Raw genomic sequence first — 54,294 nt, forward strand, 5'->3', positions numbered from 1 at the left:
CACAGGTGGGGCGGCCACGCGCGGCATCGGCGCGGGCAGCAGCTGTTCGGCGAAGTCGGCGCCAGGCGGCGAGGGCTCGGCGTTGTCGGCCGGCATCGGCAGGCCCGGCTCGGCTGGGGCGTCCGGAGCGGCGAAGTCGGCCTGGTCCGCCAGCACGGGGTCGGCGGCCATCACCACCGCATGCATCGACGTCTCCGCCTGGGCCACTGGCGTGCTGACGCCTGCCCAGGCCTGCAACGGCAGGAAGGCAAGCAGCACGATCATCAGCAGGAGCCGAAGCGGTTGCACAGGGCGGTGTGACGGAGGGGACGACATTGGCGTCGATTCTACCGCAGGGGGCTGGGGTCGGTGGCCCGGCAGCAACCTGACGCCAAATCGCCTACACTGCCTCGGCAACCCTGTATTCGCTACAGGGATTTCCGAACCCGGAGGACCAGACCATGCGTATCGGCGAACTGTCCCGCCACAGCGGCTGCGACGTCGAGACCATCCGCTATTACGAACGCGAGGGGCTGCTCGACGCCCCGCAGCGCGAGGACAACGGCTATCGCCGCTATGGCGACCCGCACCTCGTACAGCTCAACTTCGTGCGCCATTGCCGTTCGCTGGGCATGAGCCTGTCCGATGTGCGGCGGCTGCGTGATTTCCAGCGCAACCCGGCGATGGCGTGTGGCGATATCGACACATTGCTCGACCGCCAGATCGACCAGATCCACGCCCAGCGCGTGGCGCTGGAAGCGCTGGAAGGGCAGTTGCGTGCGCTGCGGCATACCTGCGAGAACCCGAACCCGCATCCGGCCAGCGAGTGCGGGATTCTCCAGAACCTCCAGCAGGCGGCCGAAGGAGCAGCCTGCGAATGTCATCCACGGCATTGATGTGATGCGCTCAATTGTATGAATGCATATCAATGCAACGCATAGGGTACACCCTCGGCGCGCGCCCGCGGACGGCTGTGCTAGCATGGCCGTTCGTAACCCCTGCATCTCAGATCATTCTCACGATGTCTCGTCACCGGCCTCTCGCAGCATTCGCCATGGTCCGCTTCCAGCGGCCGGCGGGTGCGTGCGCGCTGGTGGCGCCCATCGCCATGCGCAGCATCGACCGCCGGATCAACGCCCCGCTTGATCCCGCCCGGTTCCCGGCCTGACCGACCCCCAACAAGCGGGCCCGGCGCCGAACCGGGCCCGAGTCACCGCAGCATCCATCCTGCCGGCGTCGCCACATCGCGCCGGCCATTGAATTCCTGACACCCTGGCCGCCGCGCGCCTGAATCTGCGTCCGGCCGCCGCCTTGCGAGAGAGACCTTTGCCATGGCCAAGTCCACCGGCGTTTCCAGCAACGCCCCCACCCTGTACCTGACCGAGCTGGACGTGACGCGCCTGGAAGGCATCGCCAGCCGCGCCGCCACCGCCGAACTCGACGAAATGCTGGACGCGCTGCTGACGCGCGCGGCTATCGTGCCGCCGGACGCCATTCCCAAGGACGTGGTGACGATGAACTCCCGCGTGGTCTGCGCGCTGGAAGGGGAGCCCGCGCCGCGCGACTGGACGCTGGTCTATCCGGACGATGCCGACCTGGCCGCCGGCCGCCTCTCGGTGCTGTCCCCGGTGGGGCAGGCGCTGCTCGGCGCCCGCGCCGGCCAGACCGTGGACTACCGCCTGCCGGACGGCCGCCAGCAACGCGTGACCGTGCTGGAAGTGGCCTTCCAGCCCGAGGCCAGCGGCCAGTTCACGCTCTGATCCCGCGCTGACTTCGCGCTGAGCCACCGGTCATCCGCCCAGGATTGACCGGTCAACGCGGCTGGCACCCCGCCAGTCGCGCCCCGCGGCCACCGTTCATCGGCAGGTCCGGCGTTTCACGGCGTGCAACGCACCATTCGTCGCAGCGGTATTTCTCGTTGACGGCCGACCCTCTAACCTTCACTCCGTGCTCAGATGGCAACGCAGATTGTTCATCCGGGCAGCAGTTCAGCTGTCTACATAAAAAAGCAGTGAATCAGTTGAAGGAGTCCCAGATGAACGCCAAACATATCCTTGGCGGCGCCCTTGTGTTCGCCGCATTCGCAGCGTCAACCGCGGCCATGGCCGCGCCGGCCGCCACCAGCAAGGCTGGCAAGTTCGACGTCTATGCCGATGCCTTGCGCACCGGCAGGTTCGATGTCTACACGGACGGCGCGAAGACCGGCCCGTACGACACGTTCACGGATGGCGCCCGCCAGGGCCCGTTCAACCCGTACGGCGAAGGCACCCGGCAAGGCAAGTTCGACAGCTTCAGCGAAGGCAGCCGTGCGTTCAGCGGCGAAATCTCCGCCAGCCCGCTCGACAACTCGCGCAATGGCGATTTGTATGGCTACAACTATCGCGTCTGAGCGTAGCCAGTCCTGACGGACAACGCGGCCACTTAGGTGGCCGCGACAGTTTTCTCTCCCACCTGCCGGCCGACCTCCTCCTTCTCTCTCTCCGCCCGGCAGGTGATTTTTCCCTGCACAACTCAGCGCGGCCTTATAACTTCTTCGCCGCAAACGTGTCGCATTTGCGGATATCCCCCGTGGTCAGCCCCTGCCTGAGCCAGCGCACGCGTTGTTCGCTCGTGCCATGGGTGAACGCCTCCGGCACCACGTAGCCCTGCGCCTGCCGTTGCAGGCGGTCGTCGCCAATCGCGGCGGCGGCTTTCAGCCCTTCTTCCACATCGCCCGCCTCCAGCAGTGCCTGATTGGCCTTTTGCGCCGTCGCGGCCCAGACGCCGGCCAGGCAGTCGGCCTGCAATTCCATGCGGACGGACAACTGGTTTGCCTGCGCCTCGCCCATGCGGCGGCGCGCGGCGTCTACCTTGGCGGACACCCCAAGCAGGTTCTGCACATGGTGGCCAATCTCGTGGGCAATCACGTATGCCTGGGCGAAGTCCCCGCTCGCGCCGAAGCGCTTGCGCAGTTCGTCATAAAAGGCCAGGTCGATATAGACCTTCTGGTCGCCCGGGCAGTAGAACGGCCCCATCGCCGACTGCCCGGTGCCGCACGCCGTGGGCGTGGCGCCCGAGAACAGCACCAGCGTGGGCGGCGCGTAGCGGCGGTTCAGGTCGGTCTCGAAGATGTGCTCCCATGTGCGCTCGGTATTGCCGAGCACCTTGCGCGTGAACACGGTGAGCTGGTCGGTGGCCGGCGGGCGGTGCGCCTGGGACTGCGGCGCCTGCTGCGGCTGGCCCTGGATGACCGAGGCGCCCTGGAAAATCAGCGACGGATCGATCCCAAAGAAATACGAGGCCGCCAGCGCGATGACGATGGTGCCGATACCGATGGACTTGCCGCCGATGGGGAAGCCTCCGCCGCCAAATCCGCCGCCACGGCGGTCTTCCACATTCTGGCTTTCGGCTTCGTCGTCGAGACGCATGAGGGCTCCGTCATATCTTGAATGGCGGCGGCCGCGTGGGGCCGCCATATGTCGGAGCAGTATAGCAATGGCGCCCGACGGTAGATGTCAGCCATCCACCGTCAGGCACATCCCTTAGTGGCCCTCAGCGGGCCCTCAGACCGCCGCCGGCTGGCGCAGCGCGCCGCCGATGCCGAGGTCCGCGTCCAGGCTGCCCGCCACCTCGGTGCCGACTTCGGCCACGCGCAGCAGGTTGGTGGTGCCGCCCTGGCCGAACGGCATGCCCGCCGCGATGGTGATCTGGTCGCCCGGCGCCGCGTAGCCTTCCACCAGGGCCGCGCGGGTGGCGGCTTCCACCATCTCGTCCACGCTCTGCACGTCCGGGCTGACCGTCGAATGAATCCCCCAGGCCATGGCCAGCCGCCGTGCAATCTCAAGATTCGGCGTGATGCTGACGATGGGCGCGCACGGCCGCTCGCGCGCGGCGCGCAGTGCTGTGGCGCCAGACGACGTGTACGTCACCGTGGCCCGCGCGCCAATGATCTGCGTGACCTCGCGCAGCGCCGCGCAGATCGCATCCTGGCGCGTGGAAAGCGGCGCCTCGTGCTGCGCATCGATCATATTGCGGTACAGCGGGTCCTGCTCCACCTCGGTGATGATCCGGTCCATCATCGATACCGCCGGTACCGGATGCCGGCCGTTGGCCGATTCGGCGGACAGCATCACCGCGTCGGCGCCGTCGTAGATCGCGCTGGCCACGTCCGAGGCCTCGGCGCGCGTGGGCACCGGCGAGTCGATCATCGATTCCAGCATCTGCGTGGCGATGACGATGGGTTTGCCGAGCTGGCGGCAGATGCGCAGGATGCGCTTCTGCACGCCCGGCACGCGCTCGGGCGGCAGTTCCACGCCGAGGTCGCCGCGCGCCACCATCACCGCGTCGGACACGCGCACGATCTCTTCCAGCTGTTGCAGTGCCGCCGGCTTCTCGATCTTGGACAGCACGCCTGCGCGCGTGCCGATAATCTCGCGCGCCTCGGCGATGTCCGAGGGCCGCTGCACGAAGGACAGCGCGATCCAGTCCGCCCCCAGCTCCAGCGCGAAGGCCAGGTCGCGGCGGTCCTTCTCGGTCAGCGCGGGGATCGGGATCACCGCGTCCGGCACGTTCACGCCCTTGCGGTCGGACAGCGTGCCGTTGTTGGCCACACGCGTGGTGATGCTGCCGCTCGCCACGGACACGATGTTGAGCCGCACCTTGCCGTCATCGATCAGCAGCGACTGCCCGGCGCTGGCCGCGCGGAACAGCTCCGGGTGCGGCAGGTAGACGCGCGTGGCATCGCCGGGCGTGGGGTCGCTGTCGAGCACGAAGCTATCGCCGGCCTTGACCGCCACCTTGCCCACCGCGAAGGTGCCGATGCGCAGCTTCGGGCCCTGCAGGTCGGCCAGGATGGCGATGGGGCGGCCGGTCTCGGCTTCCACCTGGCGCACGGCGTCGTAGCGCGCGCGATGGTCCTCGTGCGTGCCGTGGCTGAAGTTCAGCCGGAACACGTCCGCGCCGGCATCGAACAATTGGCGGATGACCGCGATGTCCGAGCTGGCGGGTCCGAGCGTGGCAACGATCTTGGCTTTGCGCTGGCGTCTCATGATGTCTCCTTCCTGTTTCCGTGGGGCTCTTGTGCGTCTTGTGGGGCGGCGCGATCCGGCATCAGACGATCAGGATCGCGCGGAAATCGTTGACGTTGGTACGGGTGGGGCCGGTCACGACCAGATCGTCGATGCCGGCGAAGAACCCGTAGCCGTCGTTGTTGTCGAGGTGGGCGCGGGCCGACAGGCCACGGGCGCCGGCCCGCGTCAGCGTGTCCGGGCCGAGCAGGGCCCCCGCGTTGTCTTCGGAGCCGTCGATGCCGTCGGTGTCGCCGGCGATGGCGTGCACACCGGGCAGGCCGTCGAGCGCCACGGCCAGTGCCAGCAGGAATTCGGCGTTGCGGCCGCCACGCCCGTCGCCGCGCACGGTGACAGTGGTCTCGCCGCCGGACAGGATCACGCACGGCTTCTGGAACGGCTGGCCGCGCGTGGCCACCTGCCGGGCGATGGCGGCGTGCACTTCGGCCACGTCGCGCGCCTCGCCCTCGATGCAGTCCGAGAGGGTGTGCGCGGTCAGGCCCAGTTCGCGCGCCCGGGCCGCGGCGGCTTCGAGCGACTGCTGGGCGCTGGCCAGCGTGACGCTGCGGTGGCCGGCAAAGCGCGCATCGCCGGGCTTGGGCGTCTCGCCGGCGCCGCTCTCCAGGTGCCGGCGCACGTTGGCGGGCACCTCGATCTGGTATTTGGCGATGACCGCCAGCGCGTCGGCACAGGTGGTGGCGTCCGGCAGCGTGGGGCCGCTGGCGATCAGGGTCGGGTCATCGCCAGGAATATCGGAAATCAGCAGCGTCTCCACGCGCGCCGGCGCGCAGGCCAGCGCCAGCCGGCCGCCCTTGAGCGCCGAGAGATGCTTGCGCACGCAGTTCATCTCGCCGATGCTCGCGCCGCTGCGCAGCAGCGCCTTGTTGACCGCCTGCTTGTCTTCCAGCGTCAGGCCAGGGGCCGGCGCCGCCAGCAGCGCCGAGCCGCCGCCGGAAATCAAGCAGAGTACGAGGTCATCGGCGGTCAGTCCCTGCACGGCCTCGACCATGCGCTGGGCGGCGCGCTGGCCGGCGGCGTCGGGTACCGGGTGGGCGGCTTCCACCACCTCGATGCGCCGGCAGTCGGCGCCATGGCCGTAACGCGTGACCACCAGCCCCGACAGCTCGCCCTGCCAGTGCGCCTCCACGGCCTGCGCCATCGCGGCGGCGGCCTTGCCCGCGCCAATCACCACGGTGCGGCCCTTCGGCGGCGACGGCAGGTGCGGCGGCAGGCAGTGGGCGGCGCTGACGGACGCCACGGCGGTATCGAACAGGTCGCGCAGCAGCGTGCGCGCGTGGCGGGAATCGCGGAGGTCAGGGAGGCTGCCCTGTCGCTGGGGCGACAGCAGGGCGGCGGTGGCGTCGGTGGCAAGCATGTGGGGTCCGGAAGGCAAGGCAAGACCCGGGCGCAGGGCCCGGGCGGGTGAGGCTAGGTCTACGTCGCGCGCTTATTTCACGCTTATTTCACGCTTTTTGCGATCTCATGGTTCGACATGATCTCGATCGCCCGGCACAGCGCCGAGTGGTCGAGCTTGCCGAAGCCATTGGCCGCGCACGCGTTGAACAGCTCCTGCGCGGTAGCCGTGTTCGGCAGCGACACGCCCAGCGTCTTGGCCCCTTGCAGCGCCAGATTCAGATCTTTCTGATGGAGTTCGATGCGGAAGCCGGGGTCGAACGTGCGCTTGACCATCCGCTCGCCGTGCACTTCCAGAATGCGCGACGCCGCGAAGCCGCCCATCAGCGCCTGACGCACCTTGGCCGGGTCGGCGCCAGCCTTGGACGCGAACAGCAGCGCCTCGGACACCGCCTGGATGTTCAGCGCCACGATGATCTGGTTGGCCACCTTGGTGGTCTGGCCGTCCCCATTGCCGCCCACCAGCGTGATGTTCTTGCCCATCAGCTCGAACAACGGCTTGACCTGATCGAACGCCTCGGCCGGGCCGCCCACCATGATGGTCAGCGAGGCCGCCTTGGCGCCCACCTCGCCGCCGGACACCGGCGCGTCGAGGTAGGACGCGCCAAGCTTGTTGATGCGCGCGGCAAAGTCCTTGGTGGCGATCGGCGAGATCGAGCTCATGTCCACCACGATCTTGCTGTAGCTGGCTTCCTTGCCGGCCGTCTTGAGCGCCGCCGCCACGCCCTTGTCGGCGAACAGCACCGCCTCCACGTGCGGGGTGTCCGGCACCATGATGACGATGATGTCCGCGCGCTTGGCCACTTCCTCGGCGCTGGTGCACACGGTCACGCCGGCGTCCACCAGCGCCTGCGGCGCCGGATTAACGTCGTGCACGAACAGCGTGTGCCCGGCGGCGCGCAGGTGGCCCGCCATCGGCGCGCCCATGATGCCGAGGCCGATAAAGCCGACGTTTCGTTGATCTGCCATGGAATGTCTCCTCTCTAAGCTATCGAAAAATTCTTGAATGCCTGCCTGGCCCGTCCGATGGACGGCTTACTGCACGCCCATTGCGGCGCGCCAGCCCAGGCCGGCCTCGGTGGTGGTCTTCGGCTTGTACTCGCAGCCGATCCAGCCGGTGTAGCCAATCTCGTCCAGGTAGCGGAACAGGAACGGGTAGTTCAGCTCGCCCGTGCCCGGCTCGTTGCGGCCCGGGTTGTCCGCCAGCTGCACGTGGCGGATCTTCGGCAGGTTGGCCTTGAGCGTCGCGGCGATCTCGCCCTCCATGCGCTGCATGTGATAGATGTCGTACTGCACATACAGATTCGTCGCATTGACTTGACCGATCAGGTCCACCGCCTGCTGGGTGCGCGAGAGGAAGAAGCCGGGGATATCGAAGGTGTTGATCGGCTCGATCAACAGGTCGATCTGCTCCTTCGCCAGCGCGGCAGCCGCGAAGCGCAGGTTCTCCACCAGCGTCTCGTTGGCCTGCTCGCGTTTCACGTCCTGCGGCAGCTTGCCGACCAGGCAGTTCAGCTGGCGCACGCCGAGTACCTTGGCGTACTTGATCGCCTCGCCCACGCCTTCCTGGAACTCGCCCACGCGGTCCGGATGGCAGGCAATGCCGCGCTCGCCGGCCTCCCAGTTGCCGGCGGGCAGGTTGTGCAGCACGAGGTCCAGCTGGAACCGGCTCAGCCGGTCGGCAATCTGGTCCGCATGGAACGCGTACGGGAACAGGAACTCCACGCCCCGGAATCCGGCGCGGGCGGCGGCCTCGAAGCGGTCCAGGAAGGCCACTTCGTTGAACAGCATGGTCAGGTTGGCGGCAAGCTTTGGCATGTGTCTCTCTCTCCCGGTCAGGCGGTGGCCACTTCTTCGGACAGGATGGCCTCGTCGGCGTCCTCGATGTCCTCGATCGGCTCGAACTCGTTGATGTTGTCGATCTCGGTACCCATCGCGATATTGGTCACGCGCTCCAGGATCACCTCCACCACCACCGGCACCGAGAACTCGGCCATCAGGTCGCGCGCCTCGGCAAAGGCCGGCGCGATGTCCTCGGGCTTGTGCACGCGGATGGCCTTGCAGCCCAGCCCTTCCACCACCTTGACGTGGTCCACGCCATAGCCGTCCAGCTCCGGCGCGTTGACGTTGTCGAACGCCAGCTGCACGCAGTAATCCATCTCGAAGTTGCGCTGCGCCTGGCGGATCAGGCCGAGGTAGGAGTTGTTCACCACGAGGTGGATGTACGGCACCTTGAACTGCGCGGCCACGGCCAGTTCCTCGATCATGAACTGGAAGTCGTAGTCGCCCGAGATGGCCACCACGTCCGACTCCGGCGAGGCGGTCTTCACGCCGATGGCGGCGGGAATGGTCCAGCCGAGCGGGCCAGCCTGGCCGCAGTTGATCCAGTGGCGCGGCTGGTTCACCGACAGGAACTGCGCGGCGGCGATCTGCGACAGGCCGATGGTGCTGACGTAGCGCACGTCGCGCGGGAAGTACTGGTTCATCTCGCGGTACACGCGCTGCGGCTTGATAGGCACGTTGTCGAAGTCGCTCTTGCGCTGCATGGTGCGGCGGCGCTTCTGCACATCGGCCACCCAGGCCTTGCGGCACGGCAGGCGGCCGGCCATCTTCATCTCGCGCGCCACTTCCACGAACAGCTCCAGCGCGGCCTTGGCGTCCGAGACGATGCCGAGATCCGGGCCGAACACGCGGCCGATCTGCGTCGGTTCGATATCGACATGGACGAATTTCCGCCCCTTCGTATAGACATCGACGCTCCCCGTGTGGCGGTTGGCCCAGCGGTTGCCGATGCCCATCACGAAGTCGGACGCCAGCAGCGTGGCATTGCCGTAGCGGTGCGAGGTCTGCAGGCCGACCATGCCGGCCTGAAGCGGATGGTCATCGGCGAGCACGCCCCAGCCCATCAGCGTCGGCACCACCGGCACGTTGACCAGTTCGGCGAACTGCACCATCAGGTCGGCCGCATCGGCGTTGATCACGCCGCCGCCGCAGACGATCAGCGGGCGCTCGGCCGCGTTGAGCATGGCGATGGCCTTTTCGATCTGCGCGCGCGAGGCGGCCGGCTTGTATGGCTGGAGCGGCTGGTAGGTCTCCGGGTCGAATTCGATCTCGGCCACCTGCACGTCGAACGGCAGGTCGATCAGCACCGGACCCGGGCGGCCCGAGCGCATCAGGTGGAACGCCTGCTGGAACACTTGCGGCACCAGCGCCGGCTCGCGCACGGTCACGGCCCACTTGGTCACCGGCTTGGCGATCGATTCGATATCGACGGCCTGGAAATCCTCCTTGTACAGCCGGGCGCGCGGGGCCTGGCCGGTCACGCAGAGGATGGGGATCGAATCCGCCCAGGCCGAGTACAGGCCCGTGATCATGTCCGTGCCGGCGGGGCCCGAGGTGCCCACGCACAGGCCGATATTGCCCGGCTCGGCGCGCGTATAGCCTTCGGCCATGTGCGAGGCGCCTTCCACGTGGCGGGCCAGCAGGTGCTTGATCGAACCAGCCTTGCGCATGGCCGAGTAGAACGGATTGATCGCAGCGCCGGGCACGCCGAACGCGGTGGTGATGCCTTCCTTCTCCAGCACGGCGATGGCCGCGTCAACTGCTCTCATCTTCGGCATGTCTGTCTCCAGGGATCGAATTGAAATGGGTGAAATGTCCGCTGGCGTCGATCCTATGCCCGCAGCGGGGCGCGGATAAACAGAAGGGCGATCAGTTGATTCGATACCTGAGGTATGTAATGGCACCGCCGGCGCCAAATTTATGTGATGAATTCGGTACGTTGCAGTGCGCAATCCCCGTCCCCCCACGGCGTGGGGGTTGGGCTGATTTGGGGTGGTTTCCGTGCAATTCGGGCTTTCGGTAGCAGGCTGCCCCGGCCAAAATAGCGGGCTCTGTTCTCGCCATCGCCTTGCCATGTACACGCGGCTGCCGTCCACCTATGAATTGATCGAAGCGCTCCAGGCCGGACCGGCCGAGCGCGCGCCGGACAGCCGGCTCGCGGCGGTGCTCTGGGCCGGCTTCGTGCTGGCGCTGGTGCCGGCGCTGGTGGCCGGAGGTGGGCTGGTCTGGTGGCACGAGATCCTCGGCCAGGCGCCGCCGGCGTGGCTGCCGCAGGTGTTCCATGGGCTGCTGGCGGTGTGTGGCGTGTTCTATGTGGGCGCGTGGCTGGTGCGGCTGCTGGCGCGGCGCGATGCGCTGCGGCATCCGCTGCGCTGGCTGTCGCGCCGGGTGGATGTGGAGAGCGACGCGGAGGATGCGCTGGTGCGGCAGCTTGGGCGGATTCCTGCGCTCCAGTTGCGCGCGCGCCAGCGGCGCATCGTGCTGCAGGCGCGGCTCTGGGAAGGCGCCGCGCGCACCGTGGCGCTGGTGCTGGCGCTGGGCCCGGCGGCGGCCGTGCTGGCCGATGGGCTGGTCGTGGCGGCGCCCGACAAGGGGCCCGCGCTGGTGGCCGTGTACGGCGCCGTGCTGGTGGCCGGCGCGGCGTTCGCCCTGTTCGCCCAGTTGCAGTGCTGCGCGCCGCTGCGACGCCTGGCCCACGTGCTGGGCGAGGCCGCCGAGATCAACGACGCGCTGTTGCGCAGCCGCCCCAGCTGACCCGCCGGGGCTGCGAATGCCTCACAATGTGCCAGCAGGAGACAACCGGCTTGACTGGCCCATATGGACAAACTCAAACAAATCGAAGCCTTCATCGCCGTGGTGGAACACGGCAGCATGGCCGCCGCCGCGCTCACGCAGAACGTGACGCCGGTGATGATCGGCCGCCGCATCAACGCGCTCGAGGCGCGCATCGGCGTGAAGCTGCTGCACCGCTCCACACGCCGCATCGTCGTGACGGAGCAGGGCGCGGCGTTCATGGAGCAGTGCAAGAAAGCGCTGTCCGACCTGGACCGCGCCGAGATGCTGATTGCCGAAGGCAAGCACAAGGCCACCGGCCACCTGATCGTGTCCGCCCCGGCTGCGTTCGGCCGCAAGCATGTGGCGCCGCACGCGCCGGCGTTCCTGCGTGCCAATCCCGAAGTGCAGATCTCGTTCAACCTGACGGACCGCGTGGTGGATCTCGTGCGCGAGGGCTACGACGTGGGCATCCGCATCGGCGGCGCCATCGACCCGAATTTCGTGGCGATCAAGCTCGCGACGAACAAGCGCGTGGTCTGCGGCACGCCGGCCTACTTCGCCAAGCATGGGGTGCCGCACACGCTCGAGGATCTGGAGCGGCATAACTGCCTGGCCTTCAACCTGCAGGGCGGGCAGCAGCGCGGCTGGTATTTCCAGCAGAACGGCAAGACGGTGACGGTGCGCGCGCGTGGCAACCTCGATTGCAATGACGGGGAATTGCTGCACCGCTGGACTGGCGAGAGCCTGGGACTGGGCTGGCGCTCCACCTGGGAGATCCTGCCGCAGCTGGAGAGCGGCGAGTTGATTACGGTACTAGACGAATACGCGCTGCCGGACTACGACATCCTCGCGGTGTACCCGCAGCAGCGGCCGGTGCCGGCCAAGATCCGCTTCTTCATCGAACACCTGAAGACAGCGTTCGCAAAGCCCGGCTACTGGACCGGGCGCGCCGAAGCGTAAATCGGGGCCGTAAACGAAAAAGCCCGCAGCCGTTGCGGTCTGCGGGCAGCCCTTCTTGCGAAGGGCGGGGAGAGCTCATGAAGTGCGCCCCCGCAACTTCATGGCGAGAGGAATGATGCGCCTCCCGCCACGTTTTGGACTTGATCGCCGTCAAGCGCCTGGCATTCCCTGATGATGCAGCGATCAGGCCAGCAATGCCGTCACCAGATCCTTGCCGCGCGACGCGCCCGGAACTTCCTCAAAGTGCAACGCCGCCTCCACATGGGCGAGGTGATCGACCATCAGCGTGACCGCCCGCTCCGCATCGCCCGCGCGCGCGGCGTCGATGAACTCGCGGTGCTCGTCGGACGAACACGTGGCATCGCGCCGGCTCTGGTACAGCATGGTGATGACCGCGCTGCGCATCGACAACTCGCGCATGATCTCCGTCAGCACGTTGTTGCCAACCACCTCCGCGAGCACGATGTGGAAGTCGCCTAGCAGCCGGGTGCGCACCTGCGCGTCGTTGCCGCCCAGTGACTTGCGCTCGGCGGCCAGATGCTTGTCGATGCGCTTGTAGTCCGCCGCCGTGGCCTTCGCCACGAACTCGCGCGCCAGCGCGGCCTCCAGGATGCGGCGCACCGCGAAGACTTCGCGCGCCTCCTCGGCACTCGGTTTGGCGACGAAGGCGCCCTTGTCCGGCACGATCTGGATGACCTTGTCCTTGGACAACATCAGCAGCGCGGCCCGCACCTTGGTGCGGCTGACGCGATAGACGCTGGCCAGCGCCTCCTCCCGCAGCTTGGTGCCGGGAGGCAGGCGGTGCGAGACGATGGCGGCGACGATGTCGTCAGCAATCGCCTCGGCGGTCATGTCTGGATCGATGTGCTCGGGCATGGTGTCGCGCGTCTCGCCGTTGGGGGGCGACCGGCGCGGTGCGGGATTGGGAATGCGTGATTCTAGCGCCCCGCGACCGTGCCAGGCAGCGGCGCGCCCACGGGGACTTTCCCGGTGTCCGCGCCGATGCTGTCGCCCAGCGCCTCCAGCCCCGCGTCGAGATCACCCGCCGGAATGGTGCCGTTGAGCACCGCGTGGGCACGCTCCCGGTCGATATCCTTCTCCCAGGCCGCCACCACCACCGTCGCCACGCAATTGCCGATCAGGTTGCCCACGGCGCGCGCGATGCCGATGAACCAGTCCACGGACAGCACCAGCACCAGGCCGATGGCGGGAATCGCCGGATGGGCCGACAGCGTGGCCGCCAGGATCACGATGGCCGAGCCCGGAATGCCGTGCGCGCCCTTCGAGGTGACTAGCGCCACGGCCAGGATGCCGAGCAGGTCGCCCAGTGCAAGCGGCGTATTCGTGGCTTGCGCGATGAAGACTGCCGCGAGCGTCAGGTAGATCGAGAACGCATCGAGGTTGAACGAGTAGCCGGTGGGAATCACCAGCCCGACCACCGACTTGCGCACGCCCATGAACTCGAGCTTCTTCATGATCTGCGGCAGCACGCTGTCCGAGGACGCGGTGCCCAGCACCACCAGCAGTTCGGCCTTCAGATAGCGGATCAGCTTGATCACCGAGAACCCGCAGATCCGCATGATGGTGCCCAGCACCACCAGCACGAAGACCGTCACCGCGCCGTAGAACAGGATCACCAGGAAACCCAGCTGCTTGAGCGAGCCGATGCCGTACTTGCCCACCGTGAACGCCACCGCGCCCAGCACGCCCAGCGGGGCCAGCTTGATGATGAATCCCATCATCTTGAACAGCGTGTGGGAAAAGGTGTCGATCAGGCGCACCAGCGGCTTGCCCGGCTCGCCCACCAGCGACAGCGCGCAGCCGAACAGCACGGAGACCAGCAGCACCTGGAGCACGTCACCGCTGGCGAAGGCGCCCATCACCGTGTTCGGGATCAGCTTGAGCAGGAAATCGACCGTGCCGGCGCTCTTCACCTTCTCGGCGTTGTCGATATAGGCCGACATGGCCGAGATATCGAGCGTGCGCGGGTTCACGTTCATGCCCGTGCCGGGCTGGAACACGTAGGCCAGCACGATGCCCAGCGCCAGTGCGATGGTGGTGACGATCTCGAAGTAGATCACCGCCTTGATGCCGACCCGGCCCACCTTCTTCAGCTCGCCGGCGCCGCAGATGCCGGCCACCACCACGCAGAACACGATGGGGCCAATCAGCATCTTGATCAGCTTGATGAAGGCATCGCCAAGTGGCTTGAGCTTGGCGGCGAACTCGGGAAAGCAGAGCCCGAGCAGGGTGCCGAGCACCAGGGCGATCAATACCTGGCCGAATAGCGAGCGAGTAAAGCGGCTAAAACTGCGGGCATGCAGGCGAGGGGGGCGCTGCGCGGGAAGGGATTGCTGCATCGTTGTCTCCGTGCCGGGCGGGTCCGGAAATGGCCTGCCCTGATCTGGGTTTGGGAACGCCACGGCACCCCTTTGCCGGCTGCGACAGGATTGTCGAGAAACGATTGTCCGGGCGGGATTGTCGGTGCGTGCAGGCCAATATAGTGCATATCATTTTTGTATGCAATTTTTGAATTCACTGTGCTAACATGAATCGCAGAGAATAGAGCTTCGGCACCGGGCGCCCGCCCGGACTGGCGCCCCCGCCAGGACCCTCAGCGCCGGGCTACATGTAGATCGCAGGAGACCCGCTATGGCAGTGACCCCGGCAGCAACCCCGACGACCTTGGCCCCGGAGGCCGGCGCCCGCATCATGGCCTGGGCCGACGCCCTGGCCGTCCACACCGAGCAGCCCGGGCTGCTGACCCGCACCTATCTGACCGACGCCCACCACGGCGCCGCCGCGCAACTGGCCGAATGGATGCGCGAAGCCGGCATGACCGTGCGCCGCGACGCCGCCGGCAACGTCATCGGCCGCTACGAAGGCACCTCGCCGGACGCCCCCGCGCTGCTCACCGGCTCCCACTTCGACACCGTGCGCGATGCCGGCCGCTACGACGGCAACCTCGGCGTGATCCTGCCGATTGCCTGCGTGGCCGAGTGGCACCGCCAGGGCAAGCGCTTCCCGTTCGCCATCGAGGTGGTCGGCTTTGCCGAGGAAGAGGGCGTGCGCTTCAAGGCGACGCTGCTGGGCAGCCGCGCGATCGCCGGCACCTTCGACACCAGCGTGCTCGACAACATGGACGACTCCGGCAAGACCATGCGCGAGGTGATGCGCGCGGCCGGTTTCGACGCCGCCCAACTGCCCGCCGCCGCCCATGCCCGCCAGCGCGTGCTGGCTTTCGTCGAGGTGCATATCGAGCAGGGCCCAGTGCTGCTGAACGAGGGCCTGCCCGTGGGCGTGGTGACGGCCATCTCGGGCGCCACGCGCTTTATCGTCGAACTCGAAGGGCTGGCCGGTCACGCCGGCACCGTGCCGATGGACATGCGCCGCGACGCCGCAATGGCCGGCGCCGAGATCGGCCTCTATATAGAGAAGCGCTGCAGCGGCAAGCCGGGCCTGGTCGGCACCGTCGGCCAGTTCAACGTGCCCAATGGCGCGACCAACGTGGTGCCGGGCCGCGCCGTATTCTCCATCGACATCCGCGCCGGGCAGGACGCCGAGCGCGAGGCGGCCGTCAACGACGTGCTGGCCGAAGTCGAACGCATCGGCGCGCGCCGCAACGTGCGCGTGCAGGTGCGCAAGACCCACGAAGCCAAGAGCGTGCCGTGCGCACCGTGGCTGCAGTCGCAATGGGCCGCCGCCGTCGGGCGCCAGGGCGTGCCGGTGCGGCACCTGCCCTCGGGCGCCGGCCACGACGCCATGGCGATTTCCGCGATCGCCGATGTGGCGATGCTGTTCGTGCGCTGCGGCAACGGCGGCATCAGCCATCACCCCACCGAGACCATGACCCCCGAAGACGCGCAGACCGCCGCGCGGGTGTTCGCCGATTTCGTCGAGCACTTCCAGCGGCAGCAGTAAGCCCCGGCGGTACCACGCAGCGCGCCCAAGCCATCTATCGAACAAATCCGAATCCAGAGCCAGAACATGACCGCACGAGACAACATGAACCCCATCGAGACCACGCTCACGCAGACCATCGACGCCCTGCGTCCGCAGCAGGAGGCCTTCCTGGCCGAGCTGGTCAAGGTGCCGTCCGACAACCCGCCCGGCGACTGCGACGCCCACGGCAAGCGCGCCAAGGCGCTGCTCGAAGGGCTGGGCTTCCAGGTGGAAGCGCACAAGGTGCCCGAGGACAAGGTCCGCGCGGCGGGCATGATCAGCGCCACCAACCTGCTGGTGCGCAAGACCTTCGGCAAGGGCGGCCCGACCATCGCCATGAACGCCCACGGCGACGTGGTGCCCCCCGGCCTGGGCTGGACCCAGGACCCGTACGGCGGCGAGATTGCCGACAGCGAACACGGCCCGGTGATGTATGGCCGTGGCGTGGCGGTGTCCAAGTCGGACTTCGCCACCTACGCCTACGCGGTGCTGGCGCTCCAGGAAGCCGAGAAGCAGGGCGCCAAGCTCAACGGCACGGTGGAACTCCAGTTCACGTACGACGAGGAAACCGGCGGCGACATCGGCCCGAAGTTCCTGCTCGACGAAGGGCTGACCAAGCCTGACTATGCGATTTCGGCCGGCTTCTCGTACGGCATCACCTCGGCCCACAACGGCTGCCTGCACGTGGAAGTGACCGTCAAGGGCAAGCAGGGCCACGCGGCGATGCCGCACACCGGCGTGGACGCCATCGAGGCCGCCACCCACATCCTGCAGGCGATCTACGGCCTGCGCGCGGAGCTGGCCACGCGCAAGAGCAAGGTGCCGGGCATCGACACGGCCACGCTGAACGTCGGCCTGATCAAGGGCGGCATCAACACCAACGTGGTGCCGGACCTGGTCACCTTCCGCGTGGACCGCCGCATGATTCCGGAAGAGATCGGCTTTGATGCCGAAGGCGAGCTGCGCGCCGTGGTGGAGCGTGCCGCCAAGGATCGCCCGGGCATCGAGGTCAAGGTGGAACGCATCATCCTGGCCGAGCCGCTGTCCGAGCTGCCCGGCGTGGACAAGCTGATCGGCGCGCTCAAGCGCCGTGCCGAGGCCGTGTTCGGCGTGGAGATCCCGGTGCAGGGCGTGCCGCTCTACACCGACGCCCGCCACTACACCAGCCACGGCATTCCCACGGTGCTGTACGGCGCCGGTCCGCGCACGCTGATGGAAGCGCGCGGCCACAACTCGGACGAGAACCTGCGCCTGAACGACCTGAACCGCGCGACCAAGGTGGTGGCGCTGGCGCTCTCGGACCTGATGGCCTGATCCCATGGGCCTGCTCCCGATGGCCTGAGCGCCTGTAAAGAATCCTTTGTTGTGACTTGCGGCCCGCGCGACCTTCGTCTCGCGGGCTTTTTTCATGGCCCGGCTAGGCGGTCAGGCCCTCCTCGGGCGATGCCAGGCTGACCAGCCAGCGCCGCACCACCTGCTCTTCCTCCGGTGTCAGGCCGGCGCGCAAGTCTTCGTCGACCTTGGTCGCGCGCGCCTTGCAGCCGGCCAGCAGCGTGCGGCCGGCGTCCGTCAGCGCGATGGTCTGGATGCGCCCGTGCACCGGATGCGGCGTGCGGGCGATGGCGCCCACCTTCTCCAGGTTGTTCATGATCACGCTGACGGTCTGCGGCGTCAGCAGCGCCAGCCGCGCCACGTCCGCGCCCGAGATGCCCGGGTAGGCGCCCAGCATCGTCAACACGAAGAACTGCGGCACGGTCACGCCGAGGTCGTCCAGCGCGCGTTCCATGCGCAGCCGGTTGGCGGCGCTGGCCTGCCGGAGCAGGTAGGCCAGGTAGCCGCTCTCGCCGCGCTTGCCTTCGCCGGGCCCGGGAATGCGTGACGCTTCCGCCTCTGATGCCCCTACAGGTGCCGTGGTCTTCGTCATAATGTCAAAGCTCTTATATCATGTTCGAACTCTTACATCTTACCGCAACCCGACCGAGCGGGCCACCTGGACCAAGGAGCACCATATGGCGATGGATTTCCAACAATTTGCGGCGACAGCGCCCGATGTCTACGCGGCAATGGGCGGCGTGGGCCGCGCGGTGGACGCGTCCGGCCTGGACAAGGCGCTGACCGAACTCGTGAAGCTGCGGGTCTCCCAGCTCAACGGCTGCGCCTTCTGCCTGCAATTCCACCTGAACATCGCGCGCAAGCTCGACATCGACCCGCGCAAGTTCGACCTGCTGGCCGGATGGCGCGACACCGGCATCTACACCGAGCGCGAGCAGGCCGCCCTGGCCTGGGCCGAGGCGCTGGTCCGCATGACCGACCACGCCGCGCTGGACGCCGCGCAGGCGCAGGTCAAGGTGGCCTTCACGGAGCCGGAACGCGTGTTCCTGGCCACCGCCATCGCCACCATCAACGCCTGGAACCGCATTGCCGTGGGGCTGCACTTCCCGCCGCCGGCCGCCACATCCGTCACGCCGACCACGTCCACCACCCCCACCGGGAGCCGCACATGAGCACCGTCGTCCGCGAAATCGACCTGATTCAGATTCGTCGTATCGACACCGGCGGCGAAGTGGCGGCCTGCTTCCCGCTGATGCACCAGCTCCGGCCGCATCTGGCCGATGCCGATGAACTCGTGGCGCGCTGGCGGCGCCAGGCCGACGTGGGCTACCGCCTGGTCGGCCTGTGGGACGACGGCCAACTCGTGGCGCTGGCCGGGTATCGGATGCAGGAGAACCTCGTCTACGGCGATTTCCTGTACGTGGACGATCTGGTCACCGATGCCAACATACGCAGCGCCGGGTACGGCCGGATGCTGATGGACTGGCTCAAGGATGAGTCCCGCGCGCTCAAGGCCCGCCTGCTGGTGCTGGATACGCCACTCACCAACGTGCTGGGCCACCGCTTCTATTACCGCAACGGCCTGCTGGCGCAGACGCTGCGCTTCAAGTATCCATTGGACTAAAGACATGACGACATTGCTGCACCTGAACGTCAGCCCCCGGGGCGAGACGTCGCACAGCCGCCGCGCGGCCGACTGGATTCGCCAGAAGCTGGCCGCGCAACATGCGCCGCTGACCGTGCTCGAACGGGACCTTGCCGCCGACCCGCTGCCGCCCATCAGCGCCGCGTTCACGGACGCCAACATGGCCGGCGCGGCCGGGTTGCTGAAGGAAGGGGAGGTGCCGCCGGCGCTGGCGCTGTCCGAGACGCTGATCGCGGAACTCGAAGCCGCCGACATGGTGCTGCTGGCCACGCCGATGCACAACTTCACGGTGCCGGCCACGCTGAAGACCTGGATCGATCTGGTCGTGCGGCCCGAGCGCACCTTCCGCAGCACGCGGCAGGGCAAGGTCGGGCTGCTGCGCGACCGCCCCGTGCTGGCCGTGGTGGCCTGTGGCGGCCCGGTGCGCGAAGGCCCCGGCAGCCAGCAGGACTTCCTGACGCCTTACCTGAAGTACGTGCTTGGCACGATCGGCCTCACCAGCGTGGAAGTGCTGCGCATGGACAACACCGCCCGTGGCCCGGAGTACATCGCGCAGGGCCTTGAACACCTGCAGACCTGGGCCGATGCCACGCTGCCGGGGTTGGTTGTCCCGACCGAAGCCGCAGCCTGATCAGCCCGGCACCGAGGCATTGCCGACGCCCAGCGGGCGCTGCATCAGCACCGTGTCGATCCACTGGCCGTGCTTGAGCCCGACCGATTCGAGCCGGCCCACCGTACGGAAGCCCAGCCGCTCATGCACCGCCACGGACCCGGCGCCCTCGCCGCTGGCCGTAAGGGCCACCACGGCCACCATCTGGCGCCACGGCCCGGTCTCGCAACGGGCGATCAGCTCGGCCAGCAGGGCGCGGCCCAGGCCCTCGCCGGTGTGGCGATGATCGATATAGATCGAATCCTCGATGGCGAAGCGGTAGGCGCTGCGCGCGCGGTAGGACGAGGCGTAGGCGTAGCCCAGCACCTCGCCGTCGCGCTCGGCAACGATGTAGGGCAGGTGCTTCTTGAGTACCTCGGCATAGCGCTGGCGCATGTCGTCCACGGACGGGATGACTTCCTCGAACGAGGCACGCCCGTGGACGACATGATGGGCGTAGATGGCATGGATGGCCGGCACGTCGTCGGGCGTGGCATCGCGGAGGTGGAAGGGCTTGCGGGGGGCGGAGGATTCGGACACGGTGTTTCGGAGGCAGTCAGACCAGTCAGGGAAATCTTGTGCGAAGCACATTCCGTACCTTACCGCGTCGCGTGCGCAGGCGCTTGTATATAGTGCGGTGATATTTATCCGGAGAACGCCACCATGATCACGATCTACCACAACCCCCGTTGCTCGAAGTCGCGCGAGACGCTCGCGCTGGTCGAGTCGGCGGCGCAGCGTCTGGGCGAGCCGGTTGAGGTGGTGGAGTACCTGAAGCAGCCGCCCACGCTGGCCACGCTGCGCCAGCTCCATACGATGCTGGGCGTGCCGGTGCGCGAGATGCTGCGCAGCAACGAGGATGTCTACAAGGAACTCGATCTGGCCGACCCCGGCCTGACCGACGCCGAGCTGCTGGCCGCCGTGGCCGACAACCCGATCCTGCTGCAACGCCCGGTGGTGGTCCGCAACCGCCAGGCCGCCATCGGCCGCCCGCCAGAGGCCGTGTCAGCGCTGCTGGGCTGACCGCCAGCACCGCTCCGGGGCCTGAAATAGAACCGGCCTCCCGCAAGGGGAGGCCGGCCGGTCAGACAGGCGATTCGCGTCAGGCGAGTCGTCGTAATCAAACACCCAGCCAGTGCAGTGCCTCCTGACCGAAAGCGATGGCGGCGAGCACCACCAGTAGCGTCACCAGCGTGACCGTGCTGACATAGACCGTTGCCTTGGCGATTTCCGCATCCTCGCTTGGGGAATGCGTACGGGTGATGGCGGACGTGCGCGTGTGCGTGCGGTGTGGCCAGTGCAGCCTGCCGCTCAGGTCCTTGAGATGGAGATCGGGATGGAATCGCATGGCACACCTCCTCGGGCGTCGGGAGCCGCTTCAACAGCCACTTCTACTATAGGCAAATGCCACGGGAAACGCGCCGTTTACTGCGGCCGCCGGAGCGTACCCAGTTCAGCGGCTGGCGTCGGGAAGTGAGCTGTCGCTATCGGCAGAATCCTTGCTGGTAGCGGAATCTGGCGAAGTGACCGCCACCAACGCCGCCACCAGCGCCGCTTCCCGCGCGCGCAGTTCGGCCAGCATATTGCAGAACAGGGCGCCCTGTTCCAGGGCATCGTCCAGCGCGATGTGGGTGTGCGGCAAGGGGTCGTGCCAGTGGGCCGGGAAAGCCGGCTTGACCGACTTGCGGTACGGCCGGCCGGTCAGGGCGAAACCGAGCGTCTTGATGTCCAGCGCCGCCCAGCCGAAGGGCGAGCGGCCGGCGTACCGCATCATGTACCAGAACACCCAGGTGAAATCGAAACCGGCCGGAAAGGCGATGAACACCGGCTTGCCCGGCAGGCTCTCCACCCATTCCACGTAACGCGGCATCACGTCCTCGGGGCGTTCGAGGTCGCGCCGGCACGCCGCCCAGGCCTCGGGCTGGGTCTTCCACCACTGCATCTGCACCGGATGGCCGGCGGCGCCGGGCAGGGTTTCCAGGTTGGCGGAGAAGGTGCCGAGCACGGTCTTGTCGGCCAGCATCGCCGCCGAGGCGAACGAGAGCATCGAATGCGGGCCCGGGATCGGCCCGTCGGCCTCCACGTCGGTACTGACGTAGATCTCGGGGCGGGTGTCGGGTGCCTGCTTTTTCGCCATCGGGGAGGGGAAACCGGCGGCTCAGGCCGCGTCGATCAGATGATCGGCCACGTAGGGATTGTTGCGGCGTTCCTCGCCGAAGGTGGACACCGGGCCATGGCCGGGCACGAAAGTCACGTCGTCGCCCAGCGGCCACAGCCGGGTGCGGATCGAGCGGATCAGGTCGGCGTGGTTGCCGCGCGGGAAATCGGTGCGGCCGATCGAGCCGGCGAACAGCACATCGCCGACGATCGCCAGCTGGTTGGCGCGCGAGAAGAACACCACGTGGCCCGGCGTGTGGCCGGGGCAGTGGTAGACCTCGAGCGTCTCGCCGCCGAACGTCACGGTATCGCCGTTATCCAGCCAGCGGTCCGGCTCGAAGGCCTCCGCATGGCCGAAGCCGAAGCGGCGCGTCTGGTCGGGCAGTTGCTCGATCCAGAACCGCTCGTCCTGGTGCGGCCCCTCGATGGGAATGCCAAGCTGGCGCGCGAGCGCCGCCGCCCCGGCGCAATGGTCGACATGCCCGTGCGTCAGGAAGATCTTCTCCAGCGTCACGCCTTGCTCCGCCACGGCGGCCAGGATGCGGTCGAGGTCGCCGCCGGGGTCGCACACGGCGGCACGGCCGGTGGTCTCGTCGATCAGCAGCGAGCAGTTTTGCTGGAACGGGGTAACGGGAATCAGGAGGACTTTCATGGGTCGATGCGGGTGCTTTGGCGTGTGCGCCACGGCACGGTCTGGCCGAGGCGGTCATTGTAACGTCGGCCCATGGCACCCCGTCTCAAACGGGTGTCAGACCGGTTGAGAAGATTCTGAAAGTGAAGTTTGCGCCGCCCCAAACCGCCCCGGGCACATTCGGCGCAATCCCTTGTCAGGCTTTGGATTGCGGGGATTCGTGCCGATCTTCAAAGCCACTTGATTAAATTTCGTAACAAAATCAAGGATGTAGCCCACGGAGACCGATGTTAGACTGCGCCGATGTTCAATTTGCCCGTATCTCGTCCGGGGTTTGGTCTCGCACGCGCGACGCAACGCGCGACCCCCGCCAAACCGGACACTAACCGCTTGCTGCGTCACTGCGCGATCCTCGTATCGGCGCTGGTGATGGCCGCTTGCGCGACGCCGCCGGAGAGCGACTCCCAACAGACCGCCGATGCCACCGGTGCGGTGCCGACGCGCGCCGCCAAGGCGAAGCTCGACAAGTCCGGCGCCCGTCCCGACGAGCGTGGCAACTGGGATCTGTTCGGCTGGGGCAAGGATGACAACGCGCCGGCGCAGTCGTCGCTGGACGGCCTGCGTCCGGATCTGGGCACCTTCGAGCAGCGCGGCACGGCGTCCTGGTACGGCAAGGGCTTCCATGGCCGCAAGACCGCCAATGGCGAACGCTTCGACATGCGCGCGATGACTGCCGCGCACCCGTCGCTCCCGCTCGATAGCTGGGTGCTGGTGCGCAACCTGCGCAACGACAAGGTGGCGGTGGTGCGGATCAACGACCGCGGCCCGTACCACGGCGGCCGGGTACTCGACCTGTCCTATGCGGCGGCCAAGCGGCTGAATTTCGTCGAACGTGGTGCTACGCAGGTGGAAATCCGCCGGCTGTCGCGCACGGAAGTGGCGGCGCTGGGCCCGCAGCTCGAGGCGGGCGGCAACGAAGCCGGTGACGGCAGCGGTGCCGATGACCTGCCCGAGACCGCCAACGCGCTGGTCCCGGTCAAGTCCAAGGCCAGGAACAAGGCTGGGACGGTCAAGGCGACCACCAAGCGCAAGCCCCGGTAGGCACCCCGATGCGGCCTGGCGTGATCGACTCCCGCTCCACCGCCAGCCCGCTTCCCCCTCTTCCTTTCAGACTTTTCTCATTCCTCGCTGTCGCCGCCGTCACCCGCGTCACCCGCGTCACTCTCGGCGGCGCGTTGCGCCAGCGCCAGCCGGTACAGCGCATCGGTCTTCGCCCCGGTGATCGCCGCCGCCAGCTTGGCGGCGCGCTTGGCCGGCAGCTCGGCCACCAGCAGCTTCAGCACGCGCTGGGCCTCGGCATCGGGCGCATCGGCATCGGCCCCTTCGGCGCGCCCCGCGCCTTCCACCACCAGCACAAACTCCCCCTTGCCGCGCGACGCCTCGGCGGCCAGCCACGCCGGCGCCTCGGCCACGGTCAGCACCGGGGTTTCCTCGAACAGCTTGGTCAGCTCGCGGCCCACCAGCAGCCGGCGCGTGCCGGGCAGGGCGGCCGCCAGCGCCGCCAGGGTGTCGGCGATGCGGTGCGGCGCCTCGTAGACCACCCAGGCGTGGTCCAGGGCGGCCAGTTGCGCGATGGCGTCGGCGCGGGCCTTGGGTTTGCCGGGCAGGAAACCGATGAAGGTAAAGCGGCCTTCGCCGGCTTCGAGCATGTCGCCGGCCACGGACAGCGCGGTCACGGCCGCGCTCGGCCCCGGCAGCGGTACCACACGCAGGCTGGCCGCGCGCACCGCTTCCACCAGACGGGAGCCGGGGTCGGAGATGCCGGGCGTGCCCGCATCGGACACATAGGCAATGCGCTCGCCGGCAGCCAGCCGGGCGACGATCTTCACCGCGGCCTCGCGCTCGTTGTGCTCGTGCACGGCCACCAGCGGCCGTTGCAGCCCCACGCGGGACAGCAGTTGCCCGGTGTTGCGGGTGTCTTCGCAGGCGATGGCGTCCGCCAGCCCGAGCACATGCAGCGCGCGCAGCGACAGGTCGGCCACGTTGCCGATGGGCGTGGCCACCACGTACAGCGTGCCGGGCGGGTAGGTCTGGCCCGAGGCCAGCGAGGTCCAGTCACTCATGCTTGAGAACTTCCGTTGATTCGCTCATTCAAAACCACCACGACCGCGCGCGGCGCGGAGGCCGAGGATCGCGCGCTGGCCTACCTGCTCAGGCAGGGGCTGGCGCTGGTGGTGCGCAATTATCGCTGCAAAGGCGGCGAGATCGACCTCGTGATGCGCGCCGCCGATGGCACGCTGGCGTTCGTCGAGGTCAGGCAGCGCAGCGGCCGCGCCTTTGGCGGCGCGGCGGCCAGCGTCACGCCGGCCAAGCAGCGCCGCCTGCTGCGGGCGGCCGAACACTACCTCGGCACGCTGGACCACACGCCGCCGTGCCGCTTCGACGTGGTGGCGCTGGAGCCCGGGCGCCTGGCCTGGTTGCCGAACGCATTCGACCAAAATGCCGGGGGTGACGATGGCGCGTCCTGGGCTGCGTCATAATGCGCGGGATTGGGCAGAAGTCAAAGAGCCATGAGTATTGAAAGTATCGAACAGCATTTCCTGGACAGCGCCGACACCAAGCGGCAGGCCGCCACGCTGATGGCGCCGCATATCGACGCGGCGGTGGAGCGCATGGTGGCCGCGCTGACCAGTGGCAACAAGATCCTCGTCTGCGGCAATGGCGGGTCGGCCGCCGACGCCCAGCACTTCGCCGCCGAACTGATCGGCCGCTTCGAGCGCGAGCGGCCCGGGCTGGCGGCGATTGCGCTGACCACGGACAGCTCCATCCTGACCGCCATCGGCAACGACTACGATTTCACGGTGGTGTTCTCCAAGCAGGTGGAGGCGCTGGGCCAGCCCGGCGACATCCTGCTGGCGCTCTCCACCTCCGGCAATTCGGCGAATGTGATCGCGGCCATCCAGGCGGCGCGCCAGCGCGACATGAGCGTGGTGGCGCTGACCGGCAAGGGCGGCGGCAAGATCGCCACGCTGCTGGACGAGTTCGACATCCACCTGTGCGCGCCGAGCGACCGTACCCCGCGCATCCAGGAAGTGCACCTGCTGACGCTGCATTGCCTCTGCGACGGGATCGACGAGGCGCTGCTGGGCGAGGCATAGGGCACGGGGGATAGGGCATAGGGGATAGGAAGCGGGGGGTTATCCCACCTTATCCACAGGATTTGCCCAAGTTGTTCACAGGAATTGCGGCGTCATCCACAGAGTCATCCACAGCAGCGCCGCGCCGGTTTCGTCTTATTTCCGCATCATTCCGTATCCAGCCAAGGACCGCATGACTAACGTAACGACCGCAATGACCCAGAAGACCACTCCGGCGCGCGTGGCGCGCACGGCCATTACCGTGGCCGCACTGCTGGTGTCGGCCACGCAACTCGCCGGCTGCTTCCCGGTGCTGGCCGGCGCGGTCGGCACGGGCGTGGTCATGGCCACGGACCGCCGTCCCACCGGCACCCAGGCCATCGACCGTGGCCTGCAGCTCGAGATCGACAACACGCTAGACGCCAAGTACAGCGGCCAGGCCCGCGTGGACGCCGCCGTGTTCAACCGCAAGGTGCTGCTGGTGGGCGAGGCCAACAACGCCAACACCAAGCAGCAGGTGGAGCAGTACGTGAAGAGCCTGCCGAATGCGCGCGAGGTGATCAACGAACTCGAAGTGGTGTCCACGCCGGGCTTCATGACCCGCAGCAACGACGCCTACCTGACCAGCAAGGTCAAGACCTTCCTGGTGACAGCCGAGGGCGTGCCGGCCAATTCGATCAAGGTGACCACCGACAAGAGCGTGGTCTACCTGATGGGCGTGGTCACGGCGGCCGAGGGCGACCGCGCCACCGACGTGGCCCGCAACGCCAGCGGCGTGCAGAAGGTGGTCAAGGCGTTCGACTACGTGAGCGAGGCCGAGCGCGCCCGCCTGGACGCCGCCGCCAGCTCGCAGAATCCGGATGCGGGCAGCCAGTCCGTGGGCTCGCCGGCGCCGGTGCAGACCGTGCCCGGCACCGCGCCGAACGCGCCGGTGACCTCGGATGCGCCGGCCGGCACCGTCAGTACCGCGCCGGTCACGGCGCCGGTGTCCTCCCCGACGGCGCTGCCGCCGGGCCGCAACCTGCCGTAGTCTTGCGATAGTCCCGCCCAGGAACCGAACCATGCGCGCGCCCCCGCCCCTTCGCCACAAGATGTCCACCGCACGGCTGGCCTTCTGGATTGGCGGATGGGTGGCGCTGGCGGCCATCGCCACGATGGGGGCGGCGCTGGCCCAGACCGGCACGTCCGGCCCGGCCAGCGAGGCGCGCACCACCGTGGAAGCGCAGTCGGCGCGCATGCAGCAGGCTCGCAATCAGGCCGCCTCGTGCGCGGCCTGCCATGGTCCCGACGGCCGCGCGCCGGCCGATAGTCCCGTGCCGGGACTTGCCGGCCGCCCAAGTGCGGAACTCGTCGAACTGATGCTCAACTACAAGAACGGCAAGCGACCCGGCACCGTGATGCCGCAGATCGCCAAGGGGTACAGCGATACGGAGATCCTCGGCATCGCGTCCTGGTTCGCCGACCAACAATAAGAAGGCCTTCATGCGCAGACGCGCCGTATTGGGAACGTTCGGCGGCCTGATGGGCGCCGCCGCGCTGGGCATGCTGACCCCGCGCCAGGCACGCGCCGCCGCGCCGGCCCGGGTGGTGGTCATCGGCGGCGGCTTTGGCGGGGCCACCGCCGCGCGCTACCTGCGCCACTGGAGCCGGGGCGCCGTGGATGTGACGCTGGTCGAACCCGACGCGGCGTTCGTCTCCTGCCCGCTCTCGAATCTCGTGGTGGGCGGCCAGCGCGGCATGGCCGACATCACGCTCCCCTATGACGCGCTGGCGCGCCGACATGGCGTGCGTCATGTGCGCGATACGGCGCTTGCGATCGATCCCACCGCGCGCACCGTGCGGCTGGCGGGCGGCGCCACGCTGCGCTACGACCGCCTCGTGCTGTCGCCGGGCGTGGAGATGCAGTCCAGCGCAATCCCCGGCCTGGCGCAGCCCGGCGGCGACCAGATCCTGCACGCCTGGAAGGCCGGCCCACAGACCGACGCGCTGTTCCGCCAGTTGGCGGCGATGCGCGACGGCGGCACCTTCGCCATCACCATTCCGCTCGCCCCGTACCGCTGCCCGCCCGGGCCATACGAACGCGCCTGCCTTGTGGCGGACTACCTGCGCGCGCACAAGCCGCGTAGCAAAGTGCTGATTTTCGACGCCAATCCGGACATCACCTCCAAGGGCGCGCTGTTCCGCCAGATCTGGGAGACCCGCTACCGGGGCATGATCGACTATCGGCCCCAGCACGAGACCGTGGACGTGGACCCCGCCACGCGCACCCTCAAGTTCGAGGTCCAGGACGACGAGCGCGCCGACGTGGTCAACCTGATCCCGCCGCAGCGCGCCGGCGCCATCGCGGTGTCCAGCGGGCTCGCCACGGCCAATGGCCGCTGGTGCGAGGTCGATTTCCTGACCATGGCCTCGCGCGTGGCGCCCGAAATCCATGTGCTGGGCGATGCCGTGCAGATCGCGCCGCTGATGCCGAAGTCCGGCACCATGGCCAACCAGCACGGCAAGGTGGCTGCCGCCGCCATCCTCCAGCTGCTGGCCGGACAGGGGCCGGACCCGACCCCTCTGTATACGAACACCTGCTACAGCTTCACGTCCGCCGACGAGGCCATCCACATCGCCAGTGTCCATCGCTACGACCCGGTCGAGCGGACGATGGTCACGGTGCCCGGCTCCGGGGGGTTATCCACAGCCCCGAACGCACTCGAAGGGCGCTACGCGTGGGCCTGGGCGCGCAGCATCTGGTCCGACATGCTGGGCGAGGTGCTGGTAGGCTAGCGGGTTCCGGTGTGTTGCGCCTTCGTGACATGCCGCCCCCCGAACCCGACCATGCAAGCCAAAGACCGCCTTCTTGCCCTCGCCATCATCGTGGTGTGGGGCGTCAACTTCGTCGTCATCAAGGTGGGCCTCGCCGGCGTGCCGCCGATGCTGCTGGGCACGCTGCGCTTCGCCCTGGTGGCGTTCCCGGCCGTCTTCTTCATCCCGCGCCCGCGCATTCCGCTGCGCATGCTGCTGGCCTATGGCGGGTTCATCAGCCTCGGCCAGTTCGCCTTCCTGTTCTATGCGATGGCGGTGGGCATGCCGGCCGGGCTGGCCTCGCTGGTGTTGCAGTCGCAGGTGTTCTTTACCGTGGCGATTGCCGGGATGTGGCTGGGCGAGCCGGTGCGCTGGCACAACATCGCCGGCATGGCGATTGCGGCCGGCGGGCTGGCCCTGATCGGCAGCGGGGCGGCGCACGGGCCGGGCGGCATGAGCGTGGCCGGCTTCGCGCTGACGCTGTGCGCGGCGTTCTGCTGGGCCTCGGGCAATATCGTCAGCAAGAAGATCGGGCCGGTGGACCTGCTCGGGCTGGTGGTCTGGGGCGGGCTGGTGCCGATCGTGCCGTTCGCGCTGCTCTCGTACTGGTTCGAAGGGCCGGCGCGGATCACGGCGGCGCTCGGCCAGATTCCGATGATGAGTGTGCTGGCGATCTGCTACCTGTCCTTCGCGGCCACGCTGTTCGGCTACACCATGTGGGGCCGGCTGCTCACGCGCTATCCGGCCAGCAAGGTGGCGCCGCTGACGCTGCTGGTGCCGGTGGTGGGGCTGATCTCGGCCCATGCGCTGCTGGGCGAGGACCTCTCGCTGGCGCAATGGCTCGGCGCGCTGGTGGTCATGGGCGGGCTGCTGCTCAACGTGTTCGGTGGGCGGCTCGGGGCGGGGCGGCGGCTGGTACGGCGCTGACCGTGCGGGTGAGCCGCTGCCTGTGCGAGGGTTAACCCTTGATTCGACAGCGTTTTGCCGTGGTTTTGTGAATACCCTTATCACCGGCGCATCCGTAGGCCGATGGATTATTGAGGCAAAATAGCGGACTGGCCGCACCTGCCCGCAGAGGCATCGCCCCAACGGCGGCCGAGCGCGCCGCGCCGCCCGACCGATGAAGCGCGGCCATTTGCCGTCCCCACGGCTCAATCCGTTTGGAGCAACACGATATGAAGCAGTTTGTCATCGCCGCCGCACTGTTCGCGGCCGCCGCGTCGGCGCACGCCGCCGTGGACGCCGCCCGCGCGCAGGAGATTGCCAACAAGAACGCCTGCATGGGCTGCCATCAGGTAGACAAGAAGCTGGTGGGCCCGTCCTACAAGGAAGTGGCCGCCAAGTACAAGGGTGACAAGGGTGCCCTGGCCAAGTTGTCGGCCAAGGTGAAGAGCGGCGGTTCGGGCGTCTGGGGCCCGGTGCCGATGCCGGCGAATGCCAGTGTCAGCGACGCCGATATCAAGACGGTAGTGGAGTGGATCCTGGCCGGCTCGCCGGCCAAGTAAGCCCCATCTGGTATCGCGGGCCGTCCGGCAGCGCCGGCGGCCCGCGCTGTTTCCGGAAGACCCGGAAGCGGCAGGCAGCACGAATACCGGGGTCGGCAGCAAGCAAGTACGGGACAGACGATGAATCAAAAACGACGAGAAGTATTGCGGGTTTCCGCGGTGCTCTCGCTGATGGCGGCCACCGGCCTGATCAGCGAGGCGCAGGCCGCGGAGTGGAACAAGACGGCTTTCGACGGCAAGAGCGTGGCCGATGTGATCAAGGCGCTGGGCGGCAGCGGCACCGAGAAGAGCGGCGCCATCACGTTCAACGCGCCGGATATCGCCGAGAACGGCGCCGTGGTGCCCGTGGCCGTGACCAGCACGCTGCCGGACACCGAGCAGATCGCCATCCTGGTTGAGAAGAATCCGAATACGCTGGCGGCCGATTTCACCATCCCGGCCGGCACCGAGCCGTTCGTCTCCACGCGCGTGAAGATGGGCCAGACGTCCGTCGTGCATGCGGCGGTCAAGGCTGGCGGCAAGTGGTACGTGGCATCGAAGGAAATCAAGGTCACGCTGGGCGGCTGCGGCGGCTGACGCCCGCGCCCCCCATCGCACCGATTTCCCCGATTTATCCCAAGCCACCCCGAACCACCCCGAGCAGGAGAGCCAGATGGCAGACCCGATGCGCGTCCGCGCCACCGAGAACGGCGGCGTCGTAGACGTAAAGATTCTGATGAAGCACGACATGGAAACCGGCCAGCGCAAGGATGCGGCCGGCAAGACGATTCCGGCCTGGCACATCCAGACCGTGATCGCCACGTACAAGGGGCGCGAGGTGTTCAACGCCCAGTTTGGCCCCGCCGTGTCGAAGGACCCGTTCCTGAACTTCAAGTTCAAGGGCGGCGCCAAGGGTGACAAGGTCACCGTGACCTGGGTCGACAACCGGGGCGACAAGCGCACCGACGAGGCCACCATCGCCTGAACGGGCGAAGCGAGGAAGCAGCATGCGGCGAGCATTCATTCGGGCCACGGCGGCGCTGGCCGCCATCGGCCTTTCGGCCAGGGCGGCGGCACAGCAGGCCCCGGCCCCGGCAGGAACGGGCGCCAAGGCAGGCAAGGGCGGACGGGTCAAGGTGGTGTACCAGTTGTCCGAGGGCATCGACCAGGCCGTGCGCGCCATGGCCAACCTGCGCAACCACCTGAACGCGGCGCCGGACACCAAGATCGTGGTGGTGGCGTTCGGCTACGGCGTGGACTTCCTCGTGGAAGGCGCCAAGGATTCGCGCGGCAACACCTTCGAGGCCGCCGTGGGCGCGCTGGGGTCGTCGGGCGTGGAGTTCCGCGTCTGCCGTAACACGCTGACCGCGCGCCGGATTTCCGAGCAAAGCCTGCTGATGGACGCCAAGATCGTGCAGGCCGGCGTGGTGGAGATCGCCCGCCTGCAGTTCGACGAAGGCTACGCGTACCTGAAGCCCTGATCGCAGTGCCCGGCATCCGGCCAGGAGCCAAGCTGGCCGGATGCCGAAGTCCAGTGCAATAGAACAGTGATGCACCGCCCAGCCTCGATGAGGGGCTGACGCCGGCGGTGCCATCGCGAGGAGAAGCCCCCAATGCGCAATACCCGTCGCCGCCTGCGCGGCACCGTGGCGCTGACCGCCGCGGCCATCGCCGCCGCCTCGCTGGCCGGCCTGGCCTCGCTGGCGCAAGCCCAGGGCAGCACCGCCGAGGAAATCGCCAAGTATCGCCAGATGCTGGCCGAAGGCAATCCCGCCGAACTCTGGGAAGCCGCCGGCGAGGAACTGTGGAAGAAGCCGGCCGGGCCGAAGAACGCCTCGCTCGAACAGTGCGACCTGGGCAAGGGCCCGGGCGTGACCAAGGGCGCCTACGCCGAACTCCCGCGCTACTTCAAGGACGCCAACAAGGTGATGGACCTTGAGCAGCGCCTGGCCTGGTGCCGGGTGACGCTGCAGGGCCTGACCCAGGAAGAGGCGACGAAGCAGCCGTTCTCGGCATCGGGCAAGCCTTCCGACATCGAGCGGCTGGCGTCTTACCTGACCGGCGAGTCGCGCGGCGTGAAGATGAACGTGCAACTCACGCACCCCGAGGAAAAGCGCGTCTACGCGCTCGGCCAGAAGATGTTCTTCTACCGGGGCGGCGCCTATGACTTCGCCTGCGCCACCTGCCACGCCGTGGACGGCCAGCGCATCCGCCTCCAGGACCTGCCGAACCTGCTGGAGCCCAAGGGCGCCCAGGCCGCATACACCACGTGGCCGGCGTACCGCGTCTCGCAGGGCGAGGTCCGCACCATGCAGCATCGGATCTACGACTGCCTGCGCCAGCAGCGCTTCCCCGAGCCCGCCTATGGCTCCGACGTGATCACCGCCCTGTCGATGTTCCTGGCGAAAAACGCCAACGGCGGCACGTACGACGGTCCCAACATGAAGCGCTGAGGCACGGAGAGCACACGATGACGCGATACCAATCGATGGCGCTGACCGCCGTCGCTACCCTGGCCCTGGCCGCGATGGCCACGTTCAGCCTGTCGGCCCTCGCCCAGGACACTGCCAAGCCCGCCCGCGCCGCCAAATCGGGTAGCACGGCCACCACGGCCTCCACCGCCAAGGTCACCGACGCCGACGTGCGCCAGATGATCGAGGCCTCCTTCACCTCGAAGGGCCCGGCTACCGTGGAAGGCGTAATCAACCAGGACGGCGCCCAGAAGGCGTGCAGCCAGTACCCGGACCGCACGCGCGTGCCGGCCGCCGTGGCCAAGAAGGTGGAAGCGGCCGAGCTGAAGCAGGTGAAGTATCCGGCCGACAGCAACTGGATCGGCGACTGGAAGGAAGGCGAGAAAATCGCCCAGAACGGCCGTGGCATGCAGTTCACCGACCCGGTGGGCGGCGTGAACGGCGGCAACTGCTATGCCTGCCACCAGATGACCAAGGCCGAGATCTCCTTCGGCAATATCGGCCCGTCGCTATATCAGTACGGCAAGCTGCGCGGCAATTCGCCGGAGGTGGTCAAGTACACCTGGGGCAAGATCTGGGACTCCAACGCCTACAGCGCCTGCTCCAACATGCCGCGCTTTGGCCACAAGGGCATCCTGACCGAGCAACAGATCCGCGATGTGATGGCGCTGCTGCTGGACCCGGCATCGCCGGTCAACCAGTAAGGCCGGCGCGGCTCCGGGCATGAATCGACGCGAATTCCTGCAGGTGCTGGCCGTGGCCGGCGCGGGCGGCATGGCCTTGCCCGCCGGCGAGGCCCAGGCCGCGCGCGCCGCCCAGCAGTTCTACGATGTGCCGCGCCACGGTAACGTCCACCTGCTGCATTTCACCGATTGCCACGCCCAGCTGCGGCCCGTGCACTTCCGCGAGCCGAGCGTGAATCTGGGCGTGGGGCCCTGGGCGGGCAAGCCGCCGCACCTGGTGGGCGAGGCGTTCCTGCGCCAGTACGGCATCCGCCCGGGCACGCCCGCCGCGTACGCGTTCACTTCGCTCGACTTCACCGAGGCGGCGCGCCGCTACGGCAAGGTCGGCGGGTTTGCCCACCTCGCCACGCTGGTCAAGCGCCTGCGCGCCAGCCGGCCCGGCGCGCTGCTGCTGGACGGCGGCGACACCTGGCAGGGCTCGGCCACCGCGCTGTGGACCCAGGGCCAGGACATGGTCGATGCCGCGCTGCAACTCGGCGTGGATGTCATGACGCCGCACTGGGAGATGACGCTCGGCGCGGACCGCGTGAAGGAAATCGTCGGCAAGGACTTCAAGGACCGCGTGTCCTTCCTCGCGCAGAACGTGAAGACCAACGATTTCGGCGATCCGGTGTTCGATCCGTATGTGATCCGGCACATGAACGGCGTGCCGGTGGCCATCATCGGCCAGGCCTTCCCGTACACGCCCATCGCCAATCCGCGCTACCTCGTGCCCGACTGGACCTTCGGCATCCAGGAGGAAAGCCTGCAACAGGTGATTGACGATGTGCGCGGGAAGGGCGCCCAGGTGGTGGTGCTGCTGTCGCACAACGGCATGGATGTGGACCTGAAGCTGGCCTCGCGCGTACGCGGACTGGACGCAATACTAGGTGGCCACACCCACGATGGCGTGCCGGCGCCGGTGCCGGTGAAGAACCCGGGCGGGACCACGCTGGTCACCAATGCCGGCTCGAACGGCAAGTTCCTGGGGGTGCTGGATTTCGATGTGCGCAACGGCAAAGTCGTCGATTTCCGATACAAGCTGCTGCCGGTCTTCGCCGATTTCCTGCCCGCCGACCCGGACATGGATGCGCTGATCCGCAAGGTCCGCGCCCCCTACGAAGCCAAGCTTGGCGAGGTCCTGGCCGTGAACCGTGGCCTGCTGTACCGGCGCGGCAACTTCAACGGCACCTTCGACCAATTGATCCTGGACGGCCTGATGGCGGTGCAGGACGCCGAAATCGCCTTCTCCCCGGGCTTCCGCTGGGGCACCACGCTGGTGCCGGGCGAGCCGATCACCATGGAGGCGCTGATGGACCAGACCGCCATCACCTACCCGTACACGACGGTGACGGCGATGACCGGCGAGACCATCAAGACCGTGCTCGAAGACGTGGCGGACAACCTGTTCAACCCGGACCCGTACTACCAGCAGGGCGGCGACATGGTGCGCGTGGGCGGGCTGCAGTACACCATCGACCCGAACCAGCCCATGGGCCGGCGCATCAGCAACATGCGGCTGGCCGGCCGCCCGCTCGACGCCAGCAAGACCTACAAGGTAGCCGGCTGGGCCCCGGTGGCCGAGGAAGCCCGCCAGACCGGCGGCCCCCCGGTGTGGGACGTCATGGCCCAATGGCTGCGGTCAAACAAGGAAGTCAGCGCCCGGCCGCTGAACCTGCCCACCGTGCGCGGCATGGACGGCAACCCGGGCATGGTGGCCTGAGGCCCTGAGGCGCTCTCGCCGATGTGCAGTGTTGGGCGGACGCAATTGATGCCCCGCGCGGAGTTCGGTTAGAATCGTCCGTCACGGGCCGATAGCTCAGCTGGGAGAGCGCTGCGTTCGCAATGCAGAGGTCGGGAGTTCGATCCTCCTTCGGTCCACCAGGATTTGTCTTGTAAAACAACGCACTACGTCGAGAGATGTAGTGCGTTGTTTTGCTTTGGGGGCGGCGTTTTTAATGCCGCCTTGCCCCCATGCTGTCACCTTTCTATAATTGCATGCATTGAATGCAGTTTTTAAGGGGTGCCTATGCCGATACTGACCGTGAGAAATGTGCCCGATGAGGTGCATCGCGCCCTGCGCATGCGGGCTGCCGAGCATGGCCGCAGCACCGAGGCTGAGGTCCGCGAGATTCTGGAACGCGCGGTGAAATCCGAGCAGCGTGTGCGGATGGGTGACGCCCTGGCCGCGCTGGGCCAGCGCGCGGGCCTGACAAACGACGATTTCGCGGTGTTCGACACACAGCGTGACAAAGCGCCGGCGGAGCCGATGAAGTTCGAATGATCGTCCTCGATACCAACGTCGTCTCCGAGGCGATGAAGCCGGAGCCCAATCCGGCCGTGCGCGCGTGGCTGAACGCGCAGGTCGCGGAAACGCTGTACCTGTCCAGTGTCACGCTCGCCGAACTGCTGTTCGGGATCGGCGCCTTGCCGGAAGGCCGGCGCAAGCACGGTTTGTCCGAAACCCTCGACGGCTTGCTCGCGCTGTTCGGCGATCGCGTGTTGATGTTCGATACCGGTGCTGCCCGGCACTATGCCGAACTGGCCGTGAAGGCGCGGCTGGCGGGGAAGGGATTCCCCACGCCCGATGGCTATATCGGTGCGATTGCCGCCTCCCGGGGCTACATTGTCGCAACACGCGATACCGCCCCCTTCGAGGCCGCCGGGCTGACCGTCATCAATCCCTGGAACTCCACACAAATCCCGTGAACACCTTCGGCAAGGACTCACCCGATCGCACCGACCCCGTCGCCCGCGCCCAGGCCGGCCGGCGCAGTACCTTTGTCAGCGTGGCCGTCAATGTCGTGCTGACCATCGCGCAGGGCGCGATCGGCGTGGTGGCGGGCTCCCAGGCGCTGGTGGCAGATGCCATCCACTCCCTTTCCGATCTGGTTTCGGATTTCCTGGTCCTGTTCGCCGGGCATCACGGCAGCAAGGACCCGGATGACGACCATCCGTACGGCCATCAGCGCTTCGAGACGGCGGCGTCGCTGGCGTTGGGGGTGATCCTGCTGGCGGTGGGCGCTGGCATGCTGTGGTCGGCCATCGGCAAGATCCAGCATCCCGAAGCGCTGCAGCCGGTGAAGGCGGTCGCGCTATGGGTGGCGATTGGCACGCTGATCTTCAAGGAACTGCTGTTCCGCTACATGCTCCGCGTGGCGGAGCGCGTGCGCTCGAGCATGCTGGTGGCCAATGCCTGGCATGCGCGGTCCGATGCGGCGTCGTCGCTGGTGGTGGCGCTCGGCATCGGCGGGAACCTGCTGGGCTATCACATCCTGGACCCCGTGGCGGCCATCATCGTCGGGCTGATGGTGGCGCGCATGGGGCTGCAGTTCGGCTGGACGGCCCTGAGCGACCTGATGGACCGCGCCGCCGATGACGACGTGGTGGCCGCCCTGCGCGCCGCCATGCTCGACACCCCGGGGGTGCTCGGCCTGCACGACCTCAAGACGCGCAAGATGGGCGATATGGTGCTGGTCGACGTGCACCTGGAGATCCGCGCCGACCTGACCGTGGAACGCGGCCACGCCATCGCCGCCGAGGCGCGCCGCCGCGCCATGCTGCGCGACGATGTGCTCAACGTGATGACCCACGTGGACCCGGTGCCGGCCCCGGCTCCCGATTCAGCGCAGGTCGCTGCGGCGGTAGAGGCTCAGGCCGACCGCTAGAAAGGCGAGCATGCCGGCGCAGCTGCGGTTGATCCACTGCACGGCGCGCGCTGACAGCGTGCGCATGGCGTGGCGCCCGCCGTACGCGTAGATCGACATCATCAGGATGTCCATCAGCGCGGCAACGACTGCCAGGATCGTGTATTGCAGCGCCACCGGCTGGTCCGCGTGGACGAACTGCGGCACGAAGGCCGAGGTAAACAGCAGCGTCTTGGGGTTGGAGAGCGCCACGAACAGCGCGCGGAAGAACGCCGCCCGGCCGCTGGCCGAGGCCGCGCCGGAGGTGGCCACCAGTGCCTGCGTCGGCGCGCGCCACATCCCCCACGCCAGGTAGAGCAGGTAGGCAGCGCCGATCCACTTGATGACGGTGAACCACTGCTCGGACGCCAGCAGCAGCGCGCCCAGCCCGCAGCCCACCGCGCCGATCAGGAGCAGGTCGGCCAGCGCCGCGCCGGCAATGCCGCAGGCGGCCACCCGCATGCCCCGCGTGGCGCCGTTGCTCAGCGCGAGCAGCATGGTCGGGCCGGGCGTGACCATTACGGCGGCAACCGCAATCAGGTAGAGAAAGAGGGTGGTGGCATCCATCGTCGGGGCTCCTTCGGCAGCGAACCGCCAGTGTGCCCCGATCCTCGCCCCCATGCACGGACCCTGTGGACATCTTCGCCCCGCCTTGGGGACAACCACATGGATTGCCTGTGGCCTGCCTGGGGGCCGCGTGTGGGCGGTATACGGATATCTCGGGGGCGTGGCGGGCGATGAAACCGGGCGCGGGGCGGTTGTCCACGTATACGCGGTGCGCCGCCCCTAGGCTTGTCTTTTTCCCAAGCCCCTGACGGGAAAGGGAAAAACCGGGTTATCAACGGCCAGGGGCGACGTTTACCTACTACTACTATTTATGTATACGTAAACAATATCTGTATACGTATACGCACCGTTGCCGAAACAGAAAGGCGCTGTGGATGGATTGGCCTCCAGCCAGCCTTCAGGCGAGCATCAGCGTGGCACCTTGAAAGCCTTGCGGGCCTTCAGCACCTCGGCGCGGGTGGCGCAGCCCTCGTGATGATCGTTGACCAGGCCCATGGCCTGCATCAGCGCATACATCGTGGTCGGGCCAACGAACTTCCAGCCGCGCTTCTTCAGGTCCTTCGAGAGCGCCACGGACTCCGGCGACGTCGTCAGCTCGCGCAGCACCTCCGGCGTGACCTTGCGGGGCCGCGACTTCGGGTCCGGCTCGAATTTCCAGAAATAGGCAGCCAGCGAGGGTTCGGTCTTCAGCAGATCGTGCGCGCAGCGGGCGTTGTGGATGGCGGCCTCGATCTTGCCCCGATGGCGGATGATGCCGGCATCGCCCAGCAGCCGCTCCACGTCGCGCGCCGTAAACCGGGCAACTTTGTCGATCTCGAAATTGGCGAACGCCTTGCGAAAATTCTCACGTTTGCGCAGGATCGTGAGCCAGCTCAGCCCGGACTGGAAGCCTTCCAGGCACAGTTTCTCGAACAGGCGCCGGTCGTCATCGACTGGAAAGCCCCATTCGTGGTCGTGGTAGTGGCAGTAATCCTCGATCGTCCCGCACCAGCTGCAGCGTACCCGGGGCTGCGAGGCGGTCTCTGGCGATGTCATGCGTGGAAGCTCCTGATGGGATGGACGGCGCGCGCTGGCGCTTTGGCTGCGATCATGCCCGCACCAGCGGATTTGCGGAAGGCTGGATGCGGACATGCAATTGGAACCCCGCCGCCGCGCAGGCTCCCCCCCACCACCGAGTGATGCAGGTTTCACCCGGGGCAGCCGTTAGGCAAGGTCTGGTCTATTTTTCGGATTGGTCTCCATGATGTCTCACCGCTTTGCCTCCCGCTGCGTCGTGTTCGGCATGGTTGCCGTGCTCCTGGCCGGTTGCGCCGGCGCGTCCCGGCGCGCCAAGGTCGCGCCGCCGCCCGCCCCGCCCGAGCCGTTCGCGGAACTGGTGGTCACCTACCTGCCCACCAAGTACATCGTGGTGAGCACCATCGGTGGCCAGAATGTCCAGCACATGACCAATCTTGGCAGCGCCTTCGGGGCCATCGGCACGCTGGCCGCCCTGGGCGCGGCGCTGGCCGTTGACAAGGCTGCCGGCTCCGGCGCGCTGGTCGAGCGCACGCAACAGCTCGCCAGCCGGATCGAGGCCGTCCGGGAGCAGGACCCCGCTGTGCCGGACGTCAACAAGGCCCTGGCCGAGGCGGTTGCGAAGCAGATTGCCGAGGTGCAGCCGGCCCTGCGCATGGTCGTGGAGCCCGACGCGATCTTCGCCGCCCGCAAGCCCACCGCCGGCGTTGGCGTGCTGACCGTGGAGACCATGACGGCCTACGTGTCCGCCAGCATGACCGATTCCTATCGTCCCGCCTTCCAGGGCACCTACACGTTCCGCGTGGGCGAGCAGAACCGGCTGATCCGGAAGCAGGAATATGCGCTGCGCTCGGGCACCGGCTCCAGCGACGACGAATACCTGCTGTTCGACAGCCTGCTGGCCGATGCGGCCAAGGTGCCCGGCGTGATGCAGCGCCTGTCGATGGGCGACGTCAAGTCGGTGTCCAGCATGATCGCCGGCATGTACGGCCTGGCCCAGTCCACCGTGCCGAGCGTGGCCACGGCGGCCCCGGTGGCCCCCGCGAACGCTGCAGCGCCTGCCACCGCCGCCCGCTAAGCCCCGCGCATCCAAAGAAAAAGCCAACCCGAGGGTTGGCTTTTTTGACTTCCGGCGACCCTGCCGCGTACTCAGGCGAGCCGCTTGCCCGTGCGGTCGTGCATGAACACCAGCGCGACGATGCTGATCAGCGCGGCGGCAATCACGTAGTAGGCCGGCGCGAGCTTGTTTTGCGTCGATGTGATCAGCCACGTCACGATCAGCGGGGCGAAGCCGCCGAAGATCGTCACGGCGAAGTTATACGCCAGCGAGAGGCCGGTGGAGCGTACCTCGGTCGGGAACTGCTCGGCCAGCACGGCCGGGGCCGGGCCGGTGAACGCGGCCAGCAGGATGCCCAGCACGATCTGTACCTGCAGCAGCGTGGACGTGGTCGGCGAGACATTGAGCCAGTGGAACAGCGGGTAGGCGAGTGCGCCGATGGCCACCGCCACCACCGTCAGCATGCGCTTGCGGCCGACGCGGTCCGACAGCATGCCCATCAGCGGGCACAGCACCAGGATGATGGCGCCGCAGATGGCGGTGGACTGGAACGTCGCGCCCAGCGGCAGGCCCAGCTGCTGCTTGGCGTACGACGGCATGTAGAACACCAGCACGTAGGTGCAGACCGTCCAGAGGATGGTCACGCCCAGGCCGGCCAGCACTTCGCGCGGATGGTCGCGCAGCACCTGCGAGAGCGGCGAAAACTTCACATTGTTCGCGCGTCGCTCGGCCTGGCGCGCCTCGAACTCGGGCGGCTCTTCCAGATGCGAGCGGATGTACATGCCCACGGGGCCGATCAGCAGCCCGAACAGGAACGGGATGCGCCAGCCCCAGGCATCGATCTGCTCGGGGCTCAGGCCGTTGGTCACCAGCGCGCCCATCGCCGCGCCGAGCATGAAGGAGATGCCCTGGCTGGCCTGCTGCCAGCTGGCATAGGCGCCGCGCTCCTCGTCCGGTGCATGTTCGATCAGGAACGCGGTGGCGCCGCCAACTTCGCCGCCGGCCGAGAAGCCCTGGATCAGCCGTGCCACCACGATCAGCGCCGGGGCCCACAGGCCGATGCTGTCGTAGGTGGGGGCCAGGCCGATGATGGCCGTGCCGAGCGCCATCAGCAGGATGGTCAGCGTCAGCGCCGCCTTGCGGCCGACGCGGTCGGCGTAGACGCCGAGCACGATGGCGCCCACGGGCCGCATGAAGAAGCCCACGCCGAAGGTGGCCACGGTCAGCAGGAACGAGGTCAGGTCGTCGCCGGTGGGGAAGAACAGCTTGGCGATGATGACCGCGAAGAAGCTGTAGACGGTGAAATCGAACCATTCCAGGCCATTGCCGATGGTCGCGGCGAGGATCGCGCGTCGTCGGGTGGCTTTGGAGAGGTCATTGGCGGTGGCAATTGTGACGGACATTACACTCTTATATGACGGTGAAAAACAGCCGCCATATTAAGCGAATCCTTACATTTGCCGGGTTTGCGTACGCGGTTGGGAGGTGTCGGGCACCGTCGGGAGGGCGTCTTGCTGCGCCGGAGGGGCCGGGCGCTTGCGCGTGAACCACAGCCAGAGCGCGCTGGCGATCCAGCCCGTGACGAAGACGGTATCGCCAGCATGGTTGAACAGCGCGGGGGCCAGCGGCGTGCCGAAGACGGCGGCCAGTGTGTCCGCCGGCAGCCGCGCCACGATCCACAGCAGCACGGCGGGCCCGCTGCCATAGACGCCCGGCTGCCACCACAGCGCGTGGGGCAGGGCGTGAAGCGGAGCGTGGGGCTTGAACACGATGTTCGCCGGCGAGCCGGTCCGAGGCAGCTTGGGGAGGCGATCCGGGGATCGCGTGCTTTTCGCCATCATAGGCCCAATCGCCATGTGCCTGCCGTCAGGCAGCGGCCTACGCTGTCGGCCTGTGTGCGCTATCCAACGCGGCGGCGCGGCCAGCGTGACGCACACCGTTCCATGTTCAGAAAATTTGCATGAGGTATCCGCAATCCGCGTGTACCGGGGGACGCCAATGTTGCCAAACTTCATGCAGTTGGACAAAAGGATTGAAGGCCATGAGCACGCTTCCCGCCATTTACGTGTCACACGGATCGCCGATGCTGGCGATCGATCCCGGCCCCTCCGGCGCCGCATTCGATGCGCTGGGCGAACGCCTGCGCGCGCGCCAGCCCAAGGCGGTGCTGGTGATCTCGGCACACTGGATCTACAGCACGCTGGTCGTCGGCACGCGCACGCGCCAGGAGGCGTGGCACGACTTCGGCGGCTTCCCGCGCGAGTTGTACGCGCTCCGCTACGACGCGCCCGGCGCCCCGGACGTGGCCGCCCGGGTCAAGGCGCTGGTCGAAGCCGCAGGCGTGGAGGGCGTCTGCTACGTGGCCGAGGACGCCGACCGACCGCTCGACCACGGTGCCTGGATGCCGATGCGTCACTTTTTCCCGGACGCCGATATGCCCGTGCTGCAGCTTGCGCTGAACCCGTACCTGAGCCCGGCCACGCAGATCGAGATCGGCCGCGCGCTGGCGCCTTTGCGCGATGAAGGCGTGATCGTGATCGGCTCGGGCAGCTTCACGCATAACCTGCAGGAAGTATTCGGCGGTGGGCGCAAGGCCCAGCACGGTCCTGAGACCGAGCCCTATGTCGACGCCTTCCGCGATTGGATGAAAGACGCGCTGGACGAGGCGCTGGCCACCGGCGACACCAGCCGGATTGCCGGCTATCGGGACAACGCCCCGTTCGCCCGCCGCGCGCACCCGACCGACGAACACCTGCTGCCGTTCTTCGTGGCGCTGGGCGCGGCGCTCGGTCCGGCATCCAAGTCCGATGGACAGGCCCAGGTCGATCGCATCGCGGATGAAGTCACCTACGGCGTGCTCGCCATGGACACCTTCGTGTTCGAGGGCCAGGGCGCGGGCAGCGCCCCTGCGTGGCAGGCCGCCTGATCTTCCTTCGGGCTAGCGCGGCGTGAGATACCGCCGCGCGGCGCGCGCCCCGAACAGCGCGATCACCCCCATCGTCACCGCCACCACGGCCAGCCCGAAGCGCAGGTTGGCCAGGTGCGCCACCCCGCCGATCAGTACCGGCCCCAGCAGCAATCCCACATAAGCGAAGCGCGCCACGCGCGCGATGCCCTCTGCGGCGGTCACGCCGGGCAGGCGCGACGCCGCCACGAAGAAGATCGGCACCATATTGGCCGCACCCAGCCCCATCAGGCTGAAGCCGATCAACGTCGGCACCGGCCACGGCGCTGCGATGGCCAGCGCGATGCCGGCAAAGCCGAGCCAGGCGCTGCCGGTGAGCGTGCGCGCATCGCCCAGGCGCGCGCGCAGCAGGTCGCCGCCAAAGCGCCCGCAGGCCATGCCGCCCGAGAACGTGGCGTAGCCAAAGCTGATCCAGCCGAGCGGCGCATCGGCTACATCGCGCATATAGACCGCCGTCCAGTCGTACATCGCCCCTTCGCCGACCAGCCCGAGGAACGCCATCAGCCCGAGCAGCCAGAGCGCGCGGGAGGCGTGCGCGCGGTGGTGATGATCGGTCGTCGGCATGGCCGGATGATCGGCCAGCAGCCCGCCCGCGACGCCCACGGCGGTCAGCGCCGTCATGGCCGCGATCATCGCCGCATGGGCCAGTGGCGGCACGCCCAGCGTCAGCATCAGTCCGCCAAACGCCGCGCCGGCCATGCCGCCGAGGCTGAACATGCCGTGCAGGGCCGACATCACGGGCCGGGGGCGGCTGGCTTCCACCGTGGCGGCCTGCGCGTTCATGGCCACGTCGAACGCGGCGTTGGTCATGCCGAAGAGGAGCAGCATCGGCAGCAGCAGCGTGAAGGCGGGCATGGCGAGGATGCCAAGCGTGCAGAGCGCGAACGCCACGCCGCCCAGCATCGAGGCCCGCCCGCTGCCCAGCCGCGCCACCCAGCGGCCGACCGGGCCCATCGCCAGGATGGCGCCCCCGGCCACGGCGAGCATGGCGAACGAGAGCATGGCGTCGGATAGCCCGAAGCGCGCCTTGATGGTCGGGATGTGGACGCCCCAGGTGGCGAAGGTGGCGCCGTTGACGAAGAACAGCGCCATGGTGCCGCGCGTGGCGCGGGAGACATCCGTCATGCCGCGGCCCCCGGGCGCAGCAGCCCGCGCCGGTGCAGGGCGAAGCCGAACGCCAGCAGCGCGGCCACGGCCAGCGCCACCATGACCCACAGCATCAGCCAGTAGCCGCCGGCGGCGCGCCACAGCAGCGCGCCGAACCACGGCGCGGCGGCCTGCATGATCAGCACCGGCGTCATCATCAGCCCGTTCAGCGTGGCGTAGTGGTGGCGGGAGATCAGCTCGGGCATGGCCATCGCGCGCAGCATGGTGTTGACGCCGTTGGCGCAGCCATAGAGCACAGCGGCCAGCATCAGCCAGTAGCCGTGGCCGAGCGCGAAGCAGGCCAGCCCGGCGCCCATCAGGAAGTAGACCGGCATCGACAGCCGCACCGGATGGTGGATCGGCAGGCGCGCCATGACCAGCCGGCCGGCCACCTGCGCGGGGCCGATCAGTGCCGCCACGATGAGCTGCTGGCCCACCGGCATGCCCTTCTCGGTCAGCATCGGGATCAGGTGCGCGCCGAGCAGCGAGGCCACCACCGCCGTCGCCGTGAAGGCCAGCACCACGGCCCAGAACACGGGTTGGCGCAGTGTCAGCCGCGCGATGCTGGGTCCGCCGGCACCGGCCAGCGGCCCGCCGGCCTGCGCGGACGCATAGGTGGCATGCGCCGTGTAGCGCAGCCGCGCATGCAGCGGCGCGCAGACGAACAGGTTCAGCGCGGCAAAGATCACCAGCGTGCCGCGCCAGCCCAGGTGCAGCACCAGCCACTGACCGAGCGGGATAAAGATCGTGCTGGCAAAGCCGGCGAGCAGCGTCACGTGGACGATCGGCTTCTGGTAGCCATCGCCATACGCCTGGCGCAGCACCACGAAGGCGGGCTCATAGAGCGTGGACGCCATGGCCAGCCCGAGCGGTATCCACATCAGCAGGAACATCGTGGGCGAGGGCGACCAGGCCCACAGCAACAGGCCGATGGCCGCCAGCACGGAGCCGCCGCCCATCACCTTGCGCGCCGGCACGCGGTCCAGCAGCCGGCCCACGGCGAACGAGCACATCGCCCAGACCAGCAGCCCGAGCGAGAACCCGCCGGCCAGGAACGGCTTGCCGAGGCCCAGCGACTGGTGCATCGGGTCGATGAAGACCGTGAACGTGAAATAGAGCGTGCCCCAGCTGATGATCTCGGTCAGGCCGAGCGTCCAGACGATATGGCGGGGCGGGGGCGCAGCGGTGGGTACGGCGGGGGCGTCGATGGTGGTCATGGCGCGCCTGGCGCAGGGCGGGCGCGCGCCGGTGGCGATGCGATGGATGAAGCGGGAATTGTATCGGCGCGGCGCGCGAATGCCTACGTCAGCGCACTTGCTCAGCTACCGCCATCGCCGGGCAGGTTGGGCGGGCCTTTCAGTTCGACGGTGTTGCCGTCCGGGTCTTTCACATAGATCGACGGGCCGGTGCCCTCGGCGCCGTAGCGCTGCTCGACCGGCCCGCTATCGATATGATGAATACGCAGGTGGGTAAAGATCGCCTCGGCATCGAACGGATCGATACGCAGGCAGAAGTGGTCGAGGTTGTGCCCCTCAGCGCCCGGTCCCGCGCCGCCGGCCCGGCCCAGCGGGCCGTCCAGCGAGACGAGATCGATCAGGCCGTTGCCGGCGCGCAGTTGCGTCAGGCCGATGGCGGCCTGCTCGCGCTCCACGGTGCAGCCGAGCACATCGACATAGAACCGCACGAGGCGCGGCACGTTGGCGGTGCGCAGGACGAGGTGGTCGATGCCGGCGATGCGGAGCATGGGCGCGTCAGCCAGGTTCAGGCGTGCAGGCCGTCGTACTCGATGACCTTGAGGCTGGCCAGATCGACGTTATCCACACAGCGCACGTTCACGGCGGCGGTGGGATTGCCTTTCTGGTCGGTCGCTTCGGCGTAGGGGCCGCAGCCGCAGACCGGGCAGAAGCGATGCGCGATCTTCATCGTGTTGAAGCGATAGGTGGAGGCGTGCTCGTCCGGCGTCTTGAGCCGGAACTGCGCCTTGGGCACGAACCAGAGCAGATGCCCGCGCCGGCGGCAGATGGTGCAGTTGCACTGCAGCACCTGCGTGATCTCGCCGTCCGCCTCGAAGGCGACGCGGCCGCAGTGGCAGCTTCCCTGGTACGTGGTCATGGGGTCTCCTTTTTTGTGGATTTCCGCCCGCCTACTGGTCCGGAATCAGCCGCTTGCCCAGGCTGACGGCCGCATCCCGGCCATAGCCAAGCTTCGCGTAGAACGCCATCACGGCGTCGTTGCCTTCGCGCACCTGCAGATTGATCTTGGGGCAGCCGCGCTCGATCAGCAGCGCCTCGGCGCGCGCCATCAGCATACGCCCATAGCCGCGCCCCTGGCAGGCAGGCGCGACGGCGAGGTAGTAGACCCAGCCGCGATGCCCGTCGAAGCCGATCATCGCCGAGGCCACCAAGCGGCCATCCGCCTCGCCGACGAGGAACAGCTCGGGCTGCTCGGTCAGCTTGCGCGCGATGTCGCGGTGGGGATCGTTCCAGGGGCGGGTCAGGCCACAGGCTTGCCACAGGGCAACCACGGCGGATTCGTCGGCGGGGCGGAAGGGGCGGATCTGCATGCGCGTAAGACCGGTGTGGGGGAAGACAGGGTGAACCCCAGTGTACCGAAAGCGACAGTCATCGCGCCGACACACTTCGGGTTTAAATTTTCATTCGAACATCTAACATGATCGAATGAGCCTAACTCCGCGACAACGTGAAATCCTCGACTGGCTGCGCGATGCCAGCGAACTCAGCACCGACCAGCTTGCCGATCGCTTCCAGGTCAGCACGCAGACGATCCGGCGTGACATCAACGACCTGAGCGAGCAGGGCCTGGTGCGGCGGCTGCATGGCGGGCTGAGCCTGCCGGCGGGCCAGCGCAACCTCAGTTTTTTGCAGCGCAGCACGGCGCAGATCGAACGCAAGCGGCGCATTGCCCATGCGGCCATCGCGCTGGTGCCGGACAACGCCACGCTGTTCCTCGGCTACGGCACCACGGTGGCCGAGTTCGCCCGCGCGTTGCCCGCCGACCGGCCGCTGCGCGTGGTCACCAACAACCTGGACGCCGTGCACGCGCTGGCCGAGAAGCCCGCCATCGAGACCTGGGTGGCCGGCGGCCGGCTGCGTCCCGGTGACCGCGACGTGATGGGCAGCGCCACGCTCGAATTCATCCGCCGCTTTCGCGCGCACCTGTCGATCTGCGGCGCGGGCGCGGTGGATGCCGAGGGCAGCCTGTTCGAGTTCCACCCGGACGAGGCGGAGTTCACCCAGGTGCTGTTCGCCAACAGCCACGTGCGCGCGGTGCTGGCCGACAGCAGCAAGTTCCTGCGCGACGCGCCGTGCCGCGTGGCCACGCTCGCCCAGATCGACCATTTCTTCACCGACGAGGAAGCCCGCACCGTCGCCGGCGCGGACCTGCCCGCGCTGTGCGAGCGCGCGGGCGTGACGCTTCATATCTGCTGACGGATTCGCCGACCCCTACGCCGACCCCTACGCCAACAAAACAACCATGGCCTACCTGCGACTCGACAACCTGCAGCAGCGCTTCGGCGAGCACCACGTGCTCCGCGGCATCGACCTCGACGTGGCGCGCGGCGAGTTCATCGCGCTGCTCGGCGCCTCGGGCTGCGGCAAGACCACGCTGCTGCGGCTGATTGCCGGCCTGGACCGGCCGAGCGGCGGGCGGATCTGGTTCGATGGCGCGGACGTGACCGATGTGGACCCCGCCGAGCGCCACCTGAGCATGGTGTTCCAGTCGTACGCGCTGTTTCCGCACCTGAGCGTGGGCGAGAACATCGTGTTCGGCCTGCGCGCGCGCAAGCTGCCGCGCGACGAGCAGGCGGCGCGGCTCAAGCAGGCCGCCGACATGCTCGGGCTGGACAAGCTGCTCGCGCGCAAGCCGGGCGAGCTGTCGGGCGGCCAGCGGCAGCGCGTGGCGCTGGCCCGCGCCATCGTCTCGCATCATCCGGTCTGCCTGATGGACGAGCCGCTCAGCAACCTCGATGCCCAGCTGCGTGCCGAGATGCGCGCCGAACTGCGCAAGCTCCAGCGCGCGCTCGGCCTGACGGTGATCTACGTCACCCACGACCAGGTGGAAGCCATGAGCATGGCTGACCGCATCGTGCTGATGCATCAGGGCGAGATCGCCCAGGTCGGCACGCCCGAACAGCTTTACGAGCAGCCGGCCACGCCGGTCGTGGCCCGCTTTATCGGCCAGCCGCCGATGAACCTGTTGCGCGTGCCGGGGCTGGACGGGCTGGTGGGCATTCGTCCCGAACACATCGCGCTGGCGGCGACGGGCACCGCCGGCACGGATATTCACGATGGCGTCGTCGCGCGCAGCGAATATCACGGCGCCGACACGCTGATCGAGGTGCAGGTGTACGAGCAGCCCGTGCTGGTGCGCCATCCGGGCCGGCTCGCGCTGCAGACCGGCAGCCGGCTGGCGCTGGAATGGCCGGCGGCGCGCGCCCACCGGTTTGCCGCGTGAAACGCCTTCCATGCCATTCCCGATGACTTTCCCGATGTTTTGATTCGTCTTTCACCAGGAGCCTTCATGTCGTTCAAATCCCGTGGCCTGGCCCTTGCGCTGGGCGCCGTTCTCTCGATGGCCGCGCTGGGCGCGGCGGCGCAGACGCAGGCGACCACGCAGGTCACCATGTACTACCCGGTCTCGGTCGGCGGCCCGCTGACGCAGGTGGTGGACAAGCTGGTCGACCAGTTCCAGCAGGCCAACCCGGACGTCAAGGTCAACGCCATCTACGCCGGCAACTACGACGACGCCCGCACCAAGGCGCTGGCCGCCCTCAAGGCCGGCACGCCGGTGCAGACCTCGGTGCTGTTCTCGATCGACCTGTTCGAGCTGAAGGACCAGAACGTGATCCGGCCGTTCGATGACTTCGCCACCACGCCCGAGGACAAGGCGTGGCTCCAGAGCTTCTACCCGGGCCTGATGGACAACGGCCGTGCCGACGGCAAGACCTGGGGCATCCCGTTCCAGCGCTCGACCATCGTGATGTTCTACAACAAGGACGCCTTCAAGCAGGCCGGCCTGGATCCGAACAAGCCGCCGCGCACCTGGACCGAGATGCGCGAGGCCGCCGCCAAGCTGGTGAAGCAGGACGGTGGCGCCACGTCGCGCTGGGGCGTGATGATCCCGTCCACCGGCTACGCCTACTGGATGTTCGGCGCGCTGGCCAAGCAGAACGGTGCCACGCTGATGAACGCGGCCGGCTCGCACACCACCTTCGACACGCCGAAGACCGTGGAAGCGCTCCAGTACTGGACCTCGCTGGCCAAGGACGGCCTGAGCCCGAAGGGCCTGATCGAGTGGGGCACGCTGCGCCAGAACTTCGTCGAGGGCAAGACGGCGATGATGTGGCATTCCACCGGCAACCTGACCGCCGTGCTCAAGGACGCCAAGTTCGACGTGGGCGTGGCCCCGCTGCCGGGCAACCCGACGGGTGGCTCGCCCACCGGCGGCGGCAACTTCTACCTGTTCAAGAGCGGCAGCGAGGCCGAGCAGAAGGCGGCCTACCGTCTGGTGCGATTCCTGACGGCGCCGGAGCGTTCGGCCGAATGGAGCGTGGCCACCGGCTACATGGGCGTGAGCCCGGCCAGCTACGAGACGCCGACGCTCAAGAGCTACGCTGCCAAGGTGCCGCAGACGCTGGTCGCGCGTGACCAGCTCCAGGTGGCGACCGCCGAACTGTCGACGCACCAGGCGGGCCGCGTGCGCAAGGTGCTCGAGGACTCGCTCCAGTCGGCCATCACCGGCCAGCAGGAGCCGAAGGCCGCGCTGGCCGGTGCCCAGGCGCAGGCTGACCGCATCCTGAAGCCGTACCAGCGCTGACGCGGCGGGCTTATCGTGAACGACATCCGCCACGCCATGACTTCCCGATCCTTCTTCTCCAGGCCGGCTGTCCATGCGTGGCTGATGTTGCTGCCGGCGCTGGTGCTGCTGGCGGCGTTCACCTACTGGCCCATCGCGGGCAGCGTCTGGGAGAGCCTGCACACGCAGGCGCCCGGCGTCGATCCGATGTTCAGCGGCGCGGACCAGTTCGCCGCGCTGCTGGACGATCCGGTGTTCCTGCAGGCGCTGCGCAACAACTTCTGGTACGCGCTGGTCACGGTGCCGGTCTCGGTAATGCTGGCGCTGGCGATGGCGCTCTGGGTCAACGAGCGCTTCGCGGGCCGCGGCCTGCTGCGGCTGGCCTTCTTCACGCCGACCATCCTGCCGATGGTGGCCGCCGCCAATGTCTGGCTGTTCTTCTACGCGCCGGACATCGGCCTGTTCAACCAGCTGCTCGGCGCCGTCGGCATTGCTGGCCGCAACTGGCTGGGCGATGTGGAGACCGTGCTGCCCGCGCTGATGGTCATCACCATCTGGAAGGAGGCGGGCTTCTTCATGATCTTCTACCTCGCCGCGCTCCAGTCGATCTCGCCCGAACAGCGCGACGCGGCGCGCATCGAGGCGCCGTCCGCCTGGTATCGGCTGCGGCGGGTCACGCTGCCGCTGCTGGCGCCGACCACGCTGTTCGTGGTGGTCAACGCGCTGATCAACGCGTTCAAGCTGGTCGATCACCTGTTCGTGCTCACGCGCGGCGGCCCGAACAACGCCAGCACGCTGCTGCTCTACTACCTCTATGAAGTGGCGTTCAAGTTCCAGGACATCTCATACGCCTCGGCGCTGACGCTGGTGCTGCTGGCGCTGCTGGCCCTGTGCTCGGCGCTCCAGTTCTGGTTCTCCCGCAAGCGGGTCCATTACCGATGACGATCGCTCCTCCCCGGTTGTTGCTTCCCGTGGCCGGCTGGCTGGCCGGCCTGCTGTGGATCGCCCCGCTGCTGCTGATGTTCTGGGCGGCGTTCCACCCCGATGGCGATGCGCTGCGCCTGTCCTTCGATACCCGCTGGGGCTTCGGCAACTTCCCCGCCGCGTGGCGCGTGGCGCCGTTCGCGCGCTACCTCGTCAACACCTTCTGCATCGTCACGCTGCTGCTGGTACTCCAGCTCCTGGTGTGCACGCTGGCCGGCTATGCGCTGGCGCGGCTGCGCTTCCCGGGCCGGGGGCTGGTGTTCGCCATCGTCATGCTCCAGCTGATGGTGATGCCGGAGGTGCTGATTACCGAGAACTACGTCAGCGTGGCGCGCCTCGGGCAGGTGGATCACTACCTCGGCGTGGCGCTGCCCTACATTGGCAGCGCGTTCGGCATCTTCCTGCTGCGCCAGACCTTCATGATGGTGCCGCAGGAGCTGGAGGACGCGGCGCGCATCGAGGGCCTGGGCCGGCTGGCGATCCTGCTCAAGGTGTACGTGCCGCTGGCCCGGCCCACCTACCTGGCCTATGCGCTGGTGTCCATCAGCTATCACTGGAACAACTTCCTGTGGCCGCTGGTGATTACCAACACCGAGGCGAGCCGCCCGGTGACCGTGGGCATGGCGCTGTTCGCGGCGCCCGAGACCGGTGTGGACTGGGGCGTGCTGTCCGCCGGCACGCTGCTGTCGATTGGCCCGCTGCTGGTCGCCTTCCTGCTGTTCCAGCGCCAGTTCATGCAGTCGTTCATGAACGCCGGCATCAAGTAGCCCGGCAAAACTGGCCCCGCGCGAGGCGGGGCCGGGGCGCGATCAGTGGTTGCGCCAGCGCTGCACCATCACCTGCTGGACCTTGCCCTTGAAGAAGTAGCGGCGGTCGGTGGCGCCCTGCGGGTCGGCGCCGATCACGATCGGGCTGGTGTTCAGGCCGACGCCGCCCGTCACCGAGACCGACGGGGTGCGCTCCACGTTGTTGACCCAGAGCCGCACCGCGCCGTCGCCGTCATAGGCGCCGACGATGAAGTACGAATCCGTGCCATTGAGCGAGGACAGCGGCACGGTAGCGTACTGGTAGCCGCCGTTGACGTAGACGCCGAAGCGCAGCAGCGTGCCCGCCTGCTCCAGCGCGAAGCCGCCCGCGTCGCTCTTGGCCAGGATCGCGGCGGTGGCGCCCGAGGTCAGGTCGTCGAAATTGACCACCGCGCTGACCAGGAAGCCGCCGTTGGTGTCGTTGTCGGCCTGCCAGGTCGTCACCGACTGCGCACCGGCAAACACCATGCTGCCGCCCACGCGGTCCTCATCGGACGTGACCGACAGCACTTCCAGCGTCGGCGTGGTGCCGCTCTGGGCCACCGTGGAGGTCGCCAGGCCCGTGCGCCTGTATGTCAGCGGGTAGGCGGTCTGCGTCAGCGTGTTCATGTGCAACAGCGAGGTGGCTTCGGTGATCAGCGCCCGGGCCGAGGTGGCCAGCGGCGTGGCGCCCCGGTCGTAGTCCGAGGTGATGAAGTCCACATCCTCGCGCAGCGCCGACAGGTACAGCTCGCCGAGGCTGGCCGGCGTGGTGTAGACGCCCACGCCGAGGCCGAGCAGCTTGGCCTGATCGATCGCGCCGAACAGGCTGGCCATCCGGTATTCGAGTTCCACGCCCTGGAAGCCCAGGCTCTTGGCCGTGCGCATGCGGTTGCGGATATCGCTCTCGATCAGTGCATGAAAGCGCACATGGTCGCGAATGCTGGCGAATTCGGATTGGGCCAGCAGCGCCTTGGCGCGCACCAGATGCTGGTGGCGATTGTTGCCGTCCATGAAGGCGCGCAGCATGACCGGCCGGCCCGCTGTGGCATAGCCCCAGTCGCGGATCGCGCGCAGCACGCCGAGCATCAGGGTGTCGCTGGCGGCAGCCGTCGAGTAGCCCTCCTTGATTTCGAGGAACAGCATGCGGTCGCTCTGTTGCAGCGTGGTATTGGCCAGGGCGCTGGCGAAGGTGCCCACGGCGGACTCGGAGTCGCTGTGCTCGACATAGACCTGGCCATCGGCGTGCAGGGTCAGGTCGAACTCCACGAGGTCGAGCCCCCGGTTCAGCGCCATCGACACCTGGGTGGTCGTGGCAGCGTTGGTGGTGCCGTAGCAGTTGTGGCAGGACAGCGCGACCGTGTTGCCGAGTGGCGAGACCGGCAGGCTGCGGGACACGCCGGTCCAGTAGCCCGCGAATGCCGGGGAGCACACCGCAATCAGTAACAGCCCGGAACATGCGCGAATGAAACGTCGAAACACCAGCGTAGTGGACGACATGCGAACCTCGCTTTGAAGGTGAAATGGCGATGGAATTGGCGATGGAACTGCGAAAAGTGCCGCCTGATGCACGACTGGGTGGCGGCAATGCGGATTGTTCCGGCTGACCATGTCAGCGCCGTGACGCTGTTGCTGTGGCGATACGCAAGTCGCCAAAATTCACTTGAACATTGATAGACGAAAAAAAGGGCAGGTGCCAGCGATTGCCGACACCTGCCCCTGCTTACCTCAGCGCGCTCAGGCGGCTTGCTGCCCCGCCTCCGGATGCTTGAACTGCGCCAGCAACTTGGCCCACCGGCCGCGCACCGCGTTGAGATTGTTCTCCTTCACGTGCCCGAAGCCGCGGATGTCGTCCGGCAGGTTCGCCAGCGCAATCGCGGTGTCATGGTTCGCGGCGGACAAGCCTTGCGTCAGCGTGTCCAGCAGCGCCCGGTACTCGCCGATCAGCGCGCGCTCGGTACGCCGTTCCTCGGTCTTGCCGAAGATATCGAGCGCGCCGCCGCGCAGGCCCTTCAGCCTGGCGAGCAGGCGGAACAGTGTCATGGTGGACGGACCGAAGCGGCGCTTGACCAGATGCCCCTTCTCATCGCGCTTGGCCATCAGCGGCGGCGCGAGCCAGAAGTTGAGCTGGTAGTCGCGGCCGGGTTCGCCTTCGAACTGGGCGCGCAGCTTGTCGAGGAACACCGGGTCCGTGTAGAGCCGCGCTACCTCGTACTCGTCCTTGTAGGCCATCAGCTTGGCCAGGTTGCGCGCAGCGGCCTCGGTCAGCGGCAGCGGCTTGCCGGCGCCCACCAAGGCGGTTTCGGCCGCGCGCACGCGTTGCACGGCGTCGCGGTACCGGGCCGCGTAGGCGGCGTCCTGGTACTGGGTCAGCAGGTCCACGCGGCTTGCAATCAGCTTCTCCAGCAGCGCGCCGGACGACGTCGGCAGCTTCACCACGTCCGCGCCTTCCATGGCCGGCTTGAGCTTGCCGGTCAGCGCCAGCACTTGCGCCGGGTCGTGCGCCATATGGCGGCCCCAGTCGAACGCAGCCTTGTTCTTGTCCACCGACACGCCGTTCAGCTCGATGGCGCGCTCCAGCGCCTGCAGCGTCAGCGGAATCCAGCCCTTCTGCCAGGCAAAGCCGAGCACCAGCGGGTTGGTGTAGATGGCGTCGCCGATCAGCGCCACGGCCAGCGCGCTGGCGTTGATGAACTCGCACTGCTCGCCCACGGCGGTACGGATGTCCTGCTCTGCCGACAGCCCCGGGAACTGCCACTTCGGATTCTTGATGAAGTCGGCGGTCGGCGTCTGCGCGGTGTTGACCACCGCGCGGGTGCGGCCCGCCTGCGTCTTCGAGATCACTTCGTCGTTGGCGGAGACGATGGCATCGCAGCCGATGACCAGATCCGCCTCGCCCATGGCGATGCGCGTGGCATGGAGGTCATCGGGCTTCGCGGCAATCTGCACGTGGGAGAGGACCGCGCCACCCTTCTGCGCCAGCCCGGCCATGTCCAGCACCGTCACGCCCTTGTTTTCCAGGTGCGCGGCCATGCCGAGCAGGCCGCCAATCGTCACCACGCCTGTGCCGCCCACGCCCGTGACCAGCACGCCGAACGGATGATCGAGCCCCGGCAGGGTCGGCTCCGGCAGCGCCGGCAGGTTCTCCATCGACATGCCCTGCGCCTTGGGCTTGCGCACCTGGGCGCCTTCGGCCGTCACGAAGGACGGGCAGAAGCCGTTCAGGCACGAGAAGTCCTTGTTGCACGACGACTGGTTGATCTGGCGCTTGGTGCCCAGCTCGGTCTCGAGCGGCT

General features: G+C 67.9%; 61 protein-coding genes and 1 tRNA gene (1 of these 62 only partly in view). 36 read left to right on the forward strand and 26 right to left on the reverse strand.

What is annotated here, in order from left to right; genetic code table 11:
- Positions 1–264, reverse strand: a 264-nt coding sequence (locus tag KHO18_RS16830; protein WP_211943592.1) for a hypothetical protein, incomplete at its 3' end; no start/stop codon positions are given.
- 176 nt (positions 265–440) lie between these two features.
- Between KHO18_RS16830 and KHO18_RS16835 the strand changes: the two genes are divergently transcribed.
- The 3 genes from KHO18_RS16835 to KHO18_RS16845 all read left to right on the forward strand — a co-directional run bounded on the left by KHO18_RS16835 (position 441) and on the right by KHO18_RS16845 (position 2,368).
- Positions 441–875, forward strand: a complete 435-nt coding sequence (locus tag KHO18_RS16835) for a Cd(II)/Pb(II)-responsive transcriptional regulator (protein WP_144202119.1) — start codon at positions 441–443, stop codon at positions 873–875.
- Positions 876–1,310: 435 nt separating this feature from the next.
- Entirely contained in the window at positions 1,311–1,739 is a 429-nt protein-coding gene (gene rnk / locus KHO18_RS16840) for a nucleoside diphosphate kinase regulator (protein WP_144202117.1), read from the forward strand.
- Positions 1,740–2,014: 275 nt separating this feature from the next.
- A complete protein-coding gene (locus tag KHO18_RS16845; RefSeq protein ID WP_144202115.1) occupies positions 2,015–2,368 on the forward strand; it encodes a hypothetical protein in 354 nt (117 codons plus the stop codon).
- A 133-nt stretch (positions 2,369–2,501) separates the two neighbouring features.
- On the opposite strand, the gene ypfJ is transcribed toward KHO18_RS16845, so the two are convergent.
- The 6 genes from ypfJ to gcl all read right to left on the reverse strand — a co-directional run bounded on the left by ypfJ (position 2,502) and on the right by gcl (position 10,057).
- Positions 2,502–3,386, reverse strand: a complete 885-nt coding sequence (gene ypfJ, locus KHO18_RS16850; RefSeq protein WP_144202113.1) for a KPN_02809 family neutral zinc metallopeptidase — start codon at positions 3,384–3,386, stop codon at positions 2,502–2,504.
- A gap of 135 nt (positions 3,387–3,521) precedes the next feature.
- A complete protein-coding gene (gene pyk, locus KHO18_RS16855) occupies positions 3,522–5,006 on the reverse strand; it encodes a pyruvate kinase (RefSeq protein ID WP_211943593.1) in 1,485 nt (494 codons plus the stop codon).
- A gap of 61 nt (positions 5,007–5,067) precedes the next feature.
- On the reverse strand, positions 5,068–6,399 hold the full coding sequence (locus KHO18_RS16860; protein WP_144202109.1) for a glycerate kinase type-2 family protein: 1,332 nt from the start codon (positions 6,397–6,399) through the stop codon (positions 5,068–5,070).
- 83 nt (positions 6,400–6,482) lie between these two features.
- Entirely contained in the window at positions 6,483–7,406 is a 924-nt protein-coding gene (glxR, locus tag KHO18_RS16865; protein ID WP_144202107.1) for a 2-hydroxy-3-oxopropionate reductase, read from the reverse strand.
- A 66-nt stretch (positions 7,407–7,472) separates the two neighbouring features.
- Positions 7,473–8,255 carry a hydroxypyruvate isomerase gene (hyi, locus tag KHO18_RS16870; RefSeq protein WP_211943594.1) on the reverse strand — a complete coding sequence of 261 codons (783 nt, stop codon included), beginning with the start codon at positions 8,253–8,255 and terminating at the stop codon, positions 7,473–7,475.
- A gap of 17 nt (positions 8,256–8,272) precedes the next feature.
- Positions 8,273–10,057: a glyoxylate carboligase gene (gcl, locus tag KHO18_RS16875; protein WP_144202103.1), complete on the reverse strand. Its 1,785-nt coding sequence runs from the start codon at positions 10,055–10,057 to the stop codon at positions 8,273–8,275.
- A gap of 295 nt (positions 10,058–10,352) precedes the next feature.
- On the opposite strand from gcl, the gene KHO18_RS16880 reads away from it, so the two are divergent.
- On the forward strand, positions 10,353–11,033 hold the full coding sequence (locus KHO18_RS16880; protein WP_144202101.1) for a hypothetical protein: 681 nt from the start codon (positions 10,353–10,355) through the stop codon (positions 11,031–11,033).
- Positions 11,034–11,096: 63 nt separating this feature from the next.
- Entirely contained in the window at positions 11,097–12,014 is a 918-nt protein-coding gene (locus KHO18_RS16885; RefSeq protein WP_092300210.1) for a LysR family transcriptional regulator, read from the forward strand.
- A gap of 183 nt (positions 12,015–12,197) precedes the next feature.
- On the opposite strand, the gene KHO18_RS16890 is transcribed toward KHO18_RS16885, so the two are convergent.
- Positions 12,198–12,890, reverse strand: a complete 693-nt coding sequence (locus KHO18_RS16890; RefSeq protein WP_092300207.1) for a GntR family transcriptional regulator — start codon at positions 12,888–12,890, stop codon at positions 12,198–12,200.
- 62 nt (positions 12,891–12,952) lie between these two features.
- The gene (locus KHO18_RS16895; protein ID WP_144202099.1) at positions 12,953–14,374 is read right to left on the reverse strand and encodes a C4-dicarboxylate transporter DctA; all 1,422 of its coding nucleotides are present in this window, start codon (positions 14,372–14,374) and stop codon (positions 12,953–12,955) included.
- A gap of 292 nt (positions 14,375–14,666) precedes the next feature.
- Here KHO18_RS16895 and KHO18_RS16900 point away from each other — a divergent pair, with 292 nt between their 5' ends.
- Positions 14,667–15,935, forward strand: a complete 1,269-nt coding sequence (locus KHO18_RS16900; RefSeq protein ID WP_144202097.1) for an allantoate amidohydrolase — start codon at positions 14,667–14,669, stop codon at positions 15,933–15,935.
- 84 nt (positions 15,936–16,019) lie between these two features.
- Positions 16,020–17,270: a M20/M25/M40 family metallo-hydrolase gene (locus KHO18_RS16905; protein WP_377732350.1), complete on the forward strand. Its 1,251-nt coding sequence runs from the start codon at positions 16,020–16,022 to the stop codon at positions 17,268–17,270.
- Between the two features lie 103 nt (positions 17,271–17,373).
- Here the strand turns inward: KHO18_RS16905 and KHO18_RS16910 are convergent, their stop codons facing one another.
- Positions 17,374–17,880: a MarR family winged helix-turn-helix transcriptional regulator gene (locus KHO18_RS16910; protein WP_211943596.1), complete on the reverse strand. Its 507-nt coding sequence runs from the start codon at positions 17,878–17,880 to the stop codon at positions 17,374–17,376.
- Between the two features lie 91 nt (positions 17,881–17,971).
- On the opposite strand from KHO18_RS16910, the gene KHO18_RS16915 reads away from it, so the two are divergent.
- From KHO18_RS16915 to KHO18_RS16925, 3 genes are read left to right on the forward strand one after another with little or no spacing between them, the layout of a single operon-like run.
- Entirely contained in the window at positions 17,972–18,460 is a 489-nt protein-coding gene (locus KHO18_RS16915; RefSeq protein WP_211943597.1) for a carboxymuconolactone decarboxylase family protein, read from the forward strand.
- Positions 18,457–18,912, forward strand: coding sequence for a GNAT family N-acetyltransferase (locus tag KHO18_RS16920; protein ID WP_211943598.1), 456 nt, complete (start codon positions 18,457–18,459; stop codon positions 18,910–18,912). Before KHO18_RS16915 ends, KHO18_RS16920 begins: the two co-directional genes overlap by 4 nt.
- A gap of 4 nt (positions 18,913–18,916) precedes the next feature.
- Complete coding sequence (locus KHO18_RS16925; protein ID WP_144202089.1) at positions 18,917–19,564, forward strand: FMN-dependent NADH-azoreductase; 648 nt, start codon at positions 18,917–18,919, stop codon at positions 19,562–19,564.
- Here KHO18_RS16925 and KHO18_RS16930 read toward each other — a convergent pair whose 3' ends face one another.
- The gene (locus KHO18_RS16930; RefSeq protein ID WP_244844871.1) at positions 19,565–20,122 is read right to left on the reverse strand and encodes a GNAT family N-acetyltransferase; all 558 of its coding nucleotides are present in this window, start codon (positions 20,120–20,122) and stop codon (positions 19,565–19,567) included.
- A gap of 123 nt (positions 20,123–20,245) precedes the next feature.
- Between KHO18_RS16930 and arsC the strand changes: the two genes are divergently transcribed.
- Positions 20,246–20,605, forward strand: coding sequence for an arsenate reductase (glutaredoxin) (gene arsC / locus KHO18_RS16935; protein ID WP_144202084.1), 360 nt, complete (start codon positions 20,246–20,248; stop codon positions 20,603–20,605).
- 97 nt (positions 20,606–20,702) lie between these two features.
- Here the strand turns inward: arsC and KHO18_RS16940 are convergent, their stop codons facing one another.
- The 3 genes from KHO18_RS16940 to KHO18_RS16950 form a co-directional block, all read right to left on the reverse strand.
- Entirely contained in the window at positions 20,703–20,930 is a 228-nt protein-coding gene (locus KHO18_RS16940; protein ID WP_144202082.1) for a hypothetical protein, read from the reverse strand.
- A 105-nt stretch (positions 20,931–21,035) separates the two neighbouring features.
- Entirely contained in the window at positions 21,036–21,719 is a 684-nt protein-coding gene (locus tag KHO18_RS16945) for a 3'-5' exonuclease family protein (protein WP_144202080.1), read from the reverse strand.
- Between the two features lie 21 nt (positions 21,720–21,740).
- Entirely contained in the window at positions 21,741–22,391 is a 651-nt protein-coding gene (locus KHO18_RS16950) for an MBL fold metallo-hydrolase (RefSeq protein ID WP_144202078.1), read from the reverse strand.
- 408 nt (positions 22,392–22,799) lie between these two features.
- Between KHO18_RS16950 and KHO18_RS16955 the strand changes: the two genes are divergently transcribed.
- Complete coding sequence (locus tag KHO18_RS16955; RefSeq protein ID WP_144202154.1) at positions 22,800–23,471, forward strand: septal ring lytic transglycosylase RlpA family protein; 672 nt, start codon at positions 22,800–22,802, stop codon at positions 23,469–23,471.
- 77 nt (positions 23,472–23,548) lie between these two features.
- On the opposite strand, the gene rsmI is transcribed toward KHO18_RS16955, so the two are convergent.
- Positions 23,549–24,493 (reverse strand): 16S rRNA (cytidine(1402)-2'-O)-methyltransferase, encoded by a 945-nt coding sequence (gene rsmI, locus KHO18_RS16960; RefSeq protein ID WP_211943601.1) that lies wholly within the window; start codon positions 24,491–24,493, stop codon positions 23,549–23,551.
- 15 nt (positions 24,494–24,508) lie between these two features.
- On the opposite strand from rsmI, the gene KHO18_RS16965 reads away from it, so the two are divergent.
- From KHO18_RS16965 to KHO18_RS17045, 17 genes are all read left to right on the forward strand, one after another.
- On the forward strand, positions 24,509–24,910 hold the full coding sequence (locus KHO18_RS16965; protein WP_144202074.1) for a YraN family protein: 402 nt from the start codon (positions 24,509–24,511) through the stop codon (positions 24,908–24,910).
- Positions 24,911–24,940: 30 nt separating this feature from the next.
- Complete coding sequence (locus KHO18_RS16970) at positions 24,941–25,528, forward strand: phosphoheptose isomerase (RefSeq protein ID WP_144202072.1); 588 nt, start codon at positions 24,941–24,943, stop codon at positions 25,526–25,528.
- A gap of 172 nt (positions 25,529–25,700) precedes the next feature.
- Positions 25,701–26,537: a BON domain-containing protein gene (locus KHO18_RS16975; protein ID WP_144202071.1), complete on the forward strand. Its 837-nt coding sequence runs from the start codon at positions 25,701–25,703 to the stop codon at positions 26,535–26,537.
- 31 nt (positions 26,538–26,568) lie between these two features.
- Positions 26,569–26,979 carry a c-type cytochrome gene (locus KHO18_RS16980; RefSeq protein WP_244844875.1) on the forward strand — a complete coding sequence of 137 codons (411 nt, stop codon included), beginning with the start codon at positions 26,569–26,571 and terminating at the stop codon, positions 26,977–26,979.
- A gap of 10 nt (positions 26,980–26,989) precedes the next feature.
- The gene (locus KHO18_RS16985) at positions 26,990–28,282 is read left to right on the forward strand and encodes an NAD(P)/FAD-dependent oxidoreductase (protein WP_144202069.1); all 1,293 of its coding nucleotides are present in this window, start codon (positions 26,990–26,992) and stop codon (positions 28,280–28,282) included.
- Positions 28,283–28,333: 51 nt separating this feature from the next.
- On the forward strand, positions 28,334–29,227 hold the full coding sequence (locus KHO18_RS16990) for an EamA family transporter (RefSeq protein WP_144202067.1): 894 nt from the start codon (positions 28,334–28,336) through the stop codon (positions 29,225–29,227).
- A 248-nt stretch (positions 29,228–29,475) separates the two neighbouring features.
- A complete protein-coding gene (locus KHO18_RS16995; protein WP_144202065.1) occupies positions 29,476–29,805 on the forward strand; it encodes a c-type cytochrome in 330 nt (109 codons plus the stop codon).
- Between the two features lie 120 nt (positions 29,806–29,925).
- Positions 29,926–30,381: a thiosulfate oxidation carrier protein SoxY gene (soxY, locus tag KHO18_RS17000; protein ID WP_144202063.1), complete on the forward strand. Its 456-nt coding sequence runs from the start codon at positions 29,926–29,928 to the stop codon at positions 30,379–30,381.
- 76 nt (positions 30,382–30,457) lie between these two features.
- Complete coding sequence (gene soxZ / locus KHO18_RS17005) at positions 30,458–30,769, forward strand: thiosulfate oxidation carrier complex protein SoxZ (protein ID WP_092300146.1); 312 nt, start codon at positions 30,458–30,460, stop codon at positions 30,767–30,769.
- 22 nt (positions 30,770–30,791) lie between these two features.
- Positions 30,792–31,265 (forward strand): DsrE family protein, encoded by a 474-nt coding sequence (locus KHO18_RS17010; protein ID WP_144202061.1) that lies wholly within the window; start codon positions 30,792–30,794, stop codon positions 31,263–31,265.
- Between the two features lie 132 nt (positions 31,266–31,397).
- Positions 31,398–32,237 carry a sulfur oxidation c-type cytochrome SoxA gene (gene soxA, locus KHO18_RS17015; protein WP_144202059.1) on the forward strand — a complete coding sequence of 280 codons (840 nt, stop codon included), beginning with the start codon at positions 31,398–31,400 and terminating at the stop codon, positions 32,235–32,237.
- A gap of 17 nt (positions 32,238–32,254) precedes the next feature.
- Positions 32,255–32,959, forward strand: coding sequence for a sulfur oxidation c-type cytochrome SoxX (gene soxX, locus KHO18_RS17020; RefSeq protein WP_211943602.1), 705 nt, complete (start codon positions 32,255–32,257; stop codon positions 32,957–32,959).
- A gap of 19 nt (positions 32,960–32,978) precedes the next feature.
- Positions 32,979–34,700, forward strand: a complete 1,722-nt coding sequence (gene soxB, locus KHO18_RS17025; RefSeq protein ID WP_211943603.1) for a thiosulfohydrolase SoxB — start codon at positions 32,979–32,981, stop codon at positions 34,698–34,700.
- Positions 34,701–34,785: 85 nt separating this feature from the next.
- Positions 34,786–34,861: transfer RNA gene (locus tag KHO18_RS17030), tRNA-Ala, on the forward strand.
- Between the two features lie 145 nt (positions 34,862–35,006).
- Positions 35,007–35,261: a FitA-like ribbon-helix-helix domain-containing protein gene (locus KHO18_RS17035; RefSeq protein WP_211943604.1), complete on the forward strand. Its 255-nt coding sequence runs from the start codon at positions 35,007–35,009 to the stop codon at positions 35,259–35,261.
- Positions 35,258–35,686, forward strand: a complete 429-nt coding sequence (locus tag KHO18_RS17040) for a type II toxin-antitoxin system VapC family toxin (RefSeq protein WP_149137139.1) — start codon at positions 35,258–35,260, stop codon at positions 35,684–35,686. The genes KHO18_RS17035 and KHO18_RS17040 overlap by 4 nt, the downstream gene beginning before the upstream one ends.
- Entirely contained in the window at positions 35,683–36,645 is a 963-nt protein-coding gene (locus KHO18_RS17045; protein ID WP_144202028.1) for a cation diffusion facilitator family transporter, read from the forward strand. Before KHO18_RS17040 ends, KHO18_RS17045 begins: the two co-directional genes overlap by 4 nt.
- Here KHO18_RS17045 and KHO18_RS17050 read toward each other — a convergent pair.
- Together KHO18_RS17050 and KHO18_RS17055 are read right to left on the reverse strand one after the other, a co-directional pair.
- A complete protein-coding gene (locus tag KHO18_RS17050) occupies positions 36,601–37,230 on the reverse strand; it encodes a LysE family translocator (RefSeq protein WP_144202025.1) in 630 nt (209 codons plus the stop codon). The two genes, KHO18_RS17045 and KHO18_RS17050, sit on opposite strands and share 45 nt — an antisense overlap.
- A 408-nt stretch (positions 37,231–37,638) precedes the next feature.
- Complete coding sequence (locus tag KHO18_RS17055) at positions 37,639–38,265, reverse strand: DNA-3-methyladenine glycosylase I (RefSeq protein WP_211943605.1); 627 nt, start codon at positions 38,263–38,265, stop codon at positions 37,639–37,641.
- 205 nt (positions 38,266–38,470) lie between these two features.
- Here KHO18_RS17055 and KHO18_RS17060 point away from each other — a divergent pair, with 205 nt between their 5' ends.
- A complete protein-coding gene (locus KHO18_RS17060; RefSeq protein WP_211943606.1) occupies positions 38,471–39,322 on the forward strand; it encodes a hypothetical protein in 852 nt (283 codons plus the stop codon).
- A 71-nt stretch (positions 39,323–39,393) separates the two neighbouring features.
- Here the strand turns inward: KHO18_RS17060 and KHO18_RS17065 are convergent, their stop codons facing one another.
- Positions 39,394–40,704, reverse strand: a complete 1,311-nt coding sequence (locus KHO18_RS17065) for an MFS transporter (protein ID WP_144202018.1) — start codon at positions 40,702–40,704, stop codon at positions 39,394–39,396.
- 48 nt (positions 40,705–40,752) lie between these two features.
- Positions 40,753–41,028, reverse strand: coding sequence for a hypothetical protein (locus tag KHO18_RS17070; RefSeq protein ID WP_377732352.1), 276 nt, complete (start codon positions 41,026–41,028; stop codon positions 40,753–40,755).
- 314 nt (positions 41,029–41,342) lie between these two features.
- Here KHO18_RS17070 and KHO18_RS17075 point away from each other — a divergent pair, with 314 nt between their 5' ends.
- The gene (locus KHO18_RS17075) at positions 41,343–42,227 is read left to right on the forward strand and encodes a dioxygenase family protein (RefSeq protein ID WP_211943608.1); all 885 of its coding nucleotides are present in this window, start codon (positions 41,343–41,345) and stop codon (positions 42,225–42,227) included.
- A 12-nt stretch (positions 42,228–42,239) separates the two neighbouring features.
- Here KHO18_RS17075 and KHO18_RS17080 read toward each other — a convergent pair whose 3' ends face one another.
- From KHO18_RS17080 to KHO18_RS17100, 5 genes are all read right to left on the reverse strand, one after another.
- Positions 42,240–43,391: an MFS transporter gene (locus tag KHO18_RS17080; protein ID WP_186296965.1), complete on the reverse strand. Its 1,152-nt coding sequence runs from the start codon at positions 43,389–43,391 to the stop codon at positions 42,240–42,242.
- The gene (locus KHO18_RS17085) at positions 43,388–44,629 is read right to left on the reverse strand and encodes an MFS transporter (RefSeq protein WP_144202014.1); all 1,242 of its coding nucleotides are present in this window, start codon (positions 44,627–44,629) and stop codon (positions 43,388–43,390) included. Before KHO18_RS17085 ends, KHO18_RS17080 begins: the two co-directional genes overlap by 4 nt.
- 101 nt (positions 44,630–44,730) lie before the next feature.
- Positions 44,731–45,156 (reverse strand): VOC family protein, encoded by a 426-nt coding sequence (locus tag KHO18_RS17090; RefSeq protein WP_144202012.1) that lies wholly within the window; start codon positions 45,154–45,156, stop codon positions 44,731–44,733.
- Between the two features lie 17 nt (positions 45,157–45,173).
- Positions 45,174–45,524 (reverse strand): GFA family protein, encoded by a 351-nt coding sequence (locus KHO18_RS17095; protein ID WP_144202010.1) that lies wholly within the window; start codon positions 45,522–45,524, stop codon positions 45,174–45,176.
- A gap of 31 nt (positions 45,525–45,555) precedes the next feature.
- The gene (locus tag KHO18_RS17100) at positions 45,556–45,975 is read right to left on the reverse strand and encodes a GNAT family acetyltransferase (RefSeq protein WP_144202008.1); all 420 of its coding nucleotides are present in this window, start codon (positions 45,973–45,975) and stop codon (positions 45,556–45,558) included.
- 115 nt (positions 45,976–46,090) lie between these two features.
- On the opposite strand from KHO18_RS17100, the gene KHO18_RS17105 reads away from it, so the two are divergent.
- The 5 genes from KHO18_RS17105 (at position 46,091) to KHO18_RS17125 (ending at position 50,980) form a co-directional block, all read left to right on the forward strand.
- Complete coding sequence (locus KHO18_RS17105) at positions 46,091–46,861, forward strand: DeoR/GlpR family DNA-binding transcription regulator (protein WP_144202006.1); 771 nt, start codon at positions 46,091–46,093, stop codon at positions 46,859–46,861.
- 46 nt (positions 46,862–46,907) lie between these two features.
- Entirely contained in the window at positions 46,908–47,888 is a 981-nt protein-coding gene (locus tag KHO18_RS17110; RefSeq protein ID WP_144202004.1) for an ABC transporter ATP-binding protein, read from the forward strand.
- A gap of 66 nt (positions 47,889–47,954) precedes the next feature.
- A complete protein-coding gene (locus KHO18_RS17115; RefSeq protein ID WP_144202002.1) occupies positions 47,955–49,250 on the forward strand; it encodes an ABC transporter substrate-binding protein in 1,296 nt (431 codons plus the stop codon).
- A 36-nt stretch (positions 49,251–49,286) separates the two neighbouring features.
- Positions 49,287–50,171 (forward strand): carbohydrate ABC transporter permease, encoded by an 885-nt coding sequence (locus KHO18_RS17120; protein WP_211943609.1) that lies wholly within the window; start codon positions 49,287–49,289, stop codon positions 50,169–50,171.
- The gene (locus KHO18_RS17125; protein WP_092300097.1) at positions 50,168–50,980 is read left to right on the forward strand and encodes a carbohydrate ABC transporter permease; all 813 of its coding nucleotides are present in this window, start codon (positions 50,168–50,170) and stop codon (positions 50,978–50,980) included. Before KHO18_RS17120 ends, KHO18_RS17125 begins: the two co-directional genes overlap by 4 nt.
- Before the next feature lie 42 nt (positions 50,981–51,022).
- On the opposite strand, the gene KHO18_RS17130 is transcribed toward KHO18_RS17125, so the two are convergent.
- Together KHO18_RS17130 and KHO18_RS17135 are read right to left on the reverse strand one after the other, a co-directional pair.
- A complete protein-coding gene (locus KHO18_RS17130) occupies positions 51,023–52,498 on the reverse strand; it encodes a LamG-like jellyroll fold domain-containing protein (RefSeq protein WP_186296964.1) in 1,476 nt (491 codons plus the stop codon).
- 237 nt (positions 52,499–52,735) lie between these two features.
- A protein-coding gene (locus KHO18_RS17135) for an indolepyruvate ferredoxin oxidoreductase family protein (RefSeq protein WP_144201996.1) crosses the window boundary here: on the reverse strand, positions 52,736–54,294 show its end. It continues 2,035 nt past the right edge of the window; 1,559 of the gene's 3,594 nt are visible here — the last part of the coding sequence; the start codon falls outside the window, past its right edge — the gene reads right to left on this strand; its stop codon occupies positions 52,736–52,738.

It is taken from the genome of Cupriavidus campinensis, assembly GCF_905397395.1.
Classification (GTDB): Bacteria; Pseudomonadota; Gammaproteobacteria; order Burkholderiales; family Burkholderiaceae; genus Cupriavidus; species Cupriavidus campinensis.

Excerpts from the sequence above, each read along its gene's own strand:
- KHO18_RS16835 (WP_144202119.1), top strand. The coding sequence starts at position 441 with ATGCGTATCGGCGAACTGTCCCGCCACAGCGGCTGCGACGTCGAGACC.
- rnk (WP_144202117.1), top strand. The coding sequence starts at position 1,311 with ATGGCCAAGTCCACCGGCGTTTCCAGCAACGCCCCCACCCTGTACCTG.
- KHO18_RS16845 (WP_144202115.1), top strand. The coding sequence starts at position 2,015 with ATGAACGCCAAACATATCCTTGGCGGCGCCCTTGTGTTCGCCGCATTC.
- ypfJ (WP_144202113.1), bottom strand. The coding sequence starts at position 3,386 with ATGCGTCTCGACGACGAAGCCGAAAGCCAGAATGTGGAAGACCGCCGT.
- pyk (WP_211943593.1), bottom strand. The coding sequence starts at position 5,006 with ATGAGACGCCAGCGCAAAGCCAAGATCGTTGCCACGCTCGGACCCGCC.
- KHO18_RS16860 (WP_144202109.1), bottom strand. The coding sequence starts at position 6,399 with ATGCTTGCCACCGACGCCACCGCCGCCCTGCTGTCGCCCCAGCGACAG.
- glxR (WP_144202107.1), bottom strand. The coding sequence starts at position 7,406 with ATGGCAGATCAACGAAACGTCGGCTTTATCGGCCTCGGCATCATGGGC.
- hyi (WP_211943594.1), bottom strand. The coding sequence starts at position 8,255 with ATGCCAAAGCTTGCCGCCAACCTGACCATGCTGTTCAACGAAGTGGCC.
- gcl (WP_144202103.1), bottom strand. The coding sequence starts at position 10,057 with ATGCCGAAGATGAGAGCAGTTGACGCGGCCATCGCCGTGCTGGAGAAG.
- KHO18_RS16880 (WP_144202101.1), top strand. The coding sequence starts at position 10,353 with ATGTACACGCGGCTGCCGTCCACCTATGAATTGATCGAAGCGCTCCAG.
- KHO18_RS16885 (WP_092300210.1), top strand. The coding sequence starts at position 11,097 with ATGGACAAACTCAAACAAATCGAAGCCTTCATCGCCGTGGTGGAACAC.
- KHO18_RS16890 (WP_092300207.1), bottom strand. The coding sequence starts at position 12,890 with ATGCCCGAGCACATCGATCCAGACATGACCGCCGAGGCGATTGCTGAC.
- KHO18_RS16895 (WP_144202099.1), bottom strand. The coding sequence starts at position 14,374 with ATGCAGCAATCCCTTCCCGCGCAGCGCCCCCCTCGCCTGCATGCCCGC.
- KHO18_RS16900 (WP_144202097.1), top strand. The coding sequence starts at position 14,667 with ATGGCAGTGACCCCGGCAGCAACCCCGACGACCTTGGCCCCGGAGGCC.
- KHO18_RS16905 (WP_377732350.1), top strand. The coding sequence starts at position 16,020 with ATGAACCCCATCGAGACCACGCTCACGCAGACCATCGACGCCCTGCGT.
- KHO18_RS16910 (WP_211943596.1), bottom strand. The coding sequence starts at position 17,880 with ATGACGAAGACCACGGCACCTGTAGGGGCATCAGAGGCGGAAGCGTCA.
- KHO18_RS16915 (WP_211943597.1), top strand. The coding sequence starts at position 17,972 with ATGGATTTCCAACAATTTGCGGCGACAGCGCCCGATGTCTACGCGGCA.
- KHO18_RS16920 (WP_211943598.1), top strand. The coding sequence starts at position 18,457 with ATGAGCACCGTCGTCCGCGAAATCGACCTGATTCAGATTCGTCGTATC.
- KHO18_RS16925 (WP_144202089.1), top strand. The coding sequence starts at position 18,917 with ATGACGACATTGCTGCACCTGAACGTCAGCCCCCGGGGCGAGACGTCG.
- arsC (WP_144202084.1), top strand. The coding sequence starts at position 20,246 with ATGATCACGATCTACCACAACCCCCGTTGCTCGAAGTCGCGCGAGACG.
- KHO18_RS16940 (WP_144202082.1), bottom strand. The coding sequence starts at position 20,930 with ATGCGATTCCATCCCGATCTCCATCTCAAGGACCTGAGCGGCAGGCTG.
- KHO18_RS16945 (WP_144202080.1), bottom strand. The coding sequence starts at position 21,719 with ATGGCGAAAAAGCAGGCACCCGACACCCGCCCCGAGATCTACGTCAGT.
- KHO18_RS16950 (WP_144202078.1), bottom strand. The coding sequence starts at position 22,391 with ATGAAAGTCCTCCTGATTCCCGTTACCCCGTTCCAGCAAAACTGCTCG.
- KHO18_RS16955 (WP_144202154.1), top strand. The coding sequence starts at position 22,800 with ATGGCCGCTTGCGCGACGCCGCCGGAGAGCGACTCCCAACAGACCGCC.
- rsmI (WP_211943601.1), bottom strand. The coding sequence starts at position 24,493 with ATGAGTGACTGGACCTCGCTGGCCTCGGGCCAGACCTACCCGCCCGGC.
- KHO18_RS16970 (WP_144202072.1), top strand. The coding sequence starts at position 24,941 with ATGAGTATTGAAAGTATCGAACAGCATTTCCTGGACAGCGCCGACACC.
- KHO18_RS16975 (WP_144202071.1), top strand. The coding sequence starts at position 25,701 with ATGACTAACGTAACGACCGCAATGACCCAGAAGACCACTCCGGCGCGC.
- KHO18_RS16980 (WP_244844875.1), top strand. The coding sequence starts at position 26,569 with ATGCGCGCGCCCCCGCCCCTTCGCCACAAGATGTCCACCGCACGGCTG.
- KHO18_RS16985 (WP_144202069.1), top strand. The coding sequence starts at position 26,990 with ATGCGCAGACGCGCCGTATTGGGAACGTTCGGCGGCCTGATGGGCGCC.
- KHO18_RS16990 (WP_144202067.1), top strand. The coding sequence starts at position 28,334 with ATGCAAGCCAAAGACCGCCTTCTTGCCCTCGCCATCATCGTGGTGTGG.
- KHO18_RS16995 (WP_144202065.1), top strand. The coding sequence starts at position 29,476 with ATGAAGCAGTTTGTCATCGCCGCCGCACTGTTCGCGGCCGCCGCGTCG.
- soxY (WP_144202063.1), top strand. The coding sequence starts at position 29,926 with ATGAATCAAAAACGACGAGAAGTATTGCGGGTTTCCGCGGTGCTCTCG.
- soxZ (WP_092300146.1), top strand. The coding sequence starts at position 30,458 with ATGGCAGACCCGATGCGCGTCCGCGCCACCGAGAACGGCGGCGTCGTA.
- KHO18_RS17010 (WP_144202061.1), top strand. The coding sequence starts at position 30,792 with ATGCGGCGAGCATTCATTCGGGCCACGGCGGCGCTGGCCGCCATCGGC.
- soxA (WP_144202059.1), top strand. The coding sequence starts at position 31,398 with ATGCGCAATACCCGTCGCCGCCTGCGCGGCACCGTGGCGCTGACCGCC.
- soxX (WP_211943602.1), top strand. The coding sequence starts at position 32,255 with ATGACGCGATACCAATCGATGGCGCTGACCGCCGTCGCTACCCTGGCC.
- soxB (WP_211943603.1), top strand. The coding sequence starts at position 32,979 with ATGAATCGACGCGAATTCCTGCAGGTGCTGGCCGTGGCCGGCGCGGGC.
- KHO18_RS17035 (WP_211943604.1), top strand. The coding sequence starts at position 35,007 with ATGCCGATACTGACCGTGAGAAATGTGCCCGATGAGGTGCATCGCGCC.
- KHO18_RS17040 (WP_149137139.1), top strand. The coding sequence starts at position 35,258 with ATGATCGTCCTCGATACCAACGTCGTCTCCGAGGCGATGAAGCCGGAG.
- KHO18_RS17050 (WP_144202025.1), bottom strand. The coding sequence starts at position 37,230 with ATGGATGCCACCACCCTCTTTCTCTACCTGATTGCGGTTGCCGCCGTA.
- KHO18_RS17055 (WP_211943605.1), bottom strand. The coding sequence starts at position 38,265 with ATGACATCGCCAGAGACCGCCTCGCAGCCCCGGGTACGCTGCAGCTGG.
- KHO18_RS17060 (WP_211943606.1), top strand. The coding sequence starts at position 38,471 with ATGATGTCTCACCGCTTTGCCTCCCGCTGCGTCGTGTTCGGCATGGTT.
- KHO18_RS17065 (WP_144202018.1), bottom strand. The coding sequence starts at position 40,704 with ATGTCCGTCACAATTGCCACCGCCAATGACCTCTCCAAAGCCACCCGA.
- KHO18_RS17075 (WP_211943608.1), top strand. The coding sequence starts at position 41,343 with ATGAGCACGCTTCCCGCCATTTACGTGTCACACGGATCGCCGATGCTG.
- KHO18_RS17080 (WP_186296965.1), bottom strand. The coding sequence starts at position 43,391 with ATGACGGATGTCTCCCGCGCCACGCGCGGCACCATGGCGCTGTTCTTC.
- KHO18_RS17085 (WP_144202014.1), bottom strand. The coding sequence starts at position 44,629 with ATGACCACCATCGACGCCCCCGCCGTACCCACCGCTGCGCCCCCGCCC.
- KHO18_RS17090 (WP_144202012.1), bottom strand. The coding sequence starts at position 45,156 with ATGCTCCGCATCGCCGGCATCGACCACCTCGTCCTGCGCACCGCCAAC.
- KHO18_RS17095 (WP_144202010.1), bottom strand. The coding sequence starts at position 45,524 with ATGACCACGTACCAGGGAAGCTGCCACTGCGGCCGCGTCGCCTTCGAG.
- KHO18_RS17100 (WP_144202008.1), bottom strand. The coding sequence starts at position 45,975 with ATGCAGATCCGCCCCTTCCGCCCCGCCGACGAATCCGCCGTGGTTGCC.
- KHO18_RS17105 (WP_144202006.1), top strand. The coding sequence starts at position 46,091 with ATGAGCCTAACTCCGCGACAACGTGAAATCCTCGACTGGCTGCGCGAT.
- KHO18_RS17110 (WP_144202004.1), top strand. The coding sequence starts at position 46,908 with ATGGCCTACCTGCGACTCGACAACCTGCAGCAGCGCTTCGGCGAGCAC.
- KHO18_RS17115 (WP_144202002.1), top strand. The coding sequence starts at position 47,955 with ATGTCGTTCAAATCCCGTGGCCTGGCCCTTGCGCTGGGCGCCGTTCTC.
- KHO18_RS17120 (WP_211943609.1), top strand. The coding sequence starts at position 49,287 with ATGACTTCCCGATCCTTCTTCTCCAGGCCGGCTGTCCATGCGTGGCTG.
- KHO18_RS17125 (WP_092300097.1), top strand. The coding sequence starts at position 50,168 with ATGACGATCGCTCCTCCCCGGTTGTTGCTTCCCGTGGCCGGCTGGCTG.
- KHO18_RS17130 (WP_186296964.1), bottom strand. The coding sequence starts at position 52,498 with ATGTCGTCCACTACGCTGGTGTTTCGACGTTTCATTCGCGCATGTTCC.